Origin of the sequence: Paraburkholderia sp. JHI869 (genome assembly GCF_038900775.1) — a bacterium.
In the GTDB taxonomy this organism is placed as follows: Bacteria; Pseudomonadota; Gammaproteobacteria; order Burkholderiales; family Burkholderiaceae; genus Paraburkholderia.
Genome location: NZ_JAYMSC010000005.1, coordinates 287,745 through 345,415, shown reverse-complemented (window position 1 = coordinate 345,415; position 57,671 = coordinate 287,745). Strand labels below are relative to the sequence as shown.

36 protein-coding genes and 3 pseudogenes (1 of these 39 only partly in view) are annotated in these 57,671 nt (G+C 55.8%); 15 read left to right on the top strand and 24 right to left on the bottom strand.

The features are described 5' to 3' along the window. Nucleotides 1-708 precede the first annotated feature (708 nt). Nucleotides 709-2,055 carry an MmgE/PrpD family protein gene (locus VSR72_RS12640; RefSeq protein WP_342952696.1) on the bottom strand — a complete coding sequence of 449 codons (1,347 nt, stop codon included), beginning with the start codon at nt 2,053-2,055 and terminating at the stop codon, nt 709-711. A 1,032-nt stretch (nt 2,056-3,087) separates the two neighbouring features. Between VSR72_RS12640 and VSR72_RS12635 the strand changes: the two genes are divergently transcribed. The 3 genes from VSR72_RS12635 (at nt 3,088) to VSR72_RS12625 (ending at nt 6,297) form a co-directional block, all read left to right on the top strand. Beyond that, the gene (locus tag VSR72_RS12635) at nt 3,088-4,194 is read left to right on the top strand and encodes an NAD/NADP octopine/nopaline dehydrogenase family protein (RefSeq protein ID WP_342952695.1); all 1,107 of its coding nucleotides are present in this window, start codon (nt 3,088-3,090) and stop codon (nt 4,192-4,194) included. 68 nt (nt 4,195-4,262) lie between these two features. Beyond that, nucleotides 4,263-5,042 (top strand): transporter substrate-binding domain-containing protein, encoded by a 780-nt coding sequence (locus tag VSR72_RS12630; protein WP_342952694.1) that lies wholly within the window; start codon nt 4,263-4,265, stop codon nt 5,040-5,042. A 103-nt stretch (nt 5,043-5,145) separates the two neighbouring features. Then, nucleotides 5,146-6,297, top strand: a complete 1,152-nt coding sequence (locus VSR72_RS12625; RefSeq protein WP_342952693.1) for a porin — start codon at nt 5,146-5,148, stop codon at nt 6,295-6,297. Between the two features lie 657 nt (nt 6,298-6,954). On the opposite strand, the gene VSR72_RS12620 is transcribed toward VSR72_RS12625, so the two are convergent. The 6 genes from VSR72_RS12620 to VSR72_RS12595 form a co-directional block, all read right to left on the bottom strand. After that, complete coding sequence (locus tag VSR72_RS12620; protein WP_342952733.1) at nt 6,955-7,488, bottom strand: cytochrome c; 534 nt, start codon at nt 7,486-7,488, stop codon at nt 6,955-6,957. A gap of 55 nt (nt 7,489-7,543) precedes the next feature. After that, entirely contained in the window at nt 7,544-8,854 is a 1,311-nt protein-coding gene (gene soxC / locus VSR72_RS12615) for a sulfite dehydrogenase (protein WP_342952692.1), read from the bottom strand. Nucleotides 8,855-9,085: 231 nt separating this feature from the next. Then, the gene (locus VSR72_RS12610; protein ID WP_342952691.1) at nt 9,086-10,648 is read right to left on the bottom strand and encodes an MFS transporter; all 1,563 of its coding nucleotides are present in this window, start codon (nt 10,646-10,648) and stop codon (nt 9,086-9,088) included. A gap of 242 nt (nt 10,649-10,890) precedes the next feature. Continuing rightward, a complete protein-coding gene (locus VSR72_RS12605) occupies nt 10,891-12,204 on the bottom strand; it encodes an MFS transporter (protein WP_342952690.1) in 1,314 nt (437 codons plus the stop codon). 312 nt (nt 12,205-12,516) lie between these two features. Next, the gene (locus VSR72_RS12600; RefSeq protein WP_342952689.1) at nt 12,517-13,437 is read right to left on the bottom strand and encodes a hydroxyacid dehydrogenase; all 921 of its coding nucleotides are present in this window, start codon (nt 13,435-13,437) and stop codon (nt 12,517-12,519) included. 23 nt (nt 13,438-13,460) lie between these two features. Further along, nucleotides 13,461-14,660, bottom strand: coding sequence for a mandelate racemase/muconate lactonizing enzyme family protein (locus VSR72_RS12595; RefSeq protein ID WP_342952688.1), 1,200 nt, complete (start codon nt 14,658-14,660; stop codon nt 13,461-13,463). 449 nt (nt 14,661-15,109) lie between these two features. Between VSR72_RS12595 and VSR72_RS12590 the strand changes: the two genes are divergently transcribed. From VSR72_RS12590 to VSR72_RS12560, 7 genes are all read left to right on the top strand, one after another. Next, on the top strand, nt 15,110-16,054 hold the full coding sequence (locus tag VSR72_RS12590; RefSeq protein WP_342952687.1) for a LysR substrate-binding domain-containing protein: 945 nt from the start codon (nt 15,110-15,112) through the stop codon (nt 16,052-16,054). 823 nt (nt 16,055-16,877) lie between these two features. Next, complete coding sequence (locus tag VSR72_RS12585) at nt 16,878-20,390, top strand: pyruvate carboxylase (RefSeq protein ID WP_342952686.1); 3,513 nt, start codon at nt 16,878-16,880, stop codon at nt 20,388-20,390. Nucleotides 20,391-20,656: 266 nt separating this feature from the next. After that, nucleotides 20,657-20,938, top strand: a complete 282-nt coding sequence (locus VSR72_RS12580) for a hypothetical protein (protein ID WP_342952685.1) — start codon at nt 20,657-20,659, stop codon at nt 20,936-20,938. Nucleotides 20,939-21,206: 268 nt separating this feature from the next. Continuing rightward, nucleotides 21,207-21,527 (top strand): hypothetical protein, encoded by a 321-nt coding sequence (locus VSR72_RS12575; RefSeq protein WP_342952684.1) that lies wholly within the window; start codon nt 21,207-21,209, stop codon nt 21,525-21,527. 468 nt (nt 21,528-21,995) lie between these two features. After that, a complete protein-coding gene (locus tag VSR72_RS12570; RefSeq protein WP_342952683.1) occupies nt 21,996-23,327 on the top strand; it encodes an MFS transporter in 1,332 nt (443 codons plus the stop codon). A gap of 280 nt (nt 23,328-23,607) precedes the next feature. Then, on the top strand, nt 23,608-24,546 hold the full coding sequence (locus VSR72_RS12565; RefSeq protein ID WP_342952682.1) for a LysR family transcriptional regulator: 939 nt from the start codon (nt 23,608-23,610) through the stop codon (nt 24,544-24,546). Between the two features lie 261 nt (nt 24,547-24,807). Next, nucleotides 24,808-26,463 (top strand): TIGR01244 family sulfur transferase, encoded by a 1,656-nt coding sequence (locus VSR72_RS12560; RefSeq protein ID WP_342952681.1) that lies wholly within the window; start codon nt 24,808-24,810, stop codon nt 26,461-26,463. A 197-nt stretch (nt 26,464-26,660) separates the two neighbouring features. On the opposite strand, the gene dsbG is transcribed toward VSR72_RS12560, so the two are convergent. Both dsbG and dsbD read right to left on the bottom strand, forming a co-directional pair. After that, entirely contained in the window at nt 26,661-27,503 is an 843-nt protein-coding gene (gene dsbG, locus VSR72_RS12555) for a thiol:disulfide interchange protein DsbG (protein ID WP_342952680.1), read from the bottom strand. Further along, complete coding sequence (gene dsbD, locus VSR72_RS12550) at nt 27,500-29,410, bottom strand: protein-disulfide reductase DsbD (RefSeq protein WP_342952679.1); 1,911 nt, start codon at nt 29,408-29,410, stop codon at nt 27,500-27,502. Before dsbD ends, dsbG begins: the two co-directional genes overlap by 4 nt. A 750-nt stretch (nt 29,411-30,160) precedes the next feature. Between dsbD and VSR72_RS12545 the strand changes: the two are divergent. The 4 genes and pseudogenes from VSR72_RS12545 to VSR72_RS12530 all read left to right on the top strand — a co-directional run. Next, nucleotides 30,161-30,605: pseudogene (locus VSR72_RS12545) on the top strand (ABC transporter substrate-binding protein); the annotation flags it as partial. Between the two features lie 680 nt (nt 30,606-31,285). Next, nucleotides 31,286-31,414, top strand: a pseudogene (locus VSR72_RS12540) (integrase core domain-containing protein); the annotation flags it as partial. A 1,367-nt stretch (nt 31,415-32,781) separates the two neighbouring features. Beyond that, on the top strand, nt 32,782-32,994 hold the full coding sequence (locus VSR72_RS12535; RefSeq protein WP_342952678.1) for a DUF3311 domain-containing protein: 213 nt from the start codon (nt 32,782-32,784) through the stop codon (nt 32,992-32,994). Beyond that, on the top strand, nt 32,991-34,487 hold the full coding sequence (locus VSR72_RS12530) for a sodium:solute symporter (protein ID WP_342952677.1): 1,497 nt from the start codon (nt 32,991-32,993) through the stop codon (nt 34,485-34,487). The genes VSR72_RS12535 and VSR72_RS12530 overlap by 4 nt, the downstream gene beginning before the upstream one ends. Before the next feature lie 270 nt (nt 34,488-34,757). Here VSR72_RS12530 and VSR72_RS12525 read toward each other — a convergent pair. The 7 genes and pseudogenes from VSR72_RS12525 to VSR72_RS12495 form a co-directional block, all read right to left on the bottom strand. Further along, nucleotides 34,758-35,706: pseudogene (locus tag VSR72_RS12525) on the bottom strand (GTP-binding protein); the annotation flags it as partial. Nucleotides 35,707-35,878: 172 nt separating this feature from the next. After that, entirely contained in the window at nt 35,879-37,447 is a 1,569-nt protein-coding gene (locus VSR72_RS12520) for a methyl-accepting chemotaxis protein (RefSeq protein ID WP_342952676.1), read from the bottom strand. 453 nt (nt 37,448-37,900) lie between these two features. Further along, nucleotides 37,901-40,222, bottom strand: a complete 2,322-nt coding sequence (locus tag VSR72_RS12515) for a molybdopterin-dependent oxidoreductase (protein WP_342952675.1) — start codon at nt 40,220-40,222, stop codon at nt 37,901-37,903. 484 nt (nt 40,223-40,706) lie between these two features. Further along, nucleotides 40,707-42,005 carry an amino acid permease gene (locus VSR72_RS12510; RefSeq protein ID WP_342952674.1) on the bottom strand — a complete coding sequence of 433 codons (1,299 nt, stop codon included), beginning with the start codon at nt 42,003-42,005 and terminating at the stop codon, nt 40,707-40,709. 809 nt (nt 42,006-42,814) lie between these two features. Next, nucleotides 42,815-43,480, bottom strand: coding sequence for a cupin domain-containing protein (locus VSR72_RS12505; RefSeq protein ID WP_342952673.1), 666 nt, complete (start codon nt 43,478-43,480; stop codon nt 42,815-42,817). 213 nt (nt 43,481-43,693) lie between these two features. Continuing rightward, the gene (locus tag VSR72_RS12500; RefSeq protein WP_342952672.1) at nt 43,694-44,467 is read right to left on the bottom strand and encodes an SDR family oxidoreductase; all 774 of its coding nucleotides are present in this window, start codon (nt 44,465-44,467) and stop codon (nt 43,694-43,696) included. 556 nt (nt 44,468-45,023) lie between these two features. Further along, on the bottom strand, nt 45,024-46,205 hold the full coding sequence (locus VSR72_RS12495) for an MFS transporter (RefSeq protein ID WP_342952732.1): 1,182 nt from the start codon (nt 46,203-46,205) through the stop codon (nt 45,024-45,026). A gap of 466 nt (nt 46,206-46,671) precedes the next feature. Here VSR72_RS12495 and gcvA point away from each other — a divergent pair, with 466 nt between their 5' ends. Then, the gene (gcvA, locus tag VSR72_RS12490; RefSeq protein WP_342952731.1) at nt 46,672-47,586 is read left to right on the top strand and encodes a transcriptional regulator GcvA; all 915 of its coding nucleotides are present in this window, start codon (nt 46,672-46,674) and stop codon (nt 47,584-47,586) included. A gap of 171 nt (nt 47,587-47,757) precedes the next feature. Here the strand turns inward: gcvA and VSR72_RS12485 are convergent, their stop codons facing one another. From VSR72_RS12485 to VSR72_RS12450, 8 genes are all read right to left on the bottom strand, one after another. Then, entirely contained in the window at nt 47,758-48,996 is a 1,239-nt protein-coding gene (locus tag VSR72_RS12485) for a cytochrome c (RefSeq protein ID WP_342952730.1), read from the bottom strand. Nucleotides 48,997-49,140: 144 nt separating this feature from the next. Continuing rightward, on the bottom strand, nt 49,141-50,919 hold the full coding sequence (locus tag VSR72_RS12480; RefSeq protein WP_342952671.1) for a GMC family oxidoreductase: 1,779 nt from the start codon (nt 50,917-50,919) through the stop codon (nt 49,141-49,143). Between the two features lie 6 nt (nt 50,920-50,925). Further along, entirely contained in the window at nt 50,926-51,666 is a 741-nt protein-coding gene (locus VSR72_RS12475; protein ID WP_342952670.1) for a gluconate 2-dehydrogenase subunit 3 family protein, read from the bottom strand. A 446-nt stretch (nt 51,667-52,112) separates the two neighbouring features. Next, nucleotides 52,113-52,385: a hypothetical protein gene (locus VSR72_RS12470; protein WP_342952669.1), complete on the bottom strand. Its 273-nt coding sequence runs from the start codon at nt 52,383-52,385 to the stop codon at nt 52,113-52,115. A 275-nt stretch (nt 52,386-52,660) separates the two neighbouring features. Further along, nucleotides 52,661-53,668, bottom strand: coding sequence for a D-2-hydroxyacid dehydrogenase (locus VSR72_RS12465; RefSeq protein WP_342952668.1), 1,008 nt, complete (start codon nt 53,666-53,668; stop codon nt 52,661-52,663). 239 nt (nt 53,669-53,907) lie between these two features. After that, a complete protein-coding gene (locus VSR72_RS12460) occupies nt 53,908-55,104 on the bottom strand; it encodes a mandelate racemase/muconate lactonizing enzyme family protein (RefSeq protein ID WP_342952667.1) in 1,197 nt (398 codons plus the stop codon). Between the two features lie 393 nt (nt 55,105-55,497). Then, nucleotides 55,498-56,703, bottom strand: coding sequence for a MalY/PatB family protein (locus VSR72_RS12455; RefSeq protein ID WP_342952729.1), 1,206 nt, complete (start codon nt 56,701-56,703; stop codon nt 55,498-55,500). 123 nt (nt 56,704-56,826) lie between these two features. Beyond that, a protein-coding gene (locus VSR72_RS12450; protein ID WP_342952666.1) for a LysR family transcriptional regulator crosses the window boundary here: on the bottom strand, nt 56,827-57,671 show its 3' portion. The gene runs 112 nt beyond the window's last position; 845 of the gene's 957 nt are visible here — the last part of the coding sequence; its start codon lies off the right edge, out of view; its stop codon occupies nt 56,827-56,829.

The window sequence follows — 57,671 nt, the reverse complement described above, 5'->3', positions numbered from 1 at the left end:
TGGTCTGATCGTGACGGCAGCGCATCGAACTGCGGCCCACTCAACCTGCCGCACGTGGCACGTTGACCACTGGCAAATGTGAGAATACGGACGTTTATAAGGGGGTGTCAAAGTCGAGTTGGGACGGGTCGCTATTCCGAGAGGTTATACGCTCGGACCCGCGCGAACGTACGCAGGGTTAACCGCGCCGATTCGAAAGCCTCGAAGCATTCATAATCCTCGGGCTCCAGTTCTGGACGCGCAGGCGGAATCCCGAGTTTAAGAGGGTTCGCCCCCAGATGACACCGAGTGTCCCGACGGATGGCGGGAAATCCGCCGGGGGGGCGGCGGTATGCGCGAATCCCGAGAAGTGTTCCGGTTCTCTTCCGTGGCGAACCATTACGGCACCACCTGGCCATCGCGCTAGTTGTTCCCAAGCTTGAGCGCGGCGCCCCTACCCTTCGCACCGCCCACCGATCAACGTAAGATCCGTCCGTCAACGAAACGGTCAGTCATAGCGCATTAGGGCTCCGATAGCGGCCCGAACCGATTTCGTCAACCGACGCGCTTCCTGATCGGGTATCGGTTCGACAAGCCTCCACAGAGTGCCGTCGAGGTGCGCGGAATTTCGTTTCAGCGCGGCAGGCCGCTCTCGCGATACCCGTTGGCTAGGCGCTATAAGGAAGCCTTCGAAAACCGAAAGTGTCAGAATATTTCGCCATATACTATTTAAGCCCGATGTACTGGTTTGAATGAATCGGCCAGACAGCGCTTCAGAGGTTTCAAGTCAGATTCCGAGCGTAGCTGTTCGAATGCGGCGAGCAGTTGGCGTTGTTGGTCACTGGTGGCGTAGAGCCGTGTAGCCGCCACGTACTTTGCTGCAAGTTCTTCCCATGACAGCGGGTCACCGGCCTCACCGCGTGGTTCCGTCACGTGCGATATGTACCGATGACCTTCACACACGATGGTGACGCGCGCGAGTGTCTTCTCCGGAAAGCTGTCTTCAAATTCAGCGTTGATCGCCAGCGATACCTTGCGCGCGAGCGCGCTCGCTCCATCAAAAGTTAGGGCTCCCTCGGTGAGAGGCAAGAGCGATTCACGGCCCGCGAGGGCCGCTAGGGCGACGCAATAAGGGATGCTGTACTGAACGTCAACAAGGCTGGCTGGACTACTTTTATTCGAAATGCGCAGCGCCCCTGCGTACGTCTCGACTTCGATCGCCTCGATAGCTGTTGGATCGAGCTTGTATTGTTCAATCAGTCGTAGCGTCGCTTCCAGGGGCGCGTGAATGTGCCGACAGCAGCAATAAAGTTTGTAATATGCGTTTGAGATGTACTCAGACTCCCCAATGGGCGGCGCGTCGGCAAAGCTGAAGAGCAGCGAGCTATCTAGCACATTTCGGGGCCCCGTGAATCCGCCTTCCGCGAGATCGAGGGCGACCAACCCGGTCACTACAGACCATGGTATTACCTCTTTGATATCGCTGCTCTCGGGCGCTGGCACCGACAGTGGTGGCGCGCTCATGAACAATGAATTGGGTGCGCTTTCGCCAGCGATAGCCAGCGCATGCTCAACCACACCCAACGGCGTCCTCCTTAAAGCGGCGGCTGCTGCGACGACCGCGTAGGATGCCCACGTGCCTGTCGTACCGTAGGTTGCGCGGGCGGCCGCGATGGTCACGCCAACCTCATAACCGATGGCAATCGAAGCAATCAACTCTTCCAGTTCAGCGCCGGTTTCAGCTGCGACTGCAAACGCCGCCGGAATAACTGCTGCGCCGGGATGTCCGCGCGCGCGTCGGTGCCCATCGTCGAGATCTAGCGCGGACGCAGCCGCACTATTCGCCCATGCGGCCCCGAGGCATGAACTTCCCGTTCCGGCAAACCAGATCGGGATCTCTCCAGTTGCTAGGCACCTAGCCGCTGTCGCACGAACGGCATCAACGGCTGGTTCGTTCCACCCTGCTCCTACCGCGCACAAGAGGTCCAAAATGCGCTTTAGTGTAACGTCCCTGGAAAGACCGGACGCCCGCTTCTCGCGAGCATCCACAATGTAACGCGCAATGTGATGAATCATGCTGTGCTGCGGAAAAGAACTCACAGAGGGCGGAAGAGTACTCATGAGTCGGAGAAGTAACTATTTGAGATCATCTGCGTAGCATTCGTCGCCACGTGCGTAAAGACAGTTCGAAGCGACAGGCAACACGCTTTCAACGCGTCTCTGATCTATCGAAGTGCTGCGGGAATACACAGCAGTAGACACGCAAGGCGAAGCAAGCGATTCACTAGCGTAAACTTGCACTATTGATCGAGTCCGTCGTGCCAGGCCGCTTCCTGCTCGCGCGACGCCAACATAATCGACTGTAGATGATAGGTGTGCCGCCGGAAAGATCAAATTCCGATTTTCGCGCCAAGATATTCCGACAGGTTATGTCTTCTGCCGTCTGCGCTTCGCCGGGCGGGCTCCGCTGCCGACGGACTCACTGCTGGAAGTGATATCGCAACGTCTCAAATGTTATGCCCGCGAGCCTCGCGTCATTCGCGACATAGAAGGCGAAACCGCATTCGTTGCGTTTCCTGAAAAAGAGTGGACTAACACCGCAAGCCAACCGTTTTCCCGCCCTCTCGTACGGCACCAAGACCTCCGATCCGCGTACTCAAAAAGCTACCAGGACCCGCATCCGTCAAAGGCGCAGGATGGAATGTTGTCCTCGACCGGTTCTTTAAGCATCACCCTGTGCATAACCTCCTGGAATACGTCTACGCTCAAATCGGACTTTGACATGAGATTTTGGCTTCCCTATCGTGCGACTCATCGGATCAATCTCTCCGGTGCTACGCGCTGAGTGCTCAAGTCTCTCGCGGGATTGATACGGGCCTATATGAACTACCGTTCAGCGTCGGCTCCGAAAATATCATGCATTGAAGTGACTCAGGAAATTATCGATATGCAAATAGATTAATTCGCGCTCCGAAACGCTAAGTGGCAAGTATAGGCCGAGGCGCGCCATCCGTGGCTATCCGAAGATGGGCGATCGTGGCCCAAGCATCTCATTTATAACCGGGTTGGTCGTGGCGACCGCTGGGCTACTCGAAGATGGAAGGTAACATGCATGTGATGATCGCAGGTGCCGGTGCAATCGCGTTGGGTTACGCGGCGTATTTAACGCAACGTGGACATCGAGCGAAAGTTTGGTCTCCATCTGGGGCTCGCACCGCGGACTTCGCTACGGGAGTCCCCCTGCACGTGGAAGGAGCAATCGAGGGCGAATTCCAACTGGAGGTTTGTGAGAATGCCGCGGATGTTGGCAATGGGGACATCATCATTTTGGCATTGCCAGCCTACGGCCACCGATTCGTCCTCGACCGCATCATCCCTTATATTCGCGCGAATCATAGCGTAATCATCAGCGCCCACCTCTCATTTGCGGCTCTCTACCTTTCCCGACGCCTGGCAGAACGAGGGATCTCCATCCCCATAGCCGCGTGGAGCACTACGGTATTAACGTGCAAGACGCAGTCGTCGACAGCTATCACCGTTGGTGCGATCCGCGCCGCAGTGGACATGGCCGCATTACCCAAGCGCCACAGCCTCCGAATTCATGAAATCTGTGCCTCCCTCTTCGGTGATCGATTCACCATGAAGGACGACATGCTCACACTGTCCCTCAGCAATATTAACCCGCAAGACCACATGGGGATCGCTTTGGCCAACTTGACCCGTATCGAGAAAGGAGAAAATTGGGGCCAAAATTCGAACCTAACGCCAGCGGTCGGGAGGCTTCTTGAGGCCCTGGACGACGAGAGACTTACCATCGCGGCAGCTTTCGGAAAAACCGTGAGAACAACTTTCGATCATTGCAGGCGGTCGTTTGGCGTAGATGGCAATTCGCTTTCGGCGATATCAGACCACCTCGTGCAACAAGGAAGAGATCCGCGCGGACCTGACGCCCTTGCCACCCGCTACGTTCTCGAAGACGTTCCTTTCGGATTGGTGCCGACCCTTCGCCTCGCAGAGATGGCGGGGGTGAACGCGCCCTTGCATGCAAGTGGCGTTGCAATCCTCAGCGCTTGTTACGGCCGAGACTTCGTGGCGGACAATGACATTCTTCCCGAGATCGGACCGCTGCAGATCGAAACCCTGCAGAGACTCGCGGCCGACGGTTACGCCGTATCAACCGGAACGCGCACAGCAATTCGCCCAATGCACGTCTGAGGCAAGCCGGACCGCTACTTTAGATCACGGTGCCCCTTGGACAACTCCTGACCTGGAACTCGCCCAGAATGAAGATTAAAACGCTGCTGATCGCCCTGTTTGCAACTTCCATTCCCTTATCGACATTCGCCGACGATGGCAAGGAACTCAAATTCGGAGTCGACAGCGCTTACCCTCCGTTTGAATCAAAAACACCCAGTGGTCAGCTCGTTGGGTTTGACATTGACCTCGGTCACGCAATTTGCGCGAAGCTCAAGAGGAAATGCGTCTGGGTCGAAAACTCGTTCGACGGCATGATTCCTGCGTTGCAGGCACGGAACTTCGATGCGATTAATTCATCGATGTCCCGGACCGGAGATCGCGCAAAGGCCGTCGATTTCAGCGACAAGTTGTATGCCAATTTAGAGGCGCTAGTTGTGAAGGGTGGCTCGACCCTGGTGGCAGTGCCCGAAGCGCTCAAAGGAGCACGCATCGGAGTCCTGCAGGGAAGCACTCAAGAAGTCTATGCACGGAAGCACTGGACGAATGGTACTGACGTTGTCGGCTACCCTTCGCAAGACCAGGTATGGAATGACCTCGCAGCCGGACGACTCGATGCAGCTTTAGCCTCGGACCCAACTGCGGAATCCGGGTTTCTGAAAACTGCGCAGGGGCGAGATTTTGGTTTTGCGCGAGGCCCAGCGATCCGAGATATCGCGATCTTTGGTCCTGGCGTCAGTATTGCTGTAAGAAAAGGCGATAAAGCGCTGCTCGAAGCGATCAACAGCGCGATCGCAAGTATCCGTGAGGACGGCACTTACGACCGGATCGCGAAAAAGTACTTCTCTTTCGATATCTACGGCGGGTAATCGTCGTCGGATTTCCTTAGCGATACAAGGGGTTGACCGCCCCGGTAGAGATGGGCTTCGCGTAGACAATGATCAACATCACAACGTAGGTTTGGAGACCTAAATGAAATGTAAACTACTTGCAGCTCTGATGACGACGACCGTCGCGGTTCCCGCAATGGCCCAAAGCACCGTGACGCTCTATGGTTTGATCGATGAGGGAATTAATTATACGAATAACGTCGGCGGCAAAGACATTTTCGAACTCCAGAGCGGAACCGTCCAAGGGAGTCGTTGGGGCTTGAAGGGGGCGGAAGATCTTGGCGGCGGTATCAGGGCAGTTTTTCAGCTGGAGAACGGTTTTAACGTCAACAATGGCAAGCTTGGCCAAGGGGGTCTGATGTTTGGGCGACAGGCCTGGGTCGGCATCGCCTCCGACCAATATGGGTCGGTTACTCTCGGTCGCCAATACGACTCCGTCGTTAGCTACCTTGCGGAAACGACGGCGAATGGCACATGGGGCGGCGGGATGTTCTCCCATCCGTACGATAACGACAACACGGACAACACCTTCCGTGTCAACAATACTGTCAAGTACACAAGTCCTGTGATTGGTGGCGTTAAGTTTGGCGGCACATACAGCTTTAGCAATGACACGAATTTCGCCAACAATCGTGCGTACAGCATGGGCGTCCAATACTCCATCGGTGGACTGCTGTTGTCAGCAGCCTATCTGCAAGCGAACAACCAGTCGTCCACGGCAGGCGGAGCAATTGGAAACAACCCGGTTGCCGACGAAAATTTCCTGGGTAGCAAGCTGCGCATCTTCGGTGCGGGAGCGACGTACACCTTCGGCTCGGCAAACATCGGCCTCTCGTATTCAAATACCTTCGTCGCCAATCCAGTGTCATCAGGTTACGTCGGCAAGATTACGCCGGCTTCGGGCACGTTATCGAATCTCCGGTATCAGAATTTTGAGATCAACGGCAAGTACCAGTTCACGCCAGCTTTCTTCGTCGGCGCAATGTACACCTACACCCTGAGCGGTTTCAATACTACTGCCGGGAAGTTGAAACCGAACTATCAAACCGCCGGGCTAATGGCTGACTACTCGCTGTCAAAGCGCACGGATGTATATGTGCAAAGCGCGTATCAGCACGTCGGCGGAGACCGTACCGGCAGCGTCCTCGACTTCGCCTTTGTGCCAGTGGCTGATGACGTATCATCGAATCGCAATCAGGTGGTTGCGCGCGTTGGCCTACGTCACAAGTTCTAAGCGGCGCAGCATTCGCCGGAATACCGATGAGACGCGGAATCCGATTGACCGTGATGCCGCTGTTTCCAATACGGTCGCAATCGGGACATACAACAGGCAATTCCGCTCCGAGTCGAGCGCCCGCGTTTCGGGTGCTCTTTTTTTCGCGCTGGCAACGCATCGAGCGATGTCACAGCCTGCTTAGCGAGGCGCTCGCCAAAGCGAACGCGTTCAATGCCGGAGCGACGTATGCCTACTCGATACGTGCGATCGAAGCTCATAAACAATTCGGCGAGTCGAGACCATCGCAATTTCCGCGCAATCGAGGAACTTAACAAAACTGCCTCCGACAGTCATTCGTGGTAATCCGCTGTGGAAGATCTTCAATTCCCGCGATGAATCGCGTTATTCAACTTCATCTCGTTCGTGTTGATATCCTGAACTTCCCGCTGAACGCATCGAGTCCGCGGGTTCAGCGAACATCTTCGTCGTGTCCTGTGGGTCGCGACATGTCCTTCGACCGCGCGCTTCGCGCAGCCGCGCTGCAGCGGATTTTAGCGAGGCTGCCATGTCAGTTGACTGCCCAATACCACAGGTTGGGCCACTCGCTCCTCCAAACCTCTTCGGCGGCGTGAGGTCGATAGTGGTTTGATTCCTGAGCCACAAACGCCACTCGCTCTATTCAGCGGTAGATTTAGGACGGGCAAGCTTTACGCTCTGGGTGCTGCGAAAGAAGCCATTGCGGTTCGGCATTTTCACCCCCGGAAGCGACTTTTCATCCAAGACGGTATTATCCGCAATGATTCCGTTGCGGGACAGGATGAACGCAACAAGCGAATACACCTCATTGCTGGTCAGCGACCCAGGGGCTGTCAGCGGCATCGCACGGCGAATGTAATCGAAAACCCCGGTCGAATAAGGCCAATAGCTGCCCACCGTCTTGACCGGTTTATCGTCTGCCAACGTTCCAATGCCACCAACGAGACGCGGAAATGCGCCTCGTCCGGGAATCGGAATCCCCTCAGCGTTGGCACCGTGGCACGCGGCACACTTTGCAGCGAAAATTTTGGCTCCATCGGCCACTGTTCCATGCCCTGCCGGTAGCCCCGATCCGTTTGGAACGACGTCGATATCCCACCCGGCAATCTCCTCGGCAGTCGGACTCCTGCCAACGGCCAGCGCTGGCTTCGACGCGGCCTGTGCGAATACCATCAATGAGGTGCTTGCACATATGGTGCCAGCGAACAGCGCCACGCCGATAGGTCGACTAAACGCGAACATTTGTGACCCCTCCTTGGCGATCGACCTTCCAGCTCTGGATGCCGTTCAGGTGATAATTTGAGTTCAGGCCGCGCGCGCGAACGAGGCTCTCCATCGTCGGCTGAACATATCCGCTCTCGTCAATACATCGACTCTGGAGAACCGCCGGCGAGCCGTCCCAATACCAGTCGAGCCGGAATCGTGTGAGACACTTTGCCAACACCGGCTCCTGAATCCGCGCCCGGCGCCAAGTTCGGCCGCCATCGGTCGACACATCAACTGCACGGACTTTCCCCTCACCCGACCACGCGAGACCGGAAATCTCGTAGTACCCCGGGCCGCCAATTCGCATATCTCCGGAAGGAAACGTTACTACCGATTTTGCCTGCATCACAAAATTGAACTGCTTCGCTTTTCCGTTCTTCATTAACTCCGTGTAGTAGGCAGTTTCCTCGTAGGTCTCAAACGGAGCGGTGCCGAATTTCAAACGCCGTAGCCACTTGATATTCATGTTGCCTTCGTAACCCGGCACCAAGAGTCTCAACGGATACCCCTGTGACGGCCGAAGCATCTCCCCATTCTGCGCGTACGCGAGAATCGCATCGTCGAATAGCTTACGCACCGGAATGCTACGGTCCATCGCCGCAGCGTCTGCCCCTTCCGCGAGTGCCCAGGTCGCCTTTGGATCAACTCCGACATCATCCAACACTGTCGAAAGGAGGACACCGGTCCACTCGGAGCAACTCAGCAACCCGTGTGTATGCTGCACCGACTTTCCCTTCGGCCCCCGCCACTCGGTGGACGTATTCCCCGAGCACTCGACAAAATGCATTCGCGAGACCGACGGATACCGCATCAGGTCGTCCATGGTCAGCAGCAATGGCCGCTTGACCATGCCTTCAATCAGAAGCCGATGTTGCGACGGGTTGATATCAGGAACACCGCCATGATTGCGTTCAAAATGCAGCCCACTGGGAGTAACGATGCCGTGCAAATACTGTAAAGGAGTGAAATTCCACGATGCGAACTCGATCGCCGTTCTCGTTGTCTGGATTCGCACCACATCCTTTTCAAACGATGAAGGCGCTCCATATCCGGTCAACCCGCGGCCAGGCGTCATCATCCATGGGGGGCGATTCGGAGGTAGATCGGCGGAGTTTGGAGGCTCCTGCTTCCACGCGGCGCGGTGGCGCCCATCAACTGGTTCCGCTTCGGCAGAATGCCCACGGCTACTCAACACAGCTCCAGCCCCCAGTGCAGCCGATGCCATGTTCTTCAGCGCGACTCGCCTGTTAATCTTGCCCGAAGAATCTCCCATTCGTCCTTCCTCCGTATGGTGAATCTCGCCAACTAAGCAGCATGTCAGTTCGTGCAGCGTCGGCGGGCAACACCTGGCACCGGCAGTCGGTTCGTCCGCGAACGAACCGACACCAATTCGGCGATATCGCTTTCTCACTTCTCAGGGCCTCATGACGTCCCCGCTACAGAGCATCTGATAATGCTTCTGTCCGCCAGCCTTGAACGGTTCACCGCCCCCGAGCCTCCGTTGCTAGTCCAAGACCGGTACAGAATGAGCCGAGCTGCGCAGAGGAGTGTTTGGCATTTTCAATGTCACCAGGAAGAGCACGGTTGCAAAGATAGCGCCAGTAATATAAACAAGGTGAAAGCCATGCCCAATTCCACTCGAGGCCGATGCGATTCCCGCGCCCGAATCCGCGATCACGTGACCCGCTGCACTTTGTGCGGCTTGCGACGCAACTCTCGCCCCACGGGTCGCAGCTTGTGCCAAATCACCCACACCAGACACGATGAGCGCTCCTGCCAAAGTCGATCCACTTGCCCCGCCGACCGAGCGCAGAACTAGCAATGCACCCGTGCCTGAGCCGATGTCTGACGTCCGTAAAGCGTTTTGAGCGCTCGTCATCGAGCCAATCAGACAAACGCCCACCCCGAAGCCTGTGACGACCATTCCGCCAACGACACACCACACCGGTGCGGTCAAAGGAAGGAAAGCAAGAGCGAGCAAACCGAAGATGCTTAGCGTCGATGCTATTCGCATAGCACCACGCATCGTACCGAAGCGGTGTCCCCACTTACTTCCCGTGATGTTCCCAAGTGCACTCGCGAGCATATAAGGAGCGACGTAGATACCGGACTGTCCAGCACTAGCGCCACGAGCGAACTGGAAGTACAGGGGAATGGAAAAAAGGCAAAGGAATACGAGCACGGATGCCAGCGTTGAAACCGAGATGCTGCCAACGAAACTCGAGCTTTTGAAAATCTGCGGTGGCAGAAGAGGATCGTGAGCGCGGAGTTCCTGCAGCACAAGCAAGATCATCAGAACAATGCTGGCACCGACGAGACCCAGTATTTGAATGGACCCCCACGCGTACACGCTTCCGCCCCAACCGAGAGCCAGTAACGAGAGAGATAGAGCCCCTGAAAGCAATACCATGCCCACAAGATCGAGCTTGGGACGCCCTTCCCTATCTGGTGCCGTGAGTCGGCGCATTCCGCTTTGGCACACGAACACCGCGAGAAGCCCTAGGGGTAGATTAATCCAGAAAATCCAACGCCATGAAATATGCTGCGCTACCAGTCCACCCAGCACCGGACCGCTCAATGAAGCCGTAGCCCAGACGGCGGAGATGTAGCCCTGATAGCGCCCGCGCTCACGGGGTGTGACCACATCCGCGATAGCAGCTTGTGTAAGGGCCGTTAGTCCACCACCTCCCAAACCTTGAAGTGCTCGAAACCAGATAAGTTGCGTAAGCGACTGTGCCGTGCCACAAAGCACGGAGGTGATGACGAACGCGACGATGCATGTCAGTAAGAGCAGCCGTCGACCATATATATCGGAAAGCTTTGCATACACGGGCGTACTGACAGTGGACGTAATCAGATACGCAGCGACAATCCACGATAGTTGGCCGAAGGCGTCCAAGTCGTGTGCGATCGCCGGGATTGCAGGAATGACAGCAGTCTGGTCAAGCGCGGCCAGTAGGATGCATATCACCACGCCCAACATCACGCGCACAATCTCTTTGTGAGAGAACGTCACTGGCGCAGAGCCGAGATCTCGTGCACTGGGTAGATTTAACGATTCCGCCATGATCTGATTTCGTTAGTTTGCAAAGTTCTACATCCAATAGTACGGGCCGAAGTTGAGTCTCTGTTGGCAAGGCACATCATCTTCGTTGACGCGTCTTGCAACTTGCGAAGCCTGCTTTCCTAAAAAACTCACTGCGCACGGTGAGCTTAAACGTTCGAACGGCGGACGATCACAAATTCGGGCGGCGTTTTCGGCCGCCCTTTCTTTCAACTACTGCACCTCCAATCGCCGACAACCCAAAACTAGTGCGGGACAACGAGATCAGGTGTGCCTTCGATGGTCGCTTCTGAAACTGTAATCGGTGCTCGGACCACGAACACATAAACAAGCGTTGCACTGCTTGCAACAACCGCGGCGCTGAGAAAAGCACCGACGAACGAGTGCGTCTGATCCACCACGATGCCCGTAATGAGAGGTGCGAAGGCACCGCCCAGAAAAGCACCGCAGGCCATTATGCTTCCAAGCGAGCCGACGAGGTGACGCGGCGCGGCAACGGCTACGAGCATCCATGCAGCACCCGCCGCGGTATACAGGAAGGCGAAGACGATTGACAGAAGAATCGTGATTGATGTCACGCTGTTGGCGAACGCCACACCTACGGTAAATACTGATGCCGAGATTAAGCCGACACAGATCGGCAATTTTCTACTATTTATCGTGCTGACACCACGCCTCGCGAGCCAGTCGACAATAAAGCCGCTCGAAAACGTCGCTATCGTCGCGAAAACATAAGGGACCGATAGAATCCAGCCGGCCTGAGCTATCGTCAGATTGAACCGCTGCTCGACGTAAGCTGGCAACCATCCAAGATACAGCCATGACATATAGACGACACCGATGAACCCCAAAGTCATCCCGATTGTCGTGCGCGACAACGCCAAGCTACGCCAAGCTGCGAACGAGATTGACTTGGGCCTACTCTGATGAGCTTCCCCCTGCTCCAGGTAACTCACTTCTTCGGGTGTAAGCTCGACTTCGTCTCGGTTTCGGTAAAGCACGTACCAAAGTATAGCGACGACCGCCCCTAGCCCCCCCATGGTCATAAACATTCCGCGCCAGCCAAATCCAACCATCAATCCCGATAAAAGAGGTGGGGCTATTGCCGGTCCTATCGTCGAGCAAGTCTGGAAGATTCCCTGGGGACGGCCTCGCTCCTTGAGGGGGAACCAATCACTGACGATTTTTGGAGCCGAAGGAAACAGCGGAGTTTCTGTCACTCCCAACACAATACGGGCGCCCAACATGAACTCCATCGAGCCGGCCAAGCCCCCCGAGAACTGAGCTAAGGACCATAGCAGCATCCCGAAGCCGACCATTACACGGCATCCAAGTCGGTCAATAAGTGCTCCGACGGGGATCTGCGAAAACGAATAGGCGAAAAGGAATGCAGACAGAAGCATGCCCATCTGTGTCGCAGAAAGGCCCAGTTCAGTCCGGACCGCATGATTCGCGATCGCGAGAGTGCTTCGATCTAAAAAGTTGATTGCTCCTGCTATCGTAAGGATGACGACTGCAATTCGTTGTGTGCGCTTCACGCGCGCCGACTTTTGCACCATTGTTTGTCTCCTTCCAGGCATCCGCCTAAACTCATGGGCCCCGGTTGCGTTGAGCCTCCCTCAACGCGGAAGCTTCAACGCAACACCTGCGAGGTGTGCCCGCTGTCCGATTCGTCTTTGCGACCTTGCTTGGGCTTCTGCATTTAATTGCGAGTTGTGGCCGTCAGTCGGCCGAGATGGTCCGTTCGATCTCCGTCTTCGCTTCTCGCTAGATCGCCTGCCCTTTTCCTCCTCACGCAATTTCGAACCCAAAGACAGGTAAAGCGGTGGCGCCCCTTGTCTGGAGCACGACTCTTTTTGAAATGGGGCGCTTCAAGCGCTCTCGCGCAAGGCATCCAAAACCCGTGCGACCACAAGTTCAGTCACGCGAAGCTCGGATTCGTGAGTGACTCCAGCAACGTGGGGCGTCAGGATGAGATTCGTCAAACCGCGATACTGCGGACTGACAGCGAGTGGCTCGTTCTCGAACGCATCAACAGCGGCGCCTCCAAGCTGTCCGCTTCGGAGTGCTTCTATCATCGCATCGTCATCGACGATGCCTCCGCGCGCCGCATTGATGAGGATCGCACCGCGCTTCATCTTGTTGATTCGCTCGCTGTTGATCAACGATCGCGTTTGGTCAGTCAACGGGACATGTAGCGTCACAATGTCGCTGCATTCCAGTAGTGCGGCAAGCGATAGACGCTCATAACGACTTTCGTCCGCGCGCGAATTGCTCACATCGAAGACGACCACCTTCATACCCACCGCCTCGGCCAATTGCGCCGTTACGCGACCGACGCTTCCAAAACCGACAACTCCGATGGTTTTCCCAGCGACTTCGCGCCCAAGGTTCAAGCGCTCTTTCGGCCACTGGCCTTCAACCATTTCGCCGGTCGAATGAAATACACCTCGCACGAGTGTCATTGCCGCAGCAAGCACGTACTCCGCGACACTGAGGGCATTTGCACCCAGCGCCGGAATCACCTTGATACCACGCGATGAACATGTGGCCGTGTCGATATTGTCAAGTCCAACCCCAAGCCTGCCAACTACTTTGCATCGGGGCATTCCATCCAATAGCTCGCCTCTGACCTGAGTCAGGCGTCTTACGATCAATGCATCTGCTTCTTTCGCCGCGCGTATCAGCTCGTCAGGCTTGTTCACGAGGTTGGGGTCATAATGGACCGAATGCGCTGTCTCGAGTTGCTGAATAGCGCTCGGAAGGATGCTTTCCGGAATTACGATGTGCACAGAGCCACCCAAGGAGTTGTCAATCAGCTTTTCTTGTACTGCAGCAAGCCACCGGCTACCTTCGGCGGCCGAGCACGGATAACTTCTTCAATCGGGTCTGTTCCCCAGCCGGGTCGATCCGGGATAACGACCTGCCCGTTTTTGAATTCCGGAGCGTGCGTGAACAGTTCACCTTCCCAAGGCAGCCGGTCCACATCAATCTCCATGATTTGCAGATTGGGCACCACGGCGGCGAAATGCAGATTCATAAAGGAACAAAGGTCACCGTAGAAGTTGTGCGGAGCGACATTCACATCATACGCATCCGCGACAGCAGCAATCTTGGTGGCTTGAAAAACGCCGTTCCACACAGCGTCGACGATCGCTACATCGACTGCCTGGTTTTGGAAGTAAGGCAAGAAATTCCGCATACCAATCAGGGTCTCGCACGAACTGACAGGGTGCGGGCTGTGCGACCTGACGTAGGCAAGAGCTTCGGGATTGTGCAAGTCGATTTCTGTCCAGTACAGATCAAAGTCACTGAGCTCACGCAGAATCTTCAGCAATCCGTCCGGTTTCGCATTGAAGTTGAAGTCGATGAGAATCTCGACATCTGGCCCTACTCCGTCGCGCAACGCCTCAAGATGGTTGCGGATATTCCGGATCAACTTCTTGTCCACCGTCAGCTCGGGTTTAAACGGCACTGCAAACCCGGGACGCCAGGCATAAGCGTCGCCCTCGTCGTGAATGAACAAATTCGTCTTCACCGCTTTGAACCCGCGCTCACGCGCTTCCGCGCCGGTTTGCCGGACGCCCTCCAGATCTTTCACCGCTGGAGGGTAGAAAGTCGGATGGTTGATTCGCCATGTCGGGCAATGTGACCAATAGATCGGCGCACTATCACGCACTTTCCCTCCTAGAAGCTCGTAACAAGGTACATTGAGCCCCTTGGCCTTCGCATCGAGTAGCGCGTTCTCCAACGTGCCGATGGCCTGTCCGATTACGCTACCGGGAGCAGGACGTGTAAGACAGCTTGCAAGCTGAAAAAAACGCTCATGAGCATTCACATCCAGTCCAATCAGGCGATTTTTTAATTGATCGATAACGCCCGTAACGCCCGGAGATCCAAAACCTTCGTCATACTCGCTCCATCCCACGATGCCAGCATCGGTTGAGAGCTTCACGAAGTAGTAGTTTCTCCAGCCAGCGTCACATATAAGCGTTTCGACATCCGTCACCTTCATATCGGACTCCTATTTAATCTCTTAATGTCTGGTCACAAAATTTCCAACCTCTTCACTTCTGCACATCTGTGGGAGACGTGAGGCAAAAAATGTCACTTACCCCAGTTAGCAGTCGCTGATGACAGCAGCGGGCACGTTACGATCGTCTGGCTCACAGGACGACGCCTTCTCTGTCCCACTTGGGTCACATTGTGCATACATCCGTCAAATCAATTCTTTCGCACTGCGGCCTTCCACGAGCCTGCCAAGTACCCGACGGCCAAACTTCAACTGATAGATCTGCTGCAACCACTTCCGTTGCGCGAGTCCCTGGCAGGTGGCAGAGCCCTGCACTTGCGATCAAGTCCCATTTCGCCTCCGAGATACGACCGCAGCGCATGTGGCCATCCTAGGGAGCCACCATGACGGTGTAAAGCTGAAGTTTTCTTACCTGAGGTAAAGAAAATCCGATGCTGGTGGCTTCCAGCTATGTCATCCTGTGGGTCACCAGAATTCTCGTCACTTCACACCAGAAAATGATTCTTAGAGCTTTGCGCGCCTTTCTCGCTTTCCAACGACTGGGCACCATCGCGGCTGCGGCCCAAGAGGTCAATCTTTCTTCAGCGGCGATCAGTTCGCAATTTAAGCTTCTCGAAGAGCAACTAGGCGCAACCTTGTTTGTTCGCACCAAGCGATCTCTGATCCTCTCGTCTGCCGGTGTTCGCCTAGTTCCGCTAGCAGAAAAAATGTTGGCAGACTATGAGGAGATGCTCTTACTCTCAAACACCGAGTCACTGCAAGGTCGGATATCCATCGGCGTCGTAAATTCGGTGCTAACCGGAATCTTTCCGGCGGTCCTTCTCCGACTTAAAACAGACCACCCACGTCTACAGATAAAGATCGAGATTGGCAATTCACAAAGCCTCGTTAGCAAAGTTGAGGCCGGATTGCTCGATGCCGCCGTGGTCAACAAGCCACCCGGTCCACTCGACGAAAGCTTTTCAGTTCATCACCTGTACACTGACCCAGTTGCCCTTATCCAGCCGGCGTCAATGCAGTACAGTTCTTTTTCCGACGCATTAAGCAACGAGCCATATCTAGCACTCGACCGAAACACGTGGGTAGGCCGGGCGATTGACCAGTTCCTCGTGCGCAACGACGTAGTGACACAACCTGCGTGGGAACTCGATTCTCAGATTGCGGTGCTATCAGCGGTACGCTTTGGCTTGGGCGTAACCGTACTGCCGCTAATTTGCGGGACAAGATTGGACCAAGATCCCTCACTTCACGTCGTGCCTCTGAACGGCATCACGCGTGTCGTCACTCTGATCGAAAGAAGTGTCCACCCGTTCGCTCACTTGACGGCTGAGCTGATTCGAGCGGTGGTCGATATAGCAGGTCAACAAGATCAATGATGGCGCCTGCGAATCAAACAGCGCTTTAACGCCTGCGCCTTCGGTAAGCGCACTGCCCGTGCCGTTTCGTCAATGATGCGGATAGTCTGACAAAATCTCCTATCGACGGCGCCCTGAACGTCAAAGAAACAAGCCATGCTTGGATGTAAAGCGTGGCTAGCGTCCGCCAATGCCGCTGCAATCCCCGCGGGCGAATACACACCGTCACTCTGCCCCCATCTGAAGCGAACGTATTTCGCCCCGCTTTGCAGAAGGTCGAACGCGACCTTCGTCGCACAGCAAGTGTCATTATCCTAAGAATACACCGTAGTTAATCCAAATTTACGACCAGCACTTTATCCTTTTATTCACAAATGATGTCGGCCCACGTCGGGTATATAGGTACAAGAGCGCTAGATGCAGTTTCGCCGGCTTTTTGCTGAGGAAATTGAGCTACCACGTTCCAATCATCCCCCTTTTGGAGACTTTAGCAGTGGAACAGCAAGCGACATCGCGGGTGCCCGCAGAAAAAGCCGCCGATATGAATTTGCCAGGGCGAGAGCCAAACTCGTCGGCACCGATGGGCGCGAATAGGACAACGCCGGCTCCTCTGCGGGGAAATTGGGCGTGGACCTTAGGATCATCGAATTGGGACTGGATGGATTGGCATACGCTGTCCAAAGACGTTCCTTGAGTCGCACCATCAACCGCGACTCTACCCACTTCTGAGCGCACATCTCTTCCAATTCGAAAGTGAGGCGATCGCGGCGGATTTTTCTACCGACGATTGACTAAGCTTTCCGTGAGACTAGACCAAAGTCTCACTAAGAGTCACTAGTAAAGCATGAAATCATTCCCCATTAAATCCCTTTTGGTTGCCAACCGATCAGAAATCTCCATACGCGTGATGCGTGCAGCATCGGAAATGGACATACGGACAGTTGCGATCTACTCAAAGGAAGACCGACTCGCACTTCATCGATTCAAAGCGGATGAAAGTTATCTCGTTGGAGAGGGTAAGAAGCCCCTTGCCGCTTACCTTGATATTGACGGCATCCTGCGCATAGCAAAGCAGGCGAAGGTGGACGCAATCCACCCGGGATACGGATTTCTCTCCGAGAATCCTGACTTCGCGGAAGCCGTCATCGCGGCTGGAATCCACTGGGTCGGACCTTCACCGGCTGTTATGCGCATGCTTGGCAACAAGGTCGCCGCACGTAACGCCGCAACCGCAGCAGGCGTGCCGGTGATGCCGGCGAGCGACCCGCTTCCGCATGAAATCGAACCATGCAAACGCATAGCCGCTGAAATCGGCTATCCACTGATGCTGAAGGCGAGTTGGGGTGGCGGCGGTCGCGGGATGCGGGTGCTCGAAAGCGAACGCGATCTCGAGCCTGCTCTCTCTGCTGCTCGGCGGGAAGCGCTTGCAGCATTCGGCAACGATGAAGTCTATGTCGAGAAGCTCGTCCGCAATGCGCGTCATGTGGAAGTGCAAGTGCTCGGCGATCTGCACGGGAATTTGGTGCATCTCTATGAGCGTGACTGCACGGTGCAACGCCGCAATCAAAAGGTTGTCGAAAGAGCGCCGGCACCATACCTAGACCATTCTGGGCGTAAGACGCTGTGCGAGGCCGCACTGAGCCTGATGAGAGCGGTTGGATACACGCACGCGGGCACAGTGGAGTTCTTGATGGACGCAGACTCTGGCGCGTTCTATTTCATCGAGGTAAACCCGCGAATTCAGGTTGAACACACCGTCACCGAGATGATCACCGGCGTCGACATTGTCAAGGCGCAGATCCGGATTACAGAAGGCCGGCAGATCGGGCTCGCGGATGATTGCGTAGATGGAGATGACACGTCAGCTTGTCAGTCGACGGGCGTACCGACCCAAGCGGAGATCCCGCTGAACGGTCATGCGCTGCAATGTCGGATCACGACGGAAGACCCCGACAACGGATTCTTGCCCGACTATGGGAAGCTGACCGCCTACCGTAGTGCATCGGGATTCGGGGTGCGGCTCGACGCAGGTACTGCGTATGGCGGCGCAGAGATAACTCCGTACTACGACTCGCTTCTCGTCAAGGTGACCACGTGGGCGCCCACAGCCGCCGAGTCAATTCGAAGGATGGATCGCGCCCTTCGCGAATTTCGCATACGTGGCGTCGCCTCGAACCTGCAGTTCCTTGAAAACGTCATCAACCATCCGGCGTTCGGCCCTGGAGAGCTGACGACCCGATTCATTGACCGCACCCCCGAGCTGCTTGCCTTTGGGAAGCGCCGGGACCGCGCAACGAAGCTGTTGCGCTACCTTGCCGAGACGAGCGTCAACGGACACCCCGAGATGCGAGGCCGCGCGTTACCAGCTTTACCGCTTTCCACGCCGATATCACCGGACATGGATACCTCCATGCCCGTACCCACAGGTACGCGAGATCGTCTTCGTGAACTGGGGGCTGAGAAGTTTGCGCAGTGGATGCTCGAGCAAAAGCAAGTCCTCTTGACCGACACAACGATGCGCGACGCGCACCAGTCGCTCTTTGCCACGCGCATGCGCACGGCGGATATGTTGCCGATCGCTCCGTTCTATGCACGCGAACTTCCCCAACTCTTCTCCATGGAATGTTGGGGCGGCGCGACTTTCGATGTAGCGCTGCGCTTTCTTAAGGAGGACCCTTGGCAACGCCTCTCGCAACTGAGAGAACGGGTGCCAAACATTCTTTTCCAGATGCTGCTGCGCGGCTCGAACGCTGTTGGATACACGAACTACGCAGACAATGTAGTGCGCTTCTTCGTCAAGCAGGCGGCGAGCGCAGGCATTGATGTATTCCGTGTTTTCGATTCGCTGAACTGGGTCCGCAACATGCGGGTGTCGATCGATGCTGTGCGGGAAAGCGGCGCGCTATGCGAAGGCGCAATCTGTTACACGGGCGATTTGTTCGACTCGACGCGGTCGAAGTACGACCTGAAGTACTACGTTGGTATCGCACGCGAACTCCAACGAGCCGGCGTGCATATCCTCGGGATCAAAGACATGGCCGGCATTTGCCGTCCTCGGGCTGCCGCCGCCCTCGTAGCGGCGCTTAAGGAAGAGACCGGCTTGCCGGTGCACTTCCATACGCACGACACGAGCGGCATTTCGGCTGCGGCGGCGCTTGCCGCTATCCACGCGGGATGTGATGCCGTAGACGGCGCGCTGGACGCTATGAGTGGGCTCACCTCTCAACCAAACCTTTCGAGCATTGCAGCCTCCTTGTCCGGCACCGCATTCGATCCGGGCCTCAACATCGAGAGGCTGCATGAAGCCTCAATGTATTGGGAAGGCGTACGACGTTTTTACGCACCGTTTGAATCGGATATCCGCGCGGGCACAGCGGACGTCTATCGCCATGAGATGCCGGGCGGCCAGTACACGAATCTGCGTGAACAGGCACGGGCGCTTGGCATCGAACACCGCTGGACAGAAGTGTCACGCTCGTATGCTGACGTCAACCAAATGTTCGGAGACATCGTCAAGGTGACCCCCACCTCGAAGGTTGTAGGCGACATGGCGCTCATGATGGTGGTAAATGACCTTGACGCTGCCTCCGTGTGCGATCCGACGAAGGACGTGGCATTTCCGGAATCGGTCGTCTCTCTGCTGAAAGGCGAGCTCGGGTTTCCGCCAGATGGCTTCCCTGCCGAACTCTCGCGCAAAGTCCTGCGCAGCGAGCCTCCAGCCCCTTACCGGCCCGGCGACCAGATACCAGCAGTCGATCTAGAGTCGGCTCGGGTGAAAGGTCAAGTCGCATGCGAACACGAGCTTGATGACCGGCAACTCGCGTCGTATCTGATGTATCCGGCGCAGACGGCCGACCTCTATGCGCACCAACGAGAGTACAGCGACACATCCGTGTTGCCGACCCCCGCCTTTTTCTATGGCATCCAGCCGCAGGAAGAGGTCGCAATCGATATCGATGCAGGCAAAACGCTCCTCGTTTCACTTCAGGGCCGGCACGACGATATCAACGAGGGCAAGGCAAAGGTCCAGTTCGAACTCAATGGCCAGTCGCGCACTACGGTCATTGAGCGTACCGGTGTCATACAGGAGACGTCGCGAAGCACAGGACGCGCTGTCGCCAATCCAGAGAACCCGTCGCATGTCGCCGCACCTATGCCTGGCTCGATCGTGACAGTGGCCGTTCATCCTGGCCAGCGTGTAACAGCTGGAAGTACGCTAATCGCGATGGAAGCGATGAAGATGGAGACGCAGATTGCGGCCGAGCGCGACTGCAAGATCGTTGCAGTTAACGTGCAACCGGGTGACCGTGTAGCAGCGAGAGATCTCCTCATCGAACTGGAGTTCTCGATCAACTAAACGATTTGGCGTAGCCTTCCTCGCTTCCAGTAGAAGGGTATGTTCGAACGCGCCCATAGCGGGAGCGCTGCGTGTCGGCTCTATTTTATCCTGATGCAACTCCCGAGGATAACAGCAAGCTTGTACGAATTGCCACGCTAGGTTCCCGCAGGACGATTCATTGTTAAACCGTATAAGTCGCATTTTTAATGTCAATTTCCCTATCAATCGGCGACCGTATAGCATCGAATTGCCCTTGAGGTGTTCTCTAAACAAAAGGAAGCCATATGGCCTATCTTGAAATCACCATGCAGGTCCCGACCGGCAACCGTGCCGCCGCCGAAGCTGTCTACCGAAAGTACCTGCAGCCGTTTCTCGACCAAGTGAGGGGCGCCACCGCTAAGGTCTACCTCGAACGCGAAAAGGATGTCCAGGTCTTGCATACGTTCGACACCACGGAGAACGCAGAGGCGTATCTGCAGAGCGATCTATTTACCGCCGACGTCGTGACCGAGCTTGGCCCGCTGTTGGCCGGAGACCCGGACTTCCGGATCTACGAAGCGAAGTAGTTGCGCCAAGCGGCGACTGGCTCCATCGGATGTGTCGTCTCGGTGACTCAGATGGAGCCCGTAACGACTATTGCTTCCAAGCTGTCCGCAGAAGCTGTGGGCCCACCGCTCTCAGCGCCGCGGTCAACTTATCCAACAGGCTCCCTATCGCTGGGTGTGCGGAAATCCTCTACACCCTAATGACGGCAGCCCAAGAAATAATGAAGCCGGCTCACGAACAGGTCCTGATACCGGCCTCGTCGAAGCCGGGACACGTATAGGAGGAGTCATGATTCGCATGGTAGCTGTTGGTCGTGTGCGTCCAGGCGTAACAAAGGAGCAGATCGAGGAGGCGTTGCAGGCGTTGCGTCAGTTGCGCGTCAAAGGTCTAAACCACACCATGGCGTCCGGAATTGACCTTGGACTGCGAGAGGGTAACGCAAGCTTCGCGATCACCGCCGACATCAAAGGCGAGGAAGGCATATCGGACGAGGACGCGTATCGGCTCTGGGATCGCGATTCGGAGCATTGGCGTATTCGTGCCAAATACTTCCGCCCAATCCTCATTGATGGCTTGGCTCACAAGGTGCAGTTCTCAATACCCGACTGAGCGCTCAGTCTGCATGCAGAGGTTGCCGGTTAAGCCTAGTGGAAATCCTTCGATCACCGGAAAGCTTCGCCCGCGCTGTGATCTCGCGCAGTCCACCGCAAGGGATCACATTGCTCGACTTCTCCGGTCAACCGAGTTCCTCGAGAAGCCAGAACACGTGAAGTTGCAGCCAGATGTAGATGTCTAGCATTCGTCATACAGTTGGCAATCCTGATATACAAATCATAGATTCGGAACTTCGATTTAAGGTTGTCGATTTTTCCAGAAGAGCGCCGCCTTCAGAGATCGCTTCGGCACACGTCGTTATTCGCTGACTTTGAGGTCGCTGGAATCGCCTGTTAGCCAGCATTGGTCCTCAGTTTTCATGCCAACGAACGCAATCGATATTTTTGTAGTCAGTGGCGTCAGCTTTGAAGCAAGTGAGGGTACGTCTCTATAAATTAATACGAATAAGCTAGGAGGCAGAATATGACGACGGCACCCGCAACAAATGAAGTCGACTTATCCAGCGACTCGATAATCGAGGCTTCGGCGTATCGCAAAGTAACTTGGAGGATCGTACCCTTACTCGTGGTATGTTTTATCTTCGCTTATCTGGATCGTGTCAATATCAGTTTTGCCAAGTTACAGATGCAGGGCAGCTTCGGGCTCTCCGATGCCGCATACGGACTCGGTGCTGGGATATTCTTCATCGGCTATTTCCTGTTCGAGATCCCCAGCAACATCATCCTTCAGAGAGTTGGTGCAAGGCTGTGGATCGCACGCATCATGATCTCATGGGGAATCGCCTCCGCTTGTATGATGTTCGTGCGTAATGAGACGTGGTTCTACATCCTTCGCTTCACGATTGGCGCGACGGAAGCCGGCTTCCTGCCGGGTATCATTCTGTACTTCACCTTCTGGTTCCCGGCGAAAAAGCGGGCGCAGATCAATGCGCTCTTCCTGACCTCGGTTCCCCTTTCTGGAGTCATAGGTGGTCCTATCGCAGGCTACATCCTCACCTATTTGGACGGCGTGGCTGGCCTGCCCGGTTGGCAGTGGCTGTTCGTGGCCGAAGGAGTTCCCACTGTGCTGCTGGGCATAGCAGTAGCGCTCCTACTGAGGGACCGGCCGTCCGACGCGACATGGCTTACGGCGGCAGAACGCCAGGCCATCGAGAACAACCTTGCGCTCGAGGCTGACAAAGATCGTGTGCACCACTTCGGAAAGGCGCTGCTACGACCTGAGATTTTCTTTCTCACAGCGGTCTTTTTTCTTCTCCTGATTGGGTTGTGGGGATTTACCTTCTGGTTGCCAGAGCTGATCAAGCAGGCAGGTGTCGCAAGCAAGATGACAATCGGCCTGCTGGCAGCGACTCCCTACTCTGTAGCTTGTGTTGCAATGGTCCTCGTGGGCCGCAGCTCGGACCGGACTGGCGAACGACGGCTGCATCTCGGGATCACAGCACTGATCGGAAGCGTGGGATTCTTGCTCTCAGGTTGGTTCGGCGCGAACATTAACCTCGCGATTATTGCGCTGGCCGTGGCGGCCGCTGGGACCATTGGTTGTTTCCCGGTCTTCTGGTCGCTGCCCCCGAAAAGTCTCGCCGGGCCAGCGGCGGCGGGAGGCATTGCACTGATCAACTCCGTTGGCAACCTTGCGGGCGCGATCAGCCCGTATCTCGTTGGAAAGGTGAAGGATCTAACAGGAAGCACCGAAGCAGCCCTTTACGTGATTGCGGGGAGCATGTTGATATCTGCGACAATCGTCCTGATCTCCCTTCCGAAGAAACTTGCAGAACGGGACAAGGTCATTGTATGACCAGGCCAATCGAAACTGCATCGATTTCGAGAAATTGAGGTTGGCGGTGCAAGCAAAAGGACTAGAACTGGGCGGGTAAGTGGCAAGGGGCTGCGCTAAGCGGCCTCTTGACTTTGAAATCAAGTAGATTGATTCAGATACCCAAGACCGATGCACCCAATAAAGTTTTGGTGATCGACTGCGCTATATACCGTCCGACCGATGCTCCTCGACTATCAATTGCACACTTGCGGAAAATTTGCTATTTCTTAGCTATACGACACAATGGAGATATGACTCGATGAATTTTAGCCAACTCCATTTTGCAAGTGCTGTCGCATCCTTGGGATCTTTTACAGCTGCTGCATCTGCCTGCGCTGTCACGCAGCCAACTCTCTCAAACGGCATCGCCCAGCTCGAGGAAGAGTTAGGGCAGAGATTGTTCGTAAGAACAACGCGAAAGGTGATTTTGACCGCGTTTGGAAAGAGCATAATTCCCGACATTGATCGAATTCTCAACGCTCAACGCGCACTGATTCAAAATTCCCAAGCGCTCTTGAAACCCAATAAGCAGGTAATTCGAATTGGAATATCTCCCCTTCTTGACGGTCAACTTCTTAAAGTATTGATTGAACCATTTCATAGGAGGATGCCTCATGTCGAGTTGATCTTGCGCGAGATGAACATGGCCGATCTTGACAAGATGATGGACGAAGGAGAACTCGATTTCGTGTTCGGTGTCGAGGAGATTCACAAAGAATCGCGTCGGCATACGCTGCTCTATAGGGAACAGCTCCTCTATCTACCAAGATCAAGGCAAGACGACAATCTCAGCAAGGAAGACGAGATCTCATTCAGTGAGATCGCAGATGAGACTTTTGTCATGGTTCCTGATGCTTGTGGCCTTACACGGACCATTCGCAGTCTGTTTCGAGCGCATCGTCGAGTGCTCAATGAATACCCCGGTGAGGCGATGAGTTATCAAGTTCTCGAGCAGTGGTCAGCACTTGGGATCGGAGCGGCTATGTTGCCGCTGTCCAAGCTGTCGAGCAAAGGTCGTCTGGCGCTGCAGATACGGGATAAAGCCGGTGATATCGTAATGATAGGATTCGAGGCCGTTTGGGATCGGGACTCGATGAAGATCGAACATCTGGCAAAATTCGCTGAGTACCTTCGCGATGTTGTTCCCGCGATGACAGACGGCTTTGCTGAAAATATTAATAATCAGAATCGATCATAAAGTTTTAAAAGTATTTTTCTTCGACCCTTGATGCCCACGTAAACGATGGCGTCGAACAAGCCACACTCGCCGCCAGCTGTGCGACGCGCGGCGGCGCGCTTGGGGAACCTGTCCCGATCCTGCCTTCGGAACAAGTCAACAGCTCAACAGCTTACCGGCCATCTGCAAGAACCGCAGATCAATGGCGCTTCATCCGTCAGAATCCCGATCAACGTCTTTTGAGTGACGCGTCGGACATTGACTAAAACACGCGAGACACCCATGGAAATTAAGAAGCTCACAGACACCTTTGCCGTTTCCTCTCAGATCCATATTGCAGATCTGCCAGCGCTGCGTGAAATGGGGATTCGATCACTTATCTGTAACCGCCCCGACGGTGAAGGCGAGGACCAGCCCAAATTCGTCGAAATCGAGCAAGCAGCGCGGCACGTAGGCATTGAGGCCCATTACCTCCCCGTGCAAGCCGAAAAGATAGTCGAACAAGAGGTGGAGCGACTTCGCCACTATCTCGACACACTTGCACGCCCCCTGCTCGCTTACTGCCGCAGCGGCATGCGCTCGGCGAGTTTATGGGCGCTGGCCAGCGCTCCGAATCTTTCGGTCGTCGAGATCCTAGCCGCGGGCAAGCGCGCCGGAGTGGATCTCAGCGGGCTCACGCGGCGCATCGGTTCGCCTCGCTCGTCATCGGAAGATCAGCACGATATCGTGATCATCGGCGCGGGGGCTGCAGGCGTCGCCACAGCCTCAAGCCTGCTCGCCAGGGCGCCCGATCTGGAAATCACCATTATCGACCCCGCCGACGTTCACTACTACCAACCCGGCTGGACGATGGTGGGGGCTGGCGTATTCCGTCCGGAAGCGACGGCACGGACCATGGGGAGCGTGTTACCAGGTAACGTTCGTTGGATCAAGGCAGCTGTCGCAGCGTTCGAGCCGGCTATGAATGCCGTAATCCTCGAAGGGTGCCGGGTCATCAAATACCACCAGCTTGTCGTGTGTCCCGGCCTGAAGCTGGACTGGAATGCCATCGAGGGCCTGTCGCAGACGCTCGGGCGCAATGGCGTAACCTCCAACTATCGGTACGATCTCGCGCCCTACACCTGGCAATTAGTGCAGCAACTCAAAGGCGGCCGCGCGGTATTCACCCAGCCGCCCATGCCGATCAAGTGCGCGGGTGCACCGCAGAAGGCCATGTATTTGTCCTCCGATCACTGGCGTCGTAACGGGCTGCTCGACCAGATCAGCATCGAGTTTTTCAATGCTGGCACGGCGCTTTTCGGTGTGGCCGACTATGTCCCTGCCCTGATGAAGTACGTTGAGTCTTACGGCATCAATCTGAACTTCGGCTTCGACCTCAAGGCCGTCGACGGCGAAACCAGACGCGCGACCTTCACACGTGCACTTCCGGCCGGTGGCAGCGAAACAATCGAAACGGCGTTCGACATGCTCCACGTCGTACCACCCCAGAAAGCACCCGATTTCATCCGTGTAAGCCCACTGGCCGATAGTGCCGGCTGGCTCGATGTCGATCAGGCGACCTTGAGGCACAAGGTCTACAAAAACATCTTCGGACTAGGAGACGTCACCAATACGTCGAACGCAAAAACTGCCGCGGCAGCGCGCAAGCAGGCGCCGGTCGTCGCGCACAACATGCTTGCTGCGCTGGGCGTAATGCGCGGAACCGCAGCCTACGACGGCTACGGTTCATGCCCCCTCACTGTCGAACGCGGCAAGATTGTGCTCGCCGAGTTTCTCTACGGCGGGAAGGTCGCACCGACTTTCCCGGCATGGCTCATCGATGGCAAGAAGCCGTCGGGCGTTGCATGGTTGCTCAAGGAGCGCATCCTGCCCGCGCTCTACTGGCGAGGTATGCTCAAGGGCCGGGAGTGGTTGGTCCGCCCTCAAGTGGTCGACTGATATCTGCCTGTTTGCCCACTATGCGCAGTCGATACTGGTCTCGCTCTTTCTCAGCGCTGATTCGATTCGCGGACACACGAGCCACGGTCCAGGGCATCCTCTCTGCCCCGCGCCGGTCGGCGCACACGAGGCGTTCTGTCAGCGCCTCGTGCGACCGGACCAGCCCCATTTAAATGCCAAGCAGTCGGTCTAAAAAATTACTGGGGGCCAAGAATCGAAGCCAAGTCCGGCGGTTCGCCGAGGGTCGACTTCAGCGCACCGTCGCTGTCCTTCCAGTAGAGTGCAGGCGTCGCGTCAGCACCAAGGTCGGACATGAGTTGCTGATTCTCGTTCAACTCCGCCTTGGTTTTCTCGTCCACGCTTGTTAGCGGAGCTATGCCACTATCGTTGAGCGACTTCATGTGACCCGGTCCGCTAGTTCGATTCACCTCAAACTGGACTACCTGATGATCATGAAATGCCTGCTCTGGATTCTTTGACGAAAGTAACGCGGCCGCCTTTCCGTAACTTGTCGGCGTCAGAATTCCGACTATGATGTTGCGGATCTGAACTTTCCCCGACTTCACCCACGGCTGCGTGTCGCTCCAGAGCCGGCTGCAATATGGACAGTTCGGGTCTGTGAAAACGTACATGATTCGCTGCGCTTTCGGATTTCCTTCACCAATCCAATGACTCTTCTCGAGCTGGCTCCAGACCCCTCCGCTCAACTGATTGCCTACGACCTTTAGCAACGCGCCCTTGGTTACGTCATGTCCCTGCGCATCGAAAAGCGTACCAGCCAAAAAGTACTTCCCGTCGTTTGTGCTGTAGAAAGCCAAAGGCTGCTGCCCTTTGTACGCGGCCCAGCCGTTCATGCCTGCTGGCGCGGGCGTTATACGTCCCACAATTTTGACCCCAGCCGAATCGGCGAGCTTCTGAAGACCTGTGGGAACTGCCGCTTGATCTTCAGCCGCAGCAAACCGGCTGACTATTGCCGCCGAACCTAGCACTATGAGTGCGGTCGCACCCGCGGCAAACGGGATGGACTTAAGAATATTCATTTTCTACCACCTTTGTTGAGTAAGTCGCCTACATCGCCCGTTTTCACTCGCGATGCGCTTCCCGACTGAGTTCTTACCGCGTCTGCAAGTGACGCCAAAAATTGGTCAGTGCTAATTTCACCAACCAGTCGGTCATTCCTCGACTCTGTTCCATCGTGGGAAAAGAATAAAATCGTTGGCGGACCAATGACGTTGAACGTTGAGAGCAATTCTCTCGACATTGCATTTGATTTCGTCACGTCTGCACGAATCACCGTTACATCACGAATTGCGCGTTCAGCACGTGGGTCGGCAAACACTGTCCGTTCGATTGTCTTGCAAGTCGTACACCAGTCCGCAGAGTAGTCGACCATTGCGATGCGACCGACACGCTGTGATTCCGACAGCGCGTCCTCCAGACCCTTCAGACTGTCTACCGTCTTGAAATCGAGAGGATCTGCGCTGTGAGCAACGGTGTTAGTCGCGGCAGAAGCCGCAAATATGGAGAGCGGTTGAACGAGATTCGTCGCACCTGCCAGTGCGCCAATCAGTGCGGCACCGCCCCAAAGACCACAAACCGCGACTCCGCTCCTGCAAAGAACTCCGAGGCGACCACCAAGTGGCAGAAAACGCAACAAGGAAGCGGCGATGACGATCAACCATGCTCCCCATGCGGACAACGTAAGTTGAGGGGGTAACACTCGGTCCATCATTTCAATGGCCGTCGCCAGCAGCGCAAATCCGATGATTCGATTGACGCGATTCGACCATGCACCCGGTCGCGGCATGAATCGAGTTCCCACTGTACCAATAATGAGGAACGGCACGCCGAGACCAACACCAAGTGTCAAAAGAACCAGTGCTCCCCAGACGCGGCTACCTGTCTGGGCTATGTATAGGAGCGTGCCCGCCAGCGGAGCTGTCATGCAGGGCCCAACCAGCAATGCCGACAAGACTCCGCTGATGGCCGCGCCTACTGCAGTTCCCGGTCGAGTGCTTCCTGACTTGGATGACAATTTCTCGCGGACTATGGCAGGGAGTTGAAGCGTATAGACGTCAAACATGGCGAGCGCCAAGCCAACGAGTGTCGCTCCGAACAGCGCGTTGACCCACCATTGCTGCAGGAGAATTTGGACATTTCGACCGGCAATTGCGGCAACCACGCCCACCACAGCATACATTGTCGCCATCGCCAATACGTAGATAAGCGAGAGCACGAAGCCTCGACCGCGCGACGCCTTTGCCCCGACAACGACCGCAGTTGCGATCGGAAGCATTGGCAGCATGCAAGGTGTGAACGCGAGAGCGACGCCCAACAGAAAGAATACGGTCAATGTTACGGCCGGGCCGAGATGACGAAGCGCATCGTTGACCGAAGAGTCCGATGCATTCATCGTCGAGTGCAAGGCGGATAGCAAGCTTTCGGCGCCGCTCAGAGATGGTGATGGTGCCGAATCGGCGATCTCGTATCGCGCCTCAGGCGCGCCGTCTGCGACACTTTCTCGGCGGTAGGTTGTCGCATCGAGTTCCCGAGTCTGCTGCGGGAAGCATACGCCAGCTTCTGCGCAGCCCTGCCAAGTCAGGCGCACTCGGCTCCCTACCGCGTCAGCAACCTTGGCGTCGACGGAACCATGATAGATCTCAACCGTGCCAAAGTTCGGGTCAACTTTCTCGATGCCCGGTGGTGACTCAATCAGCAACGGCTTTCCGTCGTCTGTTTCGGCCGTTATGCGTTGCCTGTAAAGGTAGTATCCCGGCGCAATCGTGAAGTGGAGCGCTACGACGTCGTGAGTCTTATCTACTGCAGATTCCAGCTTAAATGCACTATCAGGTGAAAGCAGCGCATCTTGGTCGACAGCGTGCGCGACACCTGGAAGGGTCATGGCGCTAGTGACCTGAATGATCGAAAGAAACTTGCGGAATTTCACGGAGGAATTCTTGATGATCGCAGTCAGTGGATGAAACAAATCGCTCAATTCGTGAGCGGCGCCCGCGTCTACTTGCGACGATGAACAAGTGCGCGCGAGTGGATGACATAGCCGGTTCTCACACCCGCCGAGTCGCTTCTGGCGAGCGCGTCGTGGAATCCTATGTAGCGGACTGTGGCTTTCAATGGTGACGGTGATCGCTTCAATAAGCGCTGCCTCCTGCGCCGCCAGTGTCCAGACCGGTCGGCCGTGTGTCCGACGGGTGCTCTTCGAACGACGTTTACGGTCTAACGAAGTCGCGCAACACTCAATGACCAGTCTGCATAACCATAGTTAAGTTGCCACTAGAAGCGAATGCCAGCGCTCAATCACCCCTGTAGTCAAATCATCACCGCCGTACGGTTGGGGTCACACTGGTTAAGTGTGTCAAGCGAAACTCTCGCTCGCAACCGATAAATTCTTTACGATGTGCAAAGAAAATCTTCTCCACGGGCAGTTCCAAACAGTATCGCCCTTGCAAGCCGCCCGTGACCCACTCTCGCATGGAAGCCTGCGAGAACCTATTGCAACGCCAGCCAGCCCAAGAGCTTGTCTGAGAAAGCGGCACGCATTCCGCGTGCCGGGTCCCGCTGGCAAATCGTCGGCGTTCAAGGCCGCCCCTACTTCCTCGGTAGATGACCCGTGTGTCCCCACCGGTCGTATATGTGGGAGGCCAAGCGCCGGGCGGTCTATGGAAGTGCGCGAACATTTGCGTTCACAGGCGGTGACACCCAAGCCGCAGCTTTCGTACAGCAGGCGCAGAAGCTTGGCTTGAAGGTCAAGTTCATCGCCGGTGATGAAGCATGTACCCCGCAGTTCATCAAGCTGGCCGGTGCCTCGATGAACAACGACATCTATTGCACCCTGGCAGGCGTACCGCCCGCAAAGATGCCGCAAGGGCCCGAGTTCTTCTCAGCAGCGCTTTGGCGTGCCCGTACAGTTGTACGCGCCATACGCCTACGACGCGGTCCTCGCAACGGCTGACGCCATGCAGGCTGCTGGATCGAAAGATCCGAAGGTGTACCTACCGAAGCTGCGTGCTTCAAAGCTAGCCGGGGTGACGGGCGTGATCCAGTTTGACGAGCATGGCGATATCCGCAACGGTGCAATCACGGTTCGCCAGTTTGACCAGGGTACTTGGGTCGACAAGTCGGTGGCTGTGGAGAGAGGGCTATCGGGTTCCGCGCCGATATGGACGCGCTGCTCATTGCTGAGCAGGACTCCGGTTGCGAATATGCGTCGCAGACCGTCGGGAGAATGCATGCATGCGGGCACGACGGGCATGTCGATCGTTCTCGGTGCCGCTCGACTGCTCGCTGAACGACGCAACTTCAACGGTACGGTCCGATTTCTCTTCAAGCGTCCCGAGGAACACGGTCGCGGCGCAATGGCAATGATGGCCGATGGACGTTCGAGCGCTTCCCCGTAGACGCAATCTTCGCGTGCACAGTAGCCCTGGCATGCGCAGGAACATTCGCTACACGCAAAGGTTGCATCATGACCTGCGAAGACACATCGTGATTCGCATCAGAGGACGCGGCACCCACGCCGCGCGCCCACACACGAATTTTCAGACAGTCAATTCCTGCTCGGAATTCATCATCGACAACATCCCGAACGTCATCCCGTCGAACGCCACTATCAATGGCAATACGCTGAGTTATTCGAGAGACGTACAGGCGATGCCTGAGACCTAAATGTGCAAGGTATGTGAAGGAGAATGCCATACCTACGGCGGAAAGCATGTTCGAGTACACACTTCAATTCGCGCAGACAGTTAACTCAGAGGCTTTCGCGGATATGGTGGTGAGGGTGGCTCGAAATGTGGCAGGTGCTAGCCAGCAAAGTAACGGTATGGCCGAGCGCTTCGTAAAAACCATGAAGCACGATTACGCCGCCTTCATGCCGAAGCCGGACGTGGCGACTGTTTCACGCAATCTGGCCATCGCGTTCGAGCACTACAACGTTCGCGAGTTCCGGCGCTCGAGGGATTCAGCAACCTTAGTGTGACGCTGCGTCCGGAATTGCGGGGTCGACTCCCCAGACTTCTCGCGGTGGAAATTAGTACCCGATGATTCCGTATCGACTCACGGGGCACTTCGTGCCGACTCACTAAAAGGACGCGAAAGCGATCTTTGTCCATAGACGGAGGCACTGATGAAAAGCCGTCAACATTGCTACGCAACGCGACGTGTATAATCAGGGTTATTACTTACTCGCTTACCCCTAATACCATGCATATTGCTTCGTCACTGAACCGCCCCCAAACCGGCTGGCTTGCTTGGCTCGGCGCTAATCTCGCTAATGCTTGGGAAGTACATCTGCACATTTGTCAGATCAAATCGGAATCCAAGAGCCGCTTGTTTTGATCTCTGGTTGTTAGCTGGCTCTGATAACACGGATTGGCTCGGAAGCCTGCACGCCACACTCTTGCGGCGCAAAGCGCCAACGGCAAAAGCGCCATAGTGATCGTCAATCTGAGTAGACGAACTCACACAGTAGGTCACTGCGACGCAACTGCCTAGACCGCCCGGAGGTAAGCGCTCCTCTCGCTCGCGCGTCTAAGGATTCATTACATCTCTTCCCCCGTCAGTCCGGGGAAATGCCGCGCGCGCATAGGACTCTTCGGCCTCGAACTCCACACGCCACCGCTCCAGAACTGTTTCACCGAAACGAGCACAAAGTGGCGATGCAACTTACGCGTCGTTCCACGCTGCGGCCCCATCGACGAAGTGATAGTCGTGTGAGCGCGCAAAATCGCCGTCTGATGGTGTTTGAGACGCGCGATTTCATCCATCGGCATCAGTTTTTTGCCCCAGTCACTCCCAGTGCAGTGTCTGGTCGAGACGAGCAAACCCAGCACATCGTAGAGAAGGCTCGAGGAGCGCAAGAGCCCCACCTCGCGAGCTCCTCGAGCAACTTCATCATACAGCGGAAATCGGGTCAGTGACCTCGTACCACAGATTCCGCACATCTACTGTACGCACCAATGCGTGATGACCAATTCCGATTTCCGCCCTCGTCAGTTCGCTAGCGTCATCTAGCAAATATCAACATCAATTGCCTCATTAAAAGATTTTCTACGTCACTTAAATAGAAAATCTCCGTTGCGCCATATTATGCCGGCGTCATGATTGCATCCCATGTAAAGAAGCGATTTATAACCGAAATCTCACCTCTCGACTCTGTCATTCTACGTAAAACTACGTAGAACATGTGGGAATTTGTCAGATTGTGATCGTAACTTTGCATCAAAGAAAACCCTGACGAAATAAATAGCAAGCAAGAAATTTTCCCGCTTTTTAAACATAAAAGGATAAGAGGCAATACAGATGAATAACAACTCCCATCCGGACACCACCCGAGCCACTCGCGGTTGGCACTGGGTTGTCCTGCTGGTTCCCTATGCCGCGCTGTTGTGGTTGCCGTTCTACAACGAGAGCCGACCTTCGTTCGCAGGATTTCCATTCTTCTACTGGTATCAGTTGCTCTGGATTCCACTTACGTCCTTGTTGCTATACATCGTCTACCGGGGAACCAAATGAGCTCGTTGAACCCAATCAACCCAATCGCGATGGGCGTCTTCATAGCTTTCTTCGCACTCGTCACGGTCATTGGCTTTCTTGCTGCGCGCTGGAAGAGTGGCGACCTAAGCCAACTGCACGAATGGGGCCTCGGCGGCAGGCAGTTCGGCACCGTCATCTCGTGGTTCCTTGTGGGCGGTGACTTCTACACAGCGTACACGGTGATTGCAGTGCCAGCGCTCGTCTATTCGGTCGGCGCTTACGGATTCTTCGCGCTGCCCTACACGATCATCGTCTATCCATTCGTCTTCGCCGTAATGCCGAGGCTCTGGAAAGTAGCGCATGCGAAAGGGCATATCACTGCTGCTGACTACGTCCAAGGCGAGTTCGGCGGGAAATGGCTACCAGCTGCGATCGCGCTAACTGGAATCGTCGCCACTATGCCCTATATCGCGCTTCAGCTGATCGGGATGCAGGTCGTTATCAAGGGACTCGGGGTAACCGGTGAACTGCCGCTGATCGTCGCATTCCTTATTCTTGCGCTCTATACGTACACCAGTGGCCTTCGAGCGCCAGCGATGATTGCATTCGTGAAAGACATCATGATCTACATCGTCGTAATCGCCGCGGTATGCTTGATCCCGTTGAAGCTCGGCGGTTACGGACACGTGTTCGACATGGCAGACGCGCATTTCAAGGCAAAAGGAGGCGAAACCGGCATCCTTCTAAAGCCGTCTCAGTTCACCGCTTACGCATCACTGGCACTTGGATCAGCGCTTGCGGCGTTCATGTATCCACACACTATGACCGGTGTGCTGTCGTCCGCGTCGGCCGACACAGTGAAAAAGAACGCCATCTTCCTCCCGGCATACACATTACTGCTTGGGCTCATTGCGCTACTGGGTTATATGGCAATTGCTGCGGGTATCCAAGTCAAATCTGCTAGCGACGTCGTGCCGGCATTGTTTGGGACCTTGTTCCCTTCTTGGTTCTTGGGCTTCGCCGCGGCAGCAATCGCGATCAGCGCACTCGTTCCCGCCGCGATCATGTCGATCGGGGCAGCAAATCTATTCACGCGCAATCTCTGGCGACCGCTCGCGTCACCCAACATGTCCGCGACCAGCGAAGCATCAACCGCGAAGATCGTGTCACTTGTGGTGAAGTTTGGAGCGCTGCTTTTCATCGTCGCCCTTCCGACGAAATTCGCGATTGATCTCCAACTACTTGGCGGTGTTTGGATCTTGCAGATTTTCCCGGCGGTCGTGTTCTCGCTATTTACGCGTAGGCTCAGTTCGACCGGTGTAATGTGCGGCTGGTTCGTCGGCATTTCACTAGGCACAGCTCTCGCAGCAGTCCAAGGGCTGAAGCCTGTCTACACCTTGCACGTCGGTGATTCAACGTGGCCAATATACATCGGTCTGATTGCATTTGTTGCAAACGTCGCAATCACTTTCGTCGTTTCAATGATGACGCCGAGCCGCCAGACTATGGTCACAAGTCAAGCGAATGCATAAACATTAGGCAACGTCCGTCGACATAAAATCAGGGGCGTCTCGGACGCCCCTGTTCACTTCTTTCGACGATATACACTTTCCACTCCGACTTACGCTGCAGATGTTGGGTCCGATCAGAATTCCACGACGTCGGGTCCCAGTTAAGTCGCTACCGCGCGCGCATCGCCTTCACGGCGCCGCTGCTATCCCACCTCGGCAAGAGCTTGCGACGATCGCCTTTCTCTCCAGTCTGCCGGGCTTGTTTAGCAAGCAGGCGCACACTGCGCTATGTTAGACGCCTCTCACGGTTCCTCGTTTAGCACCGGCACGCGCTGCACGCGGCTCTGGGAACGGATCCGCGTAGGCAATCCATTGCCGCGGCACTTCGGCCATTTCCGCGTCGGAAAGCAAGCAAGCGTCAAGCCGATTACGCATCGTCGCCTCGTCCATTTCAACACCAATCAACACGAGTTCCTGACGGGCGTCACCAACGTCCGCGTCGCAGCTTTCGTCGATGGACGCCGGTGATTCCGCATCGGTCGGCCAATGGGCCCGTGGCACGGCTGCCCACCAAAGGCCAGCAGTACCATGTCAGCCGACAGGTCCGGCTCGTGACCAGGAGCCGACGTGCATCGGCCGGCTAGCGAGCCAAAGGAGCCCTTCGAACGAACCACGCCCGACCGACCACCGCTGATAAGACTCCCAAACGCTGCGGGTGCATTAGCCGACGAGAACGCCAGACAAAGCTCCGAACTCCGTACTCTTCGGTCTCTGGCGTATGCTCGCCCCGCAACTCCTTGAGCCATCCAGGAGCCATCGCTGCCTCCTCGAAATCGAACAGCGTCATATCCAGCGCGCGATCGAGCGAGACTCGACCGAACTTCGAAAGCTCGATCCGCGCTAGTGTCACCAAGCGATTCGTCACGAGAATGGAGGCTGTCTGCGAACTGTAGTCACGTAGAATATTGAACACATCGACGACCGTCACCATCGTGCCAAGCCTGGCGACGTCAGACAAGCTCTATCACTCTTCTTCCGCAAAAGTGAAGGCCTCTGTTGCGTGAAGCGGCTCCGGGATCCTGGTAGATTCAGTCACCAACTGATCGAAACGCACTTCCTTCGCGAGACAATTTACCTCAACCAGAAGATCGTCGTGCAAGGTGCCGCAGATACAACCATTGCTCACGTCCATTAGTTTTTCGTCGGTTCTCGATAGCTGAGCGCCACCGTCGCGAACCAGAAGGGGTCGTCGGGCCAACTGCGCCGAGAAAGGCGCGCAAGGAAAATCCATGGGACTGGAAATAGACAAGCATCTGGCACAAAACACAATTGCGCCCAGCTTGCGAGTCAAGAGCAAAGAATCGATGGCCAGCGGCGGCGCAGTCGCAACGGCTAGATTCGCGCGAGACGAACTATCTCCCGGCGGCAGAGGTGCTCGATCTGTCTAGCCTGAACTGCGCTGCAGTATTAGCAAGCATTCGCGCCTGATCCTCAAGGGAGCCAGCGGCCGCCGCAGCTTCCTCGACCAACGCCGCATTCTGCTGCGTAGCGATATCCATGTTGCTCACCGCGATGCTCACTTGGCTTAGGCCGTGGCTCTGCTCTCGAGTGGCAGATGCAATTTCCCCCATGATCACGTTCGTTCGCGTGACGGCATCGATCAACTCACTCATAGTGGTGCCCGCCTCGCCAACCAACTTCGCGCCATCCTCGATTTGCGAGGAGGAACCTGCAATCAATTCACGAATTTCCTTCGCTGCCGACGAGGATCGTTGTGCAAGTGTACGCACCTCACCCGCCACCACAGCAAACCCTCGTCCTTGATCGCCCGCCCGAGCTGCTTCCACCGCGGCATTGAGCGCAAGAATGTTGGTCTGGAAAGCAATCCCCTCGATGATTGACGTGATTTCAGCAACCGCCGTAGAGCTCTCGCTAATCTCACCCATAGTTTTAACAACGCGCGTGACAACGTCATGCCCGCGTTGGGCAATTTGCGACGCCGAAGTCGAGAGTTGACTAGCTCGCTCCACATTCTCAGCGTTTTGTTTCACCGTGCTTGACAACTGCTCGGTACTCGTCGCCGTCTCCTGCAGCGACGCGGCCTGTGACTCCGTCCGCGCCGACAAGTCCGCATTACCCGCTGCGATCTGCCGCGTCGCAGAGGCAATGGCTGTGCTGCCTTCTGTTAGCGACCGTACCGTGCGGCGCAGATTCGACTGCATCGCGGCGAGACCGCCAAGCATCCGCCCCATCTCGTCTCGCGAATGCGCCTCGATGGTGCAGCTCAAGTCCCCCTTTGCGATCTGCCCGAAATGCTCGATCGCGTCATTTACCGGGACCAAAATCGCCTTACGCAGGAAGTACCAACTTCCGATGGCCCCGAATAGTCCTGAAAAAATCGCCGCGACGCTGCTCACAAGCAGAATTTGGTAGTGGTGCTCAGTCGTTTCATATTGTTGTTTCGATTGTTCGAACTGATATGTCTTCAGCTTGTTAGCGGCCTCCTGCATGCGCGTGTAGAACTCTCCGACGCTGACCATAAGCTTAAGGATTTCATCACGATCGGCGCGCTGTGTGGCGTCGCGAAAGCGCTGCAATTCCGCCTGCGTTTCATCGAGTTCTTTAGTTACGTCGGCCGCGAGCCGATCCTCCTCAGCATCGCGAGGCAAGGAAAGGTATGTGTTCCATGCGGTCCTGGCCACCGCTTTCACCTCCGTATCCTTACCGTACATCTTGGACGCGTCAGACGAGCCCGGATTGATTGCAGCGCGATCAAGGGATGTTCGCTGGCGACCAACCATAATGGTCATTTCACCTACCGCAATCGACTTCGGAAGCTGTTCCGAGTATGTACGACGGTTAGCGTTGTTGCTCGCAATCATCCCAGCGACTCCAAGTCCGCCGACGATTACCAAAAGGACACTAAGAAACAACATCGCCGCAAGAAGGCGGCCGTTGATAGACATACGGTTGGTTAGCATCGTGAAATCGCTTACAGTTGTGACAGGGAGTTCCTAGCGCGCTGCACAAATAGCAAACACAGCCATGAATATGCTTTATCGGCACGGGAAATTCCAAACTTTATGTCTATTTGTAAATACGATATTTACTCCGGAAATAAATATCCATCGAGATCTTTTCTCTCGATATATGAAAAAAAATAGCAATTGACCGACGGAGGTTTGCTCCATCCAATTTAAATTCTTTAGAAATCTCGCTTTATCGACTCAAGCGCAGACCCCAATTGTCAAATTTTGACGCCAGAGCGTCCTAGCGGACCGTCTTATCAACAGTATTTTTCGGCGAGGTCCGTTTCATGGGTCAGCTATGTGCGATAGCTGACCCATCCCCGTGCGCCCGTGATCTATAGCCTTGGCTGCCTATGTGATGTGAAATGCCCATAAAACGGCCGACTGCTGTCTTCCAGGCGACCCTCACGCTATGGCCAATCTATCAGGTGCCACATTCTCGTCCTGACCAGCAATCTCACGATCCCTTTTCTCCCCACCGCCACGATAAGGCTCGACTTTAACCAGGCAGGTGTGTGCCGCACACCCCTGGCCAAAGCTGGAGCTTCCCTTATCGAGCGTTAGCACGTTCGGGTTTCCGGAGCGATCCAACGGGTTCTCAGAATCGTCCTCCGGGTCATACCAAGCTCCGGTGGGTAGCACGACGACACGCTGGCGAATATCGCCGACAATCTTCGCGCTCGCGAGACACTGTCCGCGATCATTCCAAAGGCGGACCGTCTGGCCGTTCTCGACACCTAACCGAAGCGCGTCGTTCGGATGCATCGAAACTTGCTCGAGACCATCACGCTTCGTAGCCTGGCTTACGGGCGCATCGTCCAGTTGACTGTGAAGCTTGCCGACAGGCTGCCTTGATATCAAATGCATCTGCGTCGAATCGGCACTCCCCAACCATTCGGCCGGTTCAACCCACGCCGGATGTGGAGGGCAGTCGTCGTACCCACGCTGCTCGAGGACGTCGCTCCATAGGACAATACGCCCGGTGCTCGTTGACAATGGATGTGCTTCTGGGTCTTTTCGAAAAGAACCAAGATATGTGAAGTCCTTCCTGCTCGGAACCTCCACTACACCGCGCTCCCAAAATTCTTCGAACTCCGGAAGCAAATGGTCGAATCGGTCCCAAGCGTCTTTGCGCGATATCTGATACAGATGTCTAATCCACTGCATCTCGTCGCGCCCTTCACTGAACGCCCTCTCCACACCAAGCAGATCTGCAATTCCTCGCATGATGTCGTAGTCGCTTCGCGCTTGCCCGACGGGCGCAATTGCCTGATGCATTGCCACCAGATGATCCGAACGACGACTCCCGGCGATATCGTTGCGCTCTATTGACGTACTGGCAGGAAGCACAATATCGGCTCGACGCGCAGTCGCAGTCCACATCGGATCCTGCACAATGATTGTCTCCGGACGCGTCCATGCACGGCGCAGCCGGTTCAGATCCTGATGGTGATGGAAAGGATTGCCGCCTGCCCAATAGACAAGGCGCGTATCCGGATAGACGTGCGTTCGCCCTTCATACGTGAACGTCGTTTCCGGATTGAGAAGAAGATCCGCAATTCGAGCGCACGGTATGAAGTCGCTGATCGCCTTCGATCCCTGCGAAAACGCCGGCGAACTCGACAATGCGACGGGCATCCCAACGCCACCCAGAGACCCGTAACCGTACCCCACGCCCGTGCCAGGCAGGCCGATTTGACCAATGACGGCAGCAAGTCCCAGAGCGGCCCAATACGGTTGCTCCCCATGATCAGCGCGCTGGAGGCTCCAACTGACCGTCAGCATGGAACGAGTCTCAACAAGTTGCGTTGCAAGACTGCGCAAACGATCCGGGTCAAGATCCGCAATTGCCGCGGCCCATGATGCGTTCTTCGGTGTGCCGTCTGCATTTCCTGCCACGTAATCAAGAAAACGATCTGCACCGCTGCAGTACGTTGCGAGGAACTCGCTGTCGTGGAGGCCCGCCGCAACAATTTCGCCCGCCAAACCAAGCATCACTGCGGTATCGGCATTCGGTCGAATCGGCCACCACTCGGCCGGCACCCATTCCGGAAGGTCGTCTCTCAGAGGCGAAATCAAAACGAAGCGAACACCTCGCTCGACCATCGCGCGCAAGTGCCCTTCTAGCTGATGGCGCGCAATTCCGCCTGCCTCGCTCTGCGCCGTACGTGGTGACAATGCACCAAAGACGACCACCGTCTGCGCATGAGCAGCAACAGCGTCCAGTGTCGTGGCCCCGCCGCTGCATGCTTCCGAGTCGCCAAGAGTATGGCGCAAGATAACAGGGCCGGCCGCCGTGCTATATGTGTCAACGTGCCCTGTATAGCCGCCTACCAGATTCAGGAGACGCTTAAGCTGGGACGACGCATGATGAAATCGCCCACAACTCGTCCAGCCGTATGATCCGGCGAAGATCGAACGATTCCCGAACGTCGCCCGAACGCGACTTATCTCTTCGGCGACAAGACGCTGTGCCGTCTCCCAAGAGACCGGAACGAACTTGTCGCCTGGACTACGGTCACTCGCTCCGCGATTCTTCAGCCAACGTTCGCGCACCATGGGCTGTTGAATGCGGTATTTCGAATCGGCCCAGTACTTCACCGATTTGATAATCGGCGACGGGGCAGGATCCCCCGCGAAAGGCTCTACGTCGATTACACGCCCGTCGTCGACGATGAGCGAGTATGCCCCCCAATGACTGCAATGACTAAAGCGTTGCAATGCCACGACCACATTCTCCTAGATCACCACATGTACCGACAAACCGAGCCAACAACGACGAGCCTTATAGGGTGCCCTGCAACGAAGCTCGGAGCGGTATCCGACGGCTTCATTGACAGACACGCCTGCGGTACCTCGCAACCTAGGCCAGCATGACAGCGAAAACGCATCGAACGCACACCCCGTCGACGCGGAGTCCCACGCCGAGCAGTCTGCGTCAACGGAGTGGAGCACACAAGCGAGATGATCTATGCCTGCCGAATAGAAATTGTTTGTCATGGCATCTTCGCTCACTGCGCCTCACAAGCCCTTCGTGCGGCGTTCAGACACAAAAACTACACTCTTCGTCGAAGCTTCGGCGATGGGCCTCAAATGAAGGATAGAAATTCGAATACTATTTGCGAGAGAAAACGGGAATGCTGTCGTCGAATAGACATCGACGTTTTCAGCATTCCCGCCACCGCTCTCACAACTTGATCGACACTATTTATCAGTGTTCGAGAAGCTTGAAGAGGGGGGTACTCATCAGCATGATTCCGACGAATGCGACAAACACAACACTGGCCGACCGGAATTTCTTCAGAGCCGGCACACGCCATACCAGGTATGAAGGGACGATGCAAGACACCAGACCAAACGTGGGCGAAGTCCATTGGAGCAACGCCATCGACGAGATATTCGCCCAAACCCAGCAGGTCAGAATCACCGTGGACGCCGCAGCGATGGCGAACGGCAGAACTTTCTCAAAGCGCGGTCCACGTGTCATGAAGCGATCCAGGATGTTCGCCACCATACCCTTCATGGCGTCGTGGAAACCCAGGTAGGCGCCAAGGAAAGCCGTCAGGATCGCAACGATATTGAGGATGGTCGCGAGGATCTTGACTGTATCTCCAGGAATCACACGCGCAGACAACGCCAGCGCCGAGATATTTTGCGACACGGCATACTTGGCATCCGCCGCGCTAGTCGCAAACAGGAATGAAAATGCGAAGAACAGTACGCTCGCGATGAGGATGAAATACGCGACCTTGCTTGCGCGCAAGGCACGATACGTGGCGATCGCCGGGTTGGACTCCAATTTTCTGAATGCCACGTTCATGGGGTTCAGGATTTGGATATATACAATCGAGAACACCGCAAACGGCAACGAAACCAGAACATCCCGGACGAACGACAGCGCGCCACTCGACGTCACGAAGCTCACGTTCTTCAAGCTCCAGTACGGGATCATCGACAGGCCGAGGAACACAACGATCGAGAGCTTGGTAACAATGAGTGGGCCAGACACCTTGAAAAGCAGTCTCTCTCCGCGCGCCCCAATCGCGACCATAACCGCAATGACGCAAAGCGGAAACCAGTATGTTGCGGCCAGCGACGCGTGGGTGACGTTAAATACCTGAAGATAGGACGAACTGTCGTGGGTAATTGTCGTCGAATAAACGAGCATCGCCTTCGTCAGCGTAATAAAATACACAACGCTAAGGGCAATACCCCAGTTCGGACCAAGGTACTCGGTAATAATTCCCGTGTAATCCTTGCACTGACCGCTTTCAGATAGCGACTTTATATAAAGATTCGATAGATAGTGGACTGCCGGATATGCAATTGCCAAAGCGGCGATTGAAACCCAAAATCCTTTGACCCCCATTTGCAGGGGCATGAATACAACTCCGGATCCGATTGCCATGCCGATACAGAGAACGACCCAGCCGGCGTCGTACGATGTAAACGGAACACGCTGCACAGAACCTTCACTCAACGGCAGGCTGCCGCCACTAACATTTGCCATGTCTCCACCACTCTCATGTAATGGATTTGCGATATCTCGCGATACATGCGACCTCGCGATCTCCTATGGGGGCGCTCCTGTCGTTGCAAGGAGAACGCGTAACACCACACGCGATTCGCTTTTTCGACAGACGGACTTCGTCAACCCATTGGAATTAGCTTAAGGTGGCAAGAATTCTCTCGCAACGGTAGTTGCCCGAAATATTTTTGAATTGTGGTGTATGGATTTGTGACGCCTTGGAAAAAGTGACCAATTCCGATCGAACTCTTATTGATTTTGGTGTTCCGACTGATTCTCCTTCTAGACCCGATGCGTTCGCCGCGCACTTCAACTTGAATCCAGTCTCAAGGAAGCCAGTCTTCCGTGAGCCACCGCCAACCGAACTCCCGTGTGCGCCGAAGACGCTTTCCACACCGCGATACATCTGGCCTGACTCGCAGATTCTTCGTTTCTGCGTTCAATCGTTTCAGGCGCGCGAGTCGCACGGACTCGCGGTTGAATCTTTGGGCTCTCGCCAGAAAATGGCCACCAGAAAAACGCTGAGACGCAACTTCGCGAGCACGGTGAATGCTCATGTCCACCGTACGACGGGAACGAAAGAAGCAGAGACGTGATGGAAATTCGCTTGATGTGCACAAGGGTGGTCCGTGCGGAGTGGCAATGGTGGTCCGCGTCGCCGAGGCGCGATTTGAGCAGGTCGCCGAGATCGGCATAGACGCGGCTCACAATGAACGAGGTCGAAACAGCTGGGAGCGTTAGGGCTCACTAATTTTAATCTCGCGCAATGATTCCTACACCTTCGTTCTAGCCTATGCGCCTACCGCTGCGCTCAAGTGACCAGTCTTCAGATAGTAGGTGACGCCGCTAGACCCTGCTACGATCGCTGAAGAGCTACCTCCTGGGAGGCGGATCCAACTTCCGCGCGAGTATGACTCGGCGCCATCGATCACCTCGCCATCCACGACTAACACCTCGGCTCCGTCAATCGAATCGCCAAACAGACGTGCCCCCGGCAGCAGACGCTGAAGGCAAACCCGTTCGTCTTCGCTCGAGAACAGCATGCAGATCTCACGATCGCCTTCACGCTGCCAGCGCTGTGGATCTCGCGTGTCGACGCGAACGCGATGCGTGTCTTCAACCGACATCTGCCACAGCTTAACGAAAATTGTCGCGCCTTCGTTGCTTGCTGTCTGATGGCTTGAGCCCGGTGGGTTACGCAGATACCACCCTGCCGGATAGTGTTTGTCGCCCTCGGAAAACGTCCCGCACAACACTAGGATCTCCTCACCACCCGGGTGCACATGGTGAGGAAAGCTGGACCCGGCCGCATACCGCACGATACTCGTAGCACGCGCCTTCTCGGCTCCAATACGATCGAGCATCACGCGCTCAACACCGAGCTGGGGTGAAGCGATCCACTGGTATTGTTCGCGCGCCACAACGGCGCGCCGGGAAAAATCGGAATTAATCAGCATGATTATTATTCAAATCGCCAACGAGCAATCAGCAGACGAAGCCCTAAGCGGAACATCACGGCGGAGCTGAGAGTTCTGTATGTTTGGAAGCGCCTCACACTGCCAACTCACTACATGACGAGAACGTGCCCTCGATCGCAAGTCCATTTAGCACCGCGCTGCTCGCCCCCCCTCAAGATTAACCAGGGAGCTGAGCAGCAAACTTCCAGCGCCTTAGTTGCGGCCTGCCATGACGCCACCATCCACATCCCATACTGCGCCCGTAACCCAGCTTGCCTTTTCCGACAGCAGGAACGTCACCGTTTCCGCTACATCTTGCGGAGTACCAACGCGACCAATGGGGTGGAAGCTGTTGAAGCCCTGGAGTGCACCGTGCACTTCAGCCTTCGGGATAAAGCCTTCGTAAATCGGTGTAGATACAACTGCCGGCGAGACCGCGTTGACGCGAATGTGCTTGGAGGCAAGCTCCATCGCAAGATGTTGCGTTAGTGAGTGCAAGCCCGCCTTCGCCATCGAGTATGCGGACGACGGCGTTGCTGCAATCGCCTGCTTCGCCCACATCGAACCAATGTTGACGATTGAACCGGATCGATTGGCGCTCACCATGTTCGCAGCGACCTTTTGCGTGATGAAGAAGAACGCCTTGTTCAATTTCATGTACTGGTCGTAGTCCGCCTCCTGGTGCTCAAGGAACGGCTTCGGGAAAAATACGCCTGCTGCGTTAACGAGCAGATCGACGTCTTTGTGATTTTCATCGATCGTCTTCAGAAGCGCAGCCAGTCCCGCCTCGCTGGAGAGATCCGCGATCAACGCCGTCACGTCCCCGTACGCGCTCAGCTCCTTTTGCGCTTGCTCGGCTTTCTCGGCGCGATTCCCAACGACCACAGCACGGCCACCCGATGCCATAACCATCCGTGCCGTTTCAAAGCCCATACCGCTGGTACCACCAATGACCAGCAACTTCTTACCGTTGAACTCGTTACTCATGTTGATATCCTTTCTGACAAGCCACAGGGTTAAGACCAACAGCTACCAAACGGTGCGACACATCGCTTTCCAGTGACCCGTGATGAGACGGCGGACACCACCGCTAAAGGCGCGTACCTAGTAGGTTAACTATCCTTATTCGGGGGCCGGCTTACTGTACCTTCATTGCAAGTACAGCTACAAGGCACCTGAATCTGTGCCAATTATTGTCCCCTTCCGGCCCACAGACAAACGAGATTAAATGTACCAAGCTAAAAGAAAATCTATGCCGCAAGTCGAGGTCGATCCGAGCCCCGCCAGCGCCATGCCATCCAACGAATGCGGCCCGACCGTCATAGGAAATTTATGCGCCAAAGTTCTCCCAAGCATCTCCAGCTGCAAGAAATGGCCAACTCTGGTGGCTGACTCATCAGCGATAGAGCGCCGACAAAAGACAAAAGTCGGACCGCGTACCTGATAGCAGGAACAAGCGTCCGACTTATCAGCAATTCTCAACCGCGAAGCTCGGAGATTGCCTGGATATTGAACAACCGCGAATTACACGCCCAAAGTCGCGTTAGCGATGTTGCACTGCCCCGACCCTCCCCCACAACAACCAGACCAAAGCGAGTGCAGAGACGATGATTGGGGGAAGCATTAGCGACGTAACAGTTGCCCACCCGAAGCTCATGAGAAGGCTTCCGGAGACGAACGAGCCGATCACCATCGCGCCAAAGACAACGAAATCGTTAATCGACTGAACGCGTGGGGCCTCTTCAGGAGTGTGACTCGCGAGCACCATCGCGGACGCCCCGAGAAAGCCGAAGTTCCAACCGAGGCCGAGCAATACGAGCGCCACCCAAAAATGATGCGCGGTTACTCCGCTAAACCCTGCTATGGCGGCCAGCGCCGTCAGAGCCAGCCCCGAGAGGACGACCGCGAACGCTCCGAATCGCTCAATCAGCCGCCCCGTGAAAAAGCTCGGCGCATACATCGCGATCACATGCATCTCGATGCCATAGTTCGCATAGAGGCGCGAAATACCGCACAGTTCCATCGCCAACGGCGCCGACGTCATCATGAAGTTCATCGTCATGTAACTTACGACGCCGCACACCATTGCTATCAACAACTGAGGTTGACGGAGAATTTCCTTCGCTGAGCGCCCACCACGAGTGCTTTCACCCGCGACTTCCCGCTGGAACTTGACGCCACGCAGAACAATTGCCGACAAGACAGCGACACCAGCGGCAGCCGCGTAGGTGACCGCGTAGGCATGAGGCGACCACAGGTTCATAGTCGATGACACCAGTTGCGGTCCGACCACCCCGGCCGCGACCCCCCCTGCCATCACCATCGACAGCGCACGCGGTTTCTCCGTGGGTGAAACACACTCAGCTGCTGCAAATCGAAACGTCAGCACGACTGCGGCATACGCTCCTCCGAACAGCATTGCTATGCAATACAGCGCGAATGAATGAACTACAAGCGCTGCACACGCAAGCAGCCCGACCAGCACGCCGCAGATGTTACCTGTTCGAAAAGCCGCTTGCCGCCCGTAACGGCGCGTCAATGAACCAACTGGCAGAGTGGATAACGCCATCCCAACAACGAAAAGCGAAATGGGAAGCGTTGCCAGCTCAGGTCGTGGCGACAACATATTGCCAATGATCGCGCCGGTCGCGTAAACGACTGTGGAATTGGCACCAGAAAGTGCTTGCGCAAAAGCCAGACGAGCGACTGACGGATTGAATTTCATAAATGTGAAGTGCTTAAACTCAATATGCCGGCGTACGCAGTGCGCCGTGACGAACACGGCCATTGTCTATACTGCGTAGCTATGCCTCTTTGCTCTTCCCTCGCTCATACGATCGAGCGCTTGTCACCAGAAACATGAAGGCCGCCGTATGCGTCGATGACTATCGCGTCAACTGCACGGGCTGCGAGTTCGAAAACTGCGCCTAACCCGCACGGATGACAACAAATCTGGTCAATCGGCGGATGCTGGTCCCTGGAAAAGCTGGCTCACAACAAACGGGACCAAACCACTACCCAGCGCAGTGTCAACTAGTCCAACGGAACGTGGACTGTGAAGTCTTTACCTCATACAAAGCAAAACTACCCGTGATGCGTCCACCCAGAACCCCTTCTGATTCATTGTTGCTTGTTTCCGCATAGCGGGCAAACGAGATATTATGTCTCTAACTGAAAGAAAAACTTATTCGATGAAAGCTCCCCTACACATCAACGCGTTGCGGGCATTCGAAGCCAGCGCTCGTCACCAGAGCTTTTCGGCAGCAGCAGCGGAGCTTCATGTCACCCCTGCAGCTGTCGGCCAACTCGTTCGAACCCTTGAAGAGTGGTTGGGCATTCCGTTATTCCATAGAACGACGAGCGGTCGAGCGCGCTTGGTTCCAACCGAAGCGGCGGAGCGCGCCCTACCCGACATCAGGGCCGGCTTCGAGCGTCTGACGCTCGGCGTAGAACGACTTCGGGAAGGTGCGGCCACCGGAATGCTTACCGTAGCCGTGAGCCCAGCTTTTGCAGCCAAGTGGCTGCTCCCGCGAATTCATCGTTTCCAGGATGCTTGTCCCGACACAGACGTCAGACTCGATACGTCCCTCAAACCCGTTGATTTTGTCGCGCAGCGAATCGACATCGGAGTTCGATATGGTGCTGGCAGCTGGCCCGATCTCACCGCAGACAAATTAATGGAGGAAGAGGCCTATCCCGTCTGCTCTCCGGAGTTATTGGCACGTCCCGGCCGGTTGCAGACGCCCGCAGATCTGCGTCGCGAAACGCTCATTCATGACCTGTCCATGGAAGGGCATCCAGGATTTCCCACGTGGTCTGCATGGATGCGCAAGGTCGGCCTTGAGGACATAACGGCGAACATTCGAGGAATGAGCATCAATAATTCGGCGGCTGTACTTCAAGCCGCAGCAGAAGGACGCGGTGTCGCTCTCGCCCGCGGAGTTATGGCGAAAGACGATCTGGCGGCCGGTCGACTCATACGCTTATTCCCGGATATCTCATTTACATCGGACCTGGCTTACTACATTGTCTACCGCCCCGAAATGGCGTCAGTCGCGAGGCTCGCTACATTTCGTGAATGGCTATTTAAAGAAGCGTCCTCATAAGCTGAGCAGCGACTCCCGAAACAAAATGGATGAGCCGATAAAAAGTGCATTTCCTTGATACAGACATTAAGGATCCGCTCCAATTGCTTCGAGCATTTTCCCCGTTATGTTTTTCGGTGTTTGCCGCCAGCGAGACGCGCTGCTCTTTGCAGCGGCGCCTCGCTTAGCTCATCAATTGTTCTCCGGTCTTGCAGGCTGAGAGCCTAAGCCAGCAGCTTTGCGTCCTTTCGCCACCTGTTCGGCCGTTACCGCTGGCGCGTGATTGCCCCAACTCGAGCGAACAAACGTTAGAACGTCTGCAACATCGCGGTCCGTCAGCCGGTCGGAAAAGCCCGGCATCGCATAGTGGGTTGGCGCAGATTTCGTTGACGGCATTTCGCCACCTTGCAGCACAATGCGAATGAGCGAGCTGGGGTCTTCCGTATTGACAACGCTCGCCAGTGCCAGCGTGGGGAACGTACTGTCGTATCCCGATCCTGCCGTACGGTGGCAAGCCGCACAGTTGTCCACGAAACTAAGCGCACCATTACCGTGATCCGTTCCCGCGCGAAGCGCTGTAGCCGCCGTAGCGTTCGCGGAAAGCGTGGTGTTTGACGTGACGACTGGCGCAAGTGTCTTGAGATAGGCGGCTATTGCACTCAGATCAGCGTCGCTCAGGTGCTGGGTACTATCACTTACGACCTCCGTCATCCCTGCGAATGCAGCGGCATGGGCCGACCGGCCGCTCTTCAGGAAAGCGACGATATCGGATTCGCTCCAGTTACCCAGCCCGTCCTTCTTGTCGCCTCGAAGGTTCTTTGCCAAATAGCCGTCAATGACACCACCCGACAAGAATTGCTTTCCGTCGTCGGTTAGTGCCTTCTCCTGAAGCCCGGCACCGCGCGGCGTATGACAAGCGCCACAGTGCTCAAGACCTTCGACAAGATAACGGCCCCGTGCGACCTGGGCAGACGAAATCGGTGCCTCTTCGTTCGTCACTTCAGGCGCGAAAGCGAGGCGCCAAAACCGCAGCGGCCAACGCATCGACAGCGGCCAAGGAATATCCGGCGCCTTGTTCACCTGCGAAACCGGTGCGACGCCATTCATGAAGTAGGCGTAGAGCGCCTTGACGTCCGATGGGCTTACTCTCGCATACGACACGTAGGGCATGGCGGGGTATAGGCTCGAGCCATCCCGACCGATACCATGACGCACCGCCTTGTCGAAATCTTCAAAGGTATATTCGCCAATACCCGTCTCTTTTTCCGGCGTGATGTTCGTCGAATAGATCTTCCCAATTGGTGAGTCGATCGGGAAGCCACCCGCAAAGGGCTTACCAGCTTTCGCTGTATGGCAGGCAATGCAGTCCGCGGCGGCGGCGAGGTACCGCCCCCTCTCGATCAACGCCTTGTCAGCGACACTGCCGGCCATCGCGCTGCGCGACGCTCCGTTGTTGCCCGTTGTCGCCGTCGCGCCGGCCTCCTGCGCCCCAGCGCGCGCGACCCACGTCGCGCACACAAACATTGCAGATATCCACAAGGCAATTGCTATGGTTGATTTTTTCATTGCCCGACCTCAAGCTTGAACCAGCGGTTCGGCCGGATTCTTCAAATATTGCTCCCGAATCGCCTTCGCCGCGTGGTAGGCGAGCGCAACGACGATTCCCGTCGGGTTGTACCCCATGTTTTGCGGGAAGGCGCAAGCACCTGTCACGAATACGTTTGGCACATCCCAGCTTTGCAGATACTTATTTACAACGCTGGTTTCCGGCGAACTTCCCATCACGGCACCGCCAGTCGTATGCGTCGACTGATAAATGCGAGTGTCGTATCGTTGGGCCTTAGTACGAATGTGTCGGAATGTCTTTTCGGGCTTCATAGCCTTCGCGACCTCTTCTACACGCGTTCCGATGTAGTCCAACATGGCGTATTCATTGTCGTGCCAGTCGAACGTCATACGCAGCAGGGGCTGGCCGAATTTGTCCCGATAAGTTGGATCGAGATCAAGGTAGGCGTCGCGGTACGGCATCACCGAGCCCGCTACCCCAATCGTCATAGAGCGTTGGTAAGAATCCTTGACGCCAGCTTTCCAGCCGCTACCCCACGACGGCGTACCGGGAACGGGCGACGCCTGTTTGATTGGACGACCGCCCGTGCGAACGTGCCGCACACATGCACCTCCGACAAACCCGAGAGGACCATGATCGAACTGGTCTCCATTGAGATCATCCATCGCAACGCCACCGGCACCCGACCCGACAAATGGGTTCAGTTCAGTACCTTTCGGCAGAAGGACACTGATACCTCCATTCATCTGGTATGCGTAGTTGCGGCCGACAACGCCTTCGCCGGTAATGGGATCGTACGGCTTACCGATGCCCGAGAGCAGCAGCAATCGGACGTTATGCATCTGAAATGCAGCCAGAATGACGAGATCCGCAGGTTGCTCGACCTCTCGGCCCTGCGCATCAAAGTAGGTTACGCCCGTAGCGTGCTTCCCATCTGGGGAAAGCAGAACTTTCGTTACGTACGAACGCGTGCGCAACTCAAAGTTTGGCTTCTTCAGTAGGACGGGGAGAATCGTCGTCTGCGGCGAAGCCTTCGAATACATGTAACAACCATAGCCCTCGCAGAACCCACAAAAATTGCAAGGTCCGAGACGCACACCGTATGGATTGGTATATGGTTGCGACGCATTCGCAGCTGGCGCAGGGTAAGGATTGAACCCCACTTCGCGCGCAGCCTTTTCGAACAGCGAGGCGCCAAGCACATTCTTCAACGGAGGCGTCGGATATTCACTGCTTCTTTTGGCCTCGAGCGCATTACCACGGCGGTCGATTTTGCCGTTCAGATTACCGGCCTTCCCTGAAGTTCCAAATACCTTCTCTGCGTAATCAAAGAACGGTTCCATTTCGTCGTAGGTCACGGCGAAATCCTGAACTTGCATGCCTTCGGGAATGAACTTCTTTCCGTAGCGCTCTTCGTAGCGTGTTCTCAGCTGCAGCTCTTCGGGAAGCATCCGATAGTGCATCCCATTCCAATGAAACCCTGCACCGCCCACTCCGTTACCGAGAAGAAATGAACCATGCTGCCGATATGGAACTGCCAGATCGTTAATCCCGTGTCGGACCGTTACCGTTTCACTTGAGAGATCCTGAAACAGCGCTCCACGAACGCTGTACTTGAGTTCGTCGATAACCTTCGGATATTGCGCATCGGTCGCAGTGTCCTGCATCGCACCACGCTCCAGGGCGACGACGTTAAGGCCCGCGTCCGTAAGCTCCTGACCTAGGATCGCGCCTGTCCATCCCAGCCCCACGATCACGCAGTCGACTTTGTCTTTCTTGATTGCCACGCCCGCTTACCCCCGCCTTCCGTCGATCGAAACCGGCCCGTACGGGTACTTAACCCCGGGCTGGTCGATCCAATCCATGTAGTCTGCTCTTGCGCCCGGAAAGCCCACCATCTTCCAGCCGACCATGTTCTTGTTCCCGCCATAGATCGGGTCCGCAAGGAACCCTTCCTTTGTATTGGCGAGCAAATACGAAAAGAAGACTTTCGCCGGAACAGATTCGAAGTGCACCTGGCCTTTCTCGACCGCGTGCAGAACCGTTTCTTGCGTCGCCACGTCGAGTTTGGAAAATGCCTTGCCGCTGTACTGCTTCGCGCAGTACTCGTCACATTCCTTGATACCGTTGCGGTAGATGTCGCGAGGCGTGAGATTCAGTTGATAGCCCATCTCCGGAGCCTGATCCGTGTGGAAGGGACCTTGCATATACCAGAGCTTGCCATGACCGTATGGCATCTCCATCTGGCGATCTATGTACTCTGGGACACCCGCTTTGACCGCGCCTGGCCCAAGGGAATCTTCGGGGATCAGCCGGTCTACCGCCGCGTGTATGAAAATCCACTCGACATCCGTAAAGAACGTAGGGTGGTGTCGCGCGCTGTTGTCAGCGGCATCTTCCCTCGCCTCCCGGTGCCCACTGTTGCTGTCACACGCGGACTGCGTGATCGTCGCGCCGGTAGCAACGGTTGCTGCGGGCACTATGGCCAGCACTTGTCGTAGGAAACGACGGCGCGGCTCCTCCTGGTGACTCATAGCTTTCCTTCATTGGACTTTTTTCGAAACTGACAGAGCGCCACGCAGTGGATCGCCGGTGGCAAAATAGCCGCCCGGTCGTTCATAGGGTTCCTGCGCGGTGACCTGCCGTGATAGCAACGTCAGCCAAGAATCATCATGCCCGGCGTCACTTACCACACCGCAGGCCGCTCTTAAGGAATCAGCGCGATCGAGTGTTGATTGCGCGCATACCTTCAATCTCGTCGCATTCTCTGCGGTGATATTCGCTGCGGCAAGCTAGAAAAAGTTTGTGCTATTGAAAGCAAAACTTTTGACACAATTCGGCCGAACTCAACTTTCCCCACCGACTCCAACTCCACGATGCGGGTTACTTGCTGAAAAGGAAACGCCCCTGCTCAAGCAGAGGCGTCGCCGTACTTCCAGGCATCTCGTCCAGCACTTCTATGTCTTAGTGCTCAAGCAACTTAAAGAATGTTGTGGTGATCAGCAGCAATCCCGCGGGGGCCACAAAAATAACGCTTGCCGAACGAAATTTTTGCAACGCTGGGACTCGCCACACGAGGTAGCAAGGAATCAGGCAAGGCACGATTCGGAGCTGTCCACTGCAAAAGGGCCATCGAGGAAATGTCGGCCGAGAACCATCCAGTGAGGAGCACCACCGTAGCGAGGGCAATAAAGATCGGAAGGGTGCGATCGAATGCCGTCCCTCGCTTGATGAACCGGTCCACGATGTTCAACGATGCCCTTCATTGCGTCGTGGAACCCGAGGTACGCACCGAAGAACGCCGACGATGCGTGGCGATCTCCTCAAGTGGGAAACATCAACGCACAGTCCGCTACCGATGCTGCAAAGCTCCGGGTGACCGAGCCCTCGCGGACCGGTAATCTCACTAGGAATGTGCAATGCCAGGAAGCTTCTGTTTGCCCGGTCCGATTGCAGAGAGGGATCAATCTCCCGGCAGTCTTGCCTGTTTCCGAACAGGATCTCCACTCACGCAGTTTCTCTGTCGCGCTAGCTTGCAAGCGCACTTCGTGTATGGTGGGCAGACTCACGGCCCGCATCTTTAGACTTCCCCGCTATCACAACGCAGCGTAACTCCTGACCGCGCAGTTGGCGCGATACGTTCTCGACGGCAAGTTCAGCAAGCCGGTTTGTCACGAAATTCCCGCCTCCAGCGACGTGCGGAGTAATGAGCAAATTCGGCGCATCCCAAAGGCTGCTCGTCTCCGGCAAGGGCTCGGGGTTCGTGACATCCAGCCCGGCGCCGGAAAGGTGTCCGGAATGCAGCGCATCTCCAAGAGCGTCCTGATCAACGACATCTCCGCGAGCAACATTGATGAGGATGCTCCCGGCTTTGCACGCCCGAAGCGTCTCCGCATTCATCAAGTTCATTGTGTCGCCATGTGACGGGACGGCGACGACCACCACGTCGGCAATTTTTAGCGCCGACTTCAACTCGGAGGTCGGGTAGACACGACTCGCAAGTTCAGATGGCTTGCCACTACGTGTTACCGCAATGATGTCCATGCCGAAAGCCCTGGCCCTCTGCGCAACAGCCTTCCCGATCGCGCCGAAGCCCACCAATGCCATAGTTCGGCCCTGAAGCGAGCTCATTTGGGGTGCAAAATGGCGCCCCCATTCCCGGCGTTCCTGTTGCTTAACCGCTTCCGGCAAATGCTTTACGAGAGCAAGCAAGAGTCCCATTGCATGCTCGGCTACTGGGATCGCCCACGAGTCGCCTGCGTTGGTGACGGTCACTTCACGTGGTATTCCAAAACGCTGCAGGTTCTCATAGCCGGCGGAGAGCGTTTGTATCCATCGAAGTTTGGGAGCGCCAGACACCGCAGCCGCTACCTCCGCTGAAAATGCAGGTCCGACGAGGATAAGCCCCTCTGCGTCAACCACTGCCTCGGCAAGCTCGCTTACCTCTTCTGCGTAGCTCAACAGGACGTCCGGCACCGCCGCAATCGCGCCACCAACCGTTTCACGCGCGAACTTGCCAAAAAAAACTAACTTCATTCTTTGTCTCTCTCCTACCTAAGCTAGAGGAAAGCTCGCTTGTGTGACGCGTCAAGACGCGTCATTCCGGCATCAAACCTGATGACTTGCGTCCTGCCGTAGGTAATCATCTGCCGAGACGGCTAACCTGCCTCGCTCCGCCGATATACCGCACAGCGCCAACCGTTCGTTCCGCGAGTCTTCCCTCCTCGTTTGCACATTGCCGCCAGCGACTCGGCACATACACGAGCGCTGCCGAATCACGTGCGCAGTTCGACTCCTGCTTTGGTCATGCGCTCCTCGGCATCGCGTCTCAACGTCATACCAAAGCCGGGACGAGTCGGCACAGTGAACTTCCCATTCTCGGGCTGAAGGTCCTCCTCAAACAGCTCGCGGTTCGCTGGGCGCGTCGCGTAGGAATGGTGCTCGTGAATGGCGAAATTCGGGATTCCTGCCTCAAACTGCAGTGCAATTGCGGTTGCCAGTGGCGAGCCGCACACGTGTGCTTGCACCCCGACATCATATGCATGAGCCATATGTGCGACTCGGTACGCTTCGCTGATCCCGCCAACCAAGCAAACGTCCGGTTGGATCATGTCAACTGCCCCAGCCTCGAGGTACGGCATGAAGCCCCAACGCGTGTAGAGTCGCTCACCGGTTGCAAGCGGAATCGGAGACTTGCGTGCGACCTTGAGGTGTGCGTGCTCACTGTTCGGGTGGGTAGGCTCTTCGATGAACAGAATGTTCAAATCACGGACAACTTCGGCGATCTGCAGTGCGCCGACCGTGGAAGTCATCGAATTCAGCTCAAGAATAATGTCGACGTTTGGCCCCAAGCCCTCCCGAACGGCCTCCATGCGCTTACGGAACAGACCACGTTGCATCGGGGTCAAAAGCCCTCGGAGCCCAGCAGTTACCTTCTTGCCGTCATGATCCGTCATGATCGGATTCACCTTCACGCAGTCGAACCCAAGGCCGCGCACTTGCGCCGCGACATCCCTGAACTGCGCGGGCTCACCAACCCATTGGCCATCTTCGCCCCAACCCAAATGCAACTGACTTGCATAACAGCGCAGCGGCTCGGGTGTACTCCGACCGAGGAGCCTATGCACCGGTTGGCCAAGAGCTCGGCCCTTGATGTCCCAAAGCGCGGCGTCGATCGCGCTGATGGCAGCGAATACCACCGGGCCACCGCCTTCAGCCCACACCGAGCGCCGAAGCAGGTTTTCCCAAATCGTGTCCGTATGGAACGGGTCAGCTCCGAGCACGAACCGCTCTCCAAGCGTGAGGATCATCGGCCCGACCGCGGGAGCGCCAGTTCCATACGCCATTCCCGCCTCGCCCAACCCGCTGATACCCTCGTCTGTGTGCACACGCGCCAGCACCACGTTCCAGGACGCCATGCTGTCCCGGCCGGAAAGATCAGCTTGGAGTACTTCGATACGTGTAACTTTCATGCTCTGCCTCCTTGAATTTTTAAAGCACCAAAAGCGTGGCGCGGTGAGCTTTGGCGCTGTCAACGCACGCTCAACGTTCAATCTCGAAAACCACTTGAATAGCTTCAATCGTGCCGATCGCAAATCACGCTTGCAAGTTAGTTATTCTACTTCGATGAAAAGAAAAACTTCTCAACTTATATCCTCACAGGAGTCGCGCAAATGCATGCGGCAAGAGATTCGATCGCATAGCACGATATTGACCGCACCATCAAAGGCGTAGCCACGCCAAATTGTGCGACACGAACGGGCGCGACTCAGAAGCCCTATTTGCATCAAAGGTCGGCCGTCAGTTCTCGCGTTCTGCCGCCCAACTACTGGATTTACGCCTATGCAATCCGCGACCGAAGGCGCTCAGAGTTCCGACAAAGCGGTGGTGAGGCGTTGGATCGCTTTATCGACCGTAGCCCGCGGACACCCCAAGTTTGCACGCATGTAGCCATGGCCAACGATGCCAAACTTCTGCCCCTTATCAAGCCAGAGCCGAGCCTTTTTCAGCATGAAACTGTTCAACTCGTCGGCGCTCATCCCAAGTCCTCGACAGTCCATCCAGGAGAGATAAAGCGAGTCGGTTTCCAGTACTTCGATCTTCGAGGTAACGCCCTGCACGGCCTTTCGGAAGTGTGCATGATTTCCGCGAACGTATACCAGCAGATCTTCGAGCCACGATTCGCAATGCGCATAGGCTGCTTCGGCCGCTACCATGCCCAGCGAGTTCACTGCGAGGTACATGTTTCGGTCATACTGTCGCCGGAACTCTTCTCTGATCCGAACGTTGGAAACAAAGAGGTTTGCGCTCTGAAGACCCGGCAGATTGAAGGTTTTGCTTGGCGCGGTGCAGGTAATGCAGTTATCGGCGAAAGCCGGTCCTAGCGAAGCAAAGGGTACGTGCTTCTTCGTCGGATTGAGGATCAAATCCTGGTGAATTTCGTCTGAGATGACGATCACGCCATGGCGGCGGCAGATCTCTCCCATTGCCGTCAGCTCTTCCTTCGACCACACATTTCCCGTTGGATTGTGGGGGTTACTCAGAATAAAGAGCTTTGTACCAGTGCGAATGGCCTTCTCGAACGTTTCCACGTTCAAGCGGTATCCGCTTTCGGTCCGTTCGAGAGGCGCCAAGGCGAGACGTCGCCCGTTCATTGTCACATCATCGTGAAAATGCGCGTAGACCGGTGGTTGGATGAGTATCGAATCACCCGGCGCAGAGAACGCCTGTATCGCCACCTTGATTGCGGTGATGATCCCACTGGTCTGAAGCACCCACTTCTTATCTACGTCCCATCCAAACCTCTTTTGCTGCCAGCGGATGACCGCCTCGACATAACTGTCGGTCGCGCCCGCGGGATAGCCAAAGACTCCGAATTTGACAGCATCCTCGAGCGCCTCGATTACCGGCGGCGGCGCTTTGAAGTCCATATCCGCTACCCACATGGGTAACGGCTTTGCCTCCACTTCGTCTGGCTCAAGAAGTCTTCGGCCAGAGTCCCACTTCAGTGAGTTCGTATCCTCTCGGTCCAAAACCTTGTCAAATGAATACGCACCCGTCGTGCTCGACATGCTAAAGGTCGGTGATTCCTGAAAATTGTTCACAGCACTTCCATTGGTCGTTGATGAACGTTCTTGCGGCGGAGGCGTATTTCAGCGCTTCCAATCGTTCCAATATGCCGCAAAGATGCGGGACTAGGCAGGACAATCCGAAACCGAGAAATCCACCACTTCTCCGAGCTCTCTATCCCATGGAGGAATCCGTCCGATATCGTCAACAACAAAATCAATGAAACTACGCACCAAAGCGTTTGCGTACTTCGTCCGGTAGTACATCGCGTAAAGAGTATGCGTTTCCGCCGGACAATATTCCGGCAAGACTATCTGTAACGCGCCCTTAAGAATGTCCGAGGCGACCACATACGTCGGAAGGCAAGCGACCCCCTTTCCTTGCAGCGCAGCTTCATGCAATGCGAGGCTGGAGTTCGAATCAAGCACTGAGCGAATCGTGACTGTCTGTGAGTCGTTTTTGCCACGAAACGTCCACGCCCCTTCGGTCGTCATTGCGGGATGCGTCAGACACCTGTGCCGCCGAATATCAGCCGGCTTGTGAATAGACTCATTTGCATCAAGGTATCCGGGCGCCGCACAATAGACCCAATGTATCGTGGCTAACTTTCTCGCCGCATAGCTTGAGTCTGTTCTGCTAGTTATGCGAACCGCCACGTCGAAATTTTCTTCGACCAGGTTTGTCAGACGGTCGTCGAGTGAGATCGAGGCACTGACTTCAGAGTGGGCGTCAAGATAACGCCCCAAAACCGGAGTCAACTGTTTCGCTCCAAAAGCCATGGAGCACGTCAATCGTAGATTCCCTTGCAGGTTTTTTGAGTGTCGAGCAGCGTCGAGGGTAGTTTCGAGATCAGCCAGAATTCCACTCGCGCGCTCAAAAATTACGCGGCCACTGTCGGTGAGCGTCAAACTTCTGGTCGTTCGTTTGACGAGTAGAACGCCGAGGTGCTCCTCCAACTGGGAAAGATTCT

Excerpts from the sequence above, each read along its gene's own strand:
- VSR72_RS12475 (WP_342952670.1), bottom strand. The coding sequence starts at position 51,666 with ATGAGTCACCAGGAGGAGCCGCGCCGTCGTTTCCTACGACAAGTGCTG.
- VSR72_RS12535 (WP_342952678.1), top strand. The coding sequence starts at position 32,782 with ATGAATAACAACTCCCATCCGGACACCACCCGAGCCACTCGCGGTTGG.
- gcvA (WP_342952731.1), top strand. The coding sequence starts at position 46,672 with ATGAAAGCTCCCCTACACATCAACGCGTTGCGGGCATTCGAAGCCAGC.
- VSR72_RS12580 (WP_342952685.1), top strand. The coding sequence starts at position 20,657 with ATGGCCTATCTTGAAATCACCATGCAGGTCCCGACCGGCAACCGTGCC.
- VSR72_RS12460 (WP_342952667.1), bottom strand. The coding sequence starts at position 55,104 with ATGAAAGTTACACGTATCGAAGTACTCCAAGCTGATCTTTCCGGCCGG.
- soxC (WP_342952692.1), bottom strand. The coding sequence starts at position 8,854 with ATGGGAGATTCTTCGGGCAAGATTAACAGGCGAGTCGCGCTGAAGAAC.
- VSR72_RS12495 (WP_342952732.1), bottom strand. The coding sequence starts at position 46,205 with ATGAAATTCAATCCGTCAGTCGCTCGTCTGGCTTTTGCGCAAGCACTT.
- VSR72_RS12620 (WP_342952733.1), bottom strand. The coding sequence starts at position 7,488 with ATGGTATTCGCACAGGCCGCGTCGAAGCCAGCGCTGGCCGTTGGCAGG.
- dsbG (WP_342952680.1), bottom strand. The coding sequence starts at position 27,503 with ATGAATATTCTTAAGTCCATCCCGTTTGCCGCGGGTGCGACCGCACTC.
- VSR72_RS12630 (WP_342952694.1), top strand. The coding sequence starts at position 4,263 with ATGAAGATTAAAACGCTGCTGATCGCCCTGTTTGCAACTTCCATTCCC.
- VSR72_RS12635 (WP_342952695.1), top strand. The coding sequence starts at position 3,088 with ATGCATGTGATGATCGCAGGTGCCGGTGCAATCGCGTTGGGTTACGCG.
- VSR72_RS12570 (WP_342952683.1), top strand. The coding sequence starts at position 21,996 with ATGACGACGGCACCCGCAACAAATGAAGTCGACTTATCCAGCGACTCG.
- VSR72_RS12530 (WP_342952677.1), top strand. The coding sequence starts at position 32,991 with ATGAGCTCGTTGAACCCAATCAACCCAATCGCGATGGGCGTCTTCATA.
- VSR72_RS12520 (WP_342952676.1), bottom strand. The coding sequence starts at position 37,447 with ATGCTAACCAACCGTATGTCTATCAACGGCCGCCTTCTTGCGGCGATG.
- VSR72_RS12560 (WP_342952681.1), top strand. The coding sequence starts at position 24,808 with ATGGAAATTAAGAAGCTCACAGACACCTTTGCCGTTTCCTCTCAGATC.
- VSR72_RS12500 (WP_342952672.1), bottom strand. The coding sequence starts at position 44,467 with ATGAGTAACGAGTTCAACGGTAAGAAGTTGCTGGTCATTGGTGGTACC.
- VSR72_RS12585 (WP_342952686.1), top strand. The coding sequence starts at position 16,878 with ATGAAATCATTCCCCATTAAATCCCTTTTGGTTGCCAACCGATCAGAA.
- VSR72_RS12640 (WP_342952696.1), bottom strand. The coding sequence starts at position 2,055 with ATGATTCATCACATTGCGCGTTACATTGTGGATGCTCGCGAGAAGCGG.
- VSR72_RS12455 (WP_342952729.1), bottom strand. The coding sequence starts at position 56,703 with ATGTCGAGCACGACGGGTGCGTATTCATTTGACAAGGTTTTGGACCGA.
- VSR72_RS12485 (WP_342952730.1), bottom strand. The coding sequence starts at position 48,996 with ATGGCCGGCAGTGTCGCTGACAAGGCGTTGATCGAGAGGGGGCGGTAC.
- VSR72_RS12510 (WP_342952674.1), bottom strand. The coding sequence starts at position 42,005 with ATGGCAAATGTTAGTGGCGGCAGCCTGCCGTTGAGTGAAGGTTCTGTG.
- VSR72_RS12505 (WP_342952673.1), bottom strand. The coding sequence starts at position 43,480 with ATGCTGATTAATTCCGATTTTTCCCGGCGCGCCGTTGTGGCGCGCGAA.
- VSR72_RS12625 (WP_342952693.1), top strand. The coding sequence starts at position 5,146 with ATGAAATGTAAACTACTTGCAGCTCTGATGACGACGACCGTCGCGGTT.
- VSR72_RS12610 (WP_342952691.1), bottom strand. The coding sequence starts at position 10,648 with ATGGCGGAATCGTTAAATCTACCCAGTGCACGAGATCTCGGCTCTGCG.
- VSR72_RS12565 (WP_342952682.1), top strand. The coding sequence starts at position 23,608 with ATGAATTTTAGCCAACTCCATTTTGCAAGTGCTGTCGCATCCTTGGGA.
- VSR72_RS12590 (WP_342952687.1), top strand. The coding sequence starts at position 15,110 with ATGCTGGTGGCTTCCAGCTATGTCATCCTGTGGGTCACCAGAATTCTC.
- VSR72_RS12605 (WP_342952690.1), bottom strand. The coding sequence starts at position 12,204 with ATGGTGCAAAAGTCGGCGCGCGTGAAGCGCACACAACGAATTGCAGTC.
- VSR72_RS12465 (WP_342952668.1), bottom strand. The coding sequence starts at position 53,668 with ATGAAGTTAGTTTTTTTTGGCAAGTTCGCGCGTGAAACGGTTGGTGGC.
- VSR72_RS12595 (WP_342952688.1), bottom strand. The coding sequence starts at position 14,660 with ATGAAGGTGACGGATGTCGAAACGCTTATATGTGACGCTGGCTGGAGA.
- VSR72_RS12575 (WP_342952684.1), top strand. The coding sequence starts at position 21,207 with ATGATTCGCATGGTAGCTGTTGGTCGTGTGCGTCCAGGCGTAACAAAG.